The sequence below is a fragment of the uncultured Chloroflexus sp. genome (assembly GCF_937129525.1).
GTDB lineage: Bacteria > Chloroflexota > Chloroflexia > Chloroflexales > Chloroflexaceae > Chloroflexus.
The window spans coordinates 1-50216 of record NZ_CAKZNK010000117.1 but is presented as its reverse complement, the minus strand read 5'-3'; the positions used below and the strand labels follow the sequence as shown (position 1 = coordinate 50216).

General features: G+C 57.4%; 46 protein-coding genes. 18 read left to right on the top strand and 28 right to left on the bottom strand.

What is annotated here, in order from left to right:
- Positions 1 to 1504: helix-turn-helix domain-containing protein (locus Q0650_RS14935; RefSeq protein WP_298820348.1), on the bottom strand; the 1504-nt coding region annotated here is incomplete at its 3' end.
- Between the two features lie 342 nt (positions 1505 to 1846).
- Between Q0650_RS14935 and Q0650_RS14930 the strand changes: the two genes are divergently transcribed.
- On the top strand, positions 1847 to 3238 hold the full coding sequence (locus Q0650_RS14930) for a hypothetical protein (RefSeq protein ID WP_298820346.1): 1392 nt from the start codon (positions 1847 to 1849) through the stop codon (positions 3236 to 3238).
- 81 nt (positions 3239 to 3319) lie between these two features.
- Here Q0650_RS14930 and topA read toward each other — a convergent pair whose 3' ends face one another.
- Positions 3320 to 5674: a type I DNA topoisomerase gene (gene topA, locus Q0650_RS14925; protein WP_298820344.1), complete on the bottom strand. Its 2355-nt coding sequence runs from the start codon at positions 5672 to 5674 to the stop codon at positions 3320 to 3322.
- 328 nt (positions 5675 to 6002) lie between these two features.
- On the opposite strand from topA, the gene Q0650_RS14920 reads away from it, so the two are divergent.
- From Q0650_RS14920 to meaB, 3 genes are all read left to right on the top strand, one after another.
- Positions 6003 to 8144 carry a methylmalonyl-CoA mutase family protein gene (locus Q0650_RS14920; protein ID WP_298820342.1) on the top strand — a complete coding sequence of 714 codons (2142 nt, stop codon included), beginning with the start codon at positions 6003 to 6005 and terminating at the stop codon, positions 8142 to 8144.
- Positions 8141 to 10342 carry a methylmalonyl-CoA mutase gene (gene scpA, locus Q0650_RS14915; RefSeq protein ID WP_298820340.1) on the top strand — a complete coding sequence of 734 codons (2202 nt, stop codon included), beginning with the start codon at positions 8141 to 8143 and terminating at the stop codon, positions 10340 to 10342. The genes Q0650_RS14920 and scpA overlap by 4 nt, the downstream gene beginning before the upstream one ends.
- Positions 10343 to 10501: 159 nt before the next feature.
- Positions 10502 to 11614: a methylmalonyl Co-A mutase-associated GTPase MeaB gene (gene meaB / locus Q0650_RS14910; RefSeq protein WP_298820338.1), complete on the top strand. Its 1113-nt coding sequence runs from the start codon at positions 10502 to 10504 to the stop codon at positions 11612 to 11614.
- A gap of 245 nt (positions 11615 to 11859) precedes the next feature.
- Here the strand turns inward: meaB and Q0650_RS14905 are convergent, their stop codons facing one another.
- The 7 genes from Q0650_RS14905 to Q0650_RS14875 form a co-directional block, all read right to left on the bottom strand.
- Positions 11860 to 12540, bottom strand: a complete 681-nt coding sequence (locus Q0650_RS14905; protein ID WP_298820336.1) for a response regulator transcription factor — start codon at positions 12538 to 12540, stop codon at positions 11860 to 11862.
- 47 nt (positions 12541 to 12587) lie between these two features.
- Entirely contained in the window at positions 12588 to 13130 is a 543-nt protein-coding gene (locus Q0650_RS14900) for an acyl-CoA thioesterase (RefSeq protein ID WP_298820334.1), read from the bottom strand.
- Positions 13131 to 13172: 42 nt separating this feature from the next.
- Entirely contained in the window at positions 13173 to 14024 is an 852-nt protein-coding gene (locus tag Q0650_RS14895; RefSeq protein WP_298820332.1) for a class I SAM-dependent methyltransferase, read from the bottom strand.
- A 2-nt stretch (positions 14025 to 14026) separates the two neighbouring features.
- Positions 14027 to 15343, bottom strand: a complete 1317-nt coding sequence (locus Q0650_RS14890; RefSeq protein ID WP_298820329.1) for a WD40 repeat domain-containing protein — start codon at positions 15341 to 15343, stop codon at positions 14027 to 14029.
- Positions 15344 to 15501: 158 nt separating this feature from the next.
- On the bottom strand, positions 15502 to 16131 hold the full coding sequence (locus Q0650_RS14885) for a molybdenum cofactor guanylyltransferase (RefSeq protein ID WP_298820327.1): 630 nt from the start codon (positions 16129 to 16131) through the stop codon (positions 15502 to 15504).
- Between the two features lie 33 nt (positions 16132 to 16164).
- Positions 16165 to 17424: a transcription termination factor Rho gene (rho, locus tag Q0650_RS14880; RefSeq protein ID WP_298820325.1), complete on the bottom strand. Its 1260-nt coding sequence runs from the start codon at positions 17422 to 17424 to the stop codon at positions 16165 to 16167.
- A gap of 26 nt (positions 17425 to 17450) precedes the next feature.
- On the bottom strand, positions 17451 to 18464 hold the full coding sequence (locus Q0650_RS14875) for a DNA-directed RNA polymerase subunit alpha (protein ID WP_298820313.1): 1014 nt from the start codon (positions 18462 to 18464) through the stop codon (positions 17451 to 17453).
- A 376-nt stretch (positions 18465 to 18840) separates the two neighbouring features.
- Between Q0650_RS14875 and Q0650_RS14870 the strand changes: the two genes are divergently transcribed.
- From Q0650_RS14870 to Q0650_RS14840, 7 genes are all read left to right on the top strand, one after another.
- Positions 18841 to 19389 (top strand): peroxiredoxin, encoded by a 549-nt coding sequence (locus Q0650_RS14870; RefSeq protein WP_298820311.1) that lies wholly within the window; start codon positions 18841 to 18843, stop codon positions 19387 to 19389.
- A 223-nt stretch (positions 19390 to 19612) separates the two neighbouring features.
- Positions 19613 to 20347, top strand: coding sequence for a prolipoprotein diacylglyceryl transferase (locus Q0650_RS14865; RefSeq protein WP_298820309.1), 735 nt, complete (start codon positions 19613 to 19615; stop codon positions 20345 to 20347).
- Positions 20348 to 20404: 57 nt separating this feature from the next.
- Positions 20405 to 21670 carry a response regulator gene (locus Q0650_RS14860; RefSeq protein WP_298820307.1) on the top strand — a complete coding sequence of 422 codons (1266 nt, stop codon included), beginning with the start codon at positions 20405 to 20407 and terminating at the stop codon, positions 21668 to 21670.
- A 96-nt stretch (positions 21671 to 21766) separates the two neighbouring features.
- A complete protein-coding gene (kaiC, locus tag Q0650_RS14855; RefSeq protein WP_298820305.1) occupies positions 21767 to 23473 on the top strand; it encodes a circadian clock protein KaiC in 1707 nt (568 codons plus the stop codon).
- Positions 23466 to 23768, top strand: coding sequence for a circadian clock KaiB family protein (locus Q0650_RS14850; protein WP_298820303.1), 303 nt, complete (start codon positions 23466 to 23468; stop codon positions 23766 to 23768). The genes kaiC and Q0650_RS14850 overlap by 8 nt, the downstream gene beginning before the upstream one ends.
- A gap of 4 nt (positions 23769 to 23772) precedes the next feature.
- Positions 23773 to 24078, top strand: a complete 306-nt coding sequence (locus Q0650_RS14845) for a circadian clock KaiB family protein (RefSeq protein ID WP_298820301.1) — start codon at positions 23773 to 23775, stop codon at positions 24076 to 24078.
- A gap of 72 nt (positions 24079 to 24150) precedes the next feature.
- The gene (locus tag Q0650_RS14840; RefSeq protein ID WP_298820299.1) at positions 24151 to 25302 is read left to right on the top strand and encodes a sensor histidine kinase; all 1152 of its coding nucleotides are present in this window, start codon (positions 24151 to 24153) and stop codon (positions 25300 to 25302) included.
- Positions 25303 to 25316: 14 nt separating this feature from the next.
- Here the strand turns inward: Q0650_RS14840 and Q0650_RS14835 are convergent, their stop codons facing one another.
- The 8 genes from Q0650_RS14835 to Q0650_RS14800 form a co-directional block, all read right to left on the bottom strand.
- A complete protein-coding gene (locus Q0650_RS14835; RefSeq protein WP_298820296.1) occupies positions 25317 to 25946 on the bottom strand; it encodes a haloacid dehalogenase in 630 nt (209 codons plus the stop codon).
- A gap of 159 nt (positions 25947 to 26105) precedes the next feature.
- Complete coding sequence (locus Q0650_RS14830) at positions 26106 to 27215, bottom strand: diguanylate cyclase (RefSeq protein WP_298820294.1); 1110 nt, start codon at positions 27213 to 27215, stop codon at positions 26106 to 26108.
- 282 nt (positions 27216 to 27497) lie between these two features.
- The gene (locus Q0650_RS14825) at positions 27498 to 28145 is read right to left on the bottom strand and encodes a cyclase family protein (RefSeq protein WP_298820292.1); all 648 of its coding nucleotides are present in this window, start codon (positions 28143 to 28145) and stop codon (positions 27498 to 27500) included.
- Positions 28146 to 28213: 68 nt separating this feature from the next.
- Positions 28214 to 29368, bottom strand: coding sequence for an ABC transporter ATP-binding protein (locus Q0650_RS14820; RefSeq protein WP_298820290.1), 1155 nt, complete (start codon positions 29366 to 29368; stop codon positions 28214 to 28216).
- A complete protein-coding gene (gene modB / locus Q0650_RS14815; RefSeq protein ID WP_298820288.1) occupies positions 29346 to 30050 on the bottom strand; it encodes a molybdate ABC transporter permease subunit in 705 nt (234 codons plus the stop codon). The genes Q0650_RS14820 and modB overlap by 23 nt, the downstream gene beginning before the upstream one ends.
- A 6-nt stretch (positions 30051 to 30056) precedes the next feature.
- Positions 30057 to 30842: a molybdate ABC transporter substrate-binding protein gene (gene modA, locus Q0650_RS14810; RefSeq protein WP_298820286.1), complete on the bottom strand. Its 786-nt coding sequence runs from the start codon at positions 30840 to 30842 to the stop codon at positions 30057 to 30059.
- A gap of 11 nt (positions 30843 to 30853) precedes the next feature.
- Positions 30854 to 31408: a PadR family transcriptional regulator gene (locus tag Q0650_RS14805; protein WP_298820284.1), complete on the bottom strand. Its 555-nt coding sequence runs from the start codon at positions 31406 to 31408 to the stop codon at positions 30854 to 30856.
- Positions 31409 to 31529: 121 nt separating this feature from the next.
- Entirely contained in the window at positions 31530 to 31652 is a 123-nt protein-coding gene (locus Q0650_RS14800) for a hypothetical protein (protein WP_298820282.1), read from the bottom strand.
- A gap of 130 nt (positions 31653 to 31782) precedes the next feature.
- On the opposite strand from Q0650_RS14800, the gene Q0650_RS14795 reads away from it, so the two are divergent.
- A complete protein-coding gene (locus tag Q0650_RS14795) occupies positions 31783 to 32712 on the top strand; it encodes a molybdopterin-dependent oxidoreductase (protein ID WP_298820280.1) in 930 nt (309 codons plus the stop codon).
- A gap of 122 nt (positions 32713 to 32834) precedes the next feature.
- Here the strand turns inward: Q0650_RS14795 and Q0650_RS14790 are convergent, their stop codons facing one another.
- Positions 32835 to 34454, bottom strand: coding sequence for a glycine--tRNA ligase (locus Q0650_RS14790; RefSeq protein WP_298820279.1), 1620 nt, complete (start codon positions 34452 to 34454; stop codon positions 32835 to 32837).
- Between the two features lie 555 nt (positions 34455 to 35009).
- Positions 35010 to 35906 carry a tyrosine recombinase gene (locus Q0650_RS14785; protein WP_298820277.1) on the bottom strand — a complete coding sequence of 299 codons (897 nt, stop codon included), beginning with the start codon at positions 35904 to 35906 and terminating at the stop codon, positions 35010 to 35012.
- Between the two features lie 390 nt (positions 35907 to 36296).
- Here Q0650_RS14785 and Q0650_RS14780 point away from each other — a divergent pair, with 390 nt between their 5' ends.
- On the top strand, positions 36297 to 37268 hold the full coding sequence (locus Q0650_RS14780; RefSeq protein ID WP_298820275.1) for a diacylglycerol kinase family protein: 972 nt from the start codon (positions 36297 to 36299) through the stop codon (positions 37266 to 37268).
- Positions 37269 to 37373: 105 nt separating this feature from the next.
- Entirely contained in the window at positions 37374 to 38354 is a 981-nt protein-coding gene (locus Q0650_RS14775) for a hypothetical protein (RefSeq protein WP_298820273.1), read from the top strand.
- 47 nt (positions 38355 to 38401) lie between these two features.
- Here the strand turns inward: Q0650_RS14775 and Q0650_RS14770 are convergent, their stop codons facing one another.
- The 7 genes from Q0650_RS14770 to Q0650_RS14740 form a co-directional block, all read right to left on the bottom strand.
- Complete coding sequence (locus Q0650_RS14770) at positions 38402 to 39868, bottom strand: nitronate monooxygenase (protein WP_298820271.1); 1467 nt, start codon at positions 39866 to 39868, stop codon at positions 38402 to 38404.
- Between the two features lie 203 nt (positions 39869 to 40071).
- Positions 40072 to 40641, bottom strand: a complete 570-nt coding sequence (locus Q0650_RS14765; protein ID WP_298820268.1) for a 5-formyltetrahydrofolate cyclo-ligase — start codon at positions 40639 to 40641, stop codon at positions 40072 to 40074.
- A gap of 113 nt (positions 40642 to 40754) precedes the next feature.
- Positions 40755 to 41090 (bottom strand): DUF4491 family protein, encoded by a 336-nt coding sequence (locus tag Q0650_RS14760; protein WP_298820266.1) that lies wholly within the window; start codon positions 41088 to 41090, stop codon positions 40755 to 40757.
- 59 nt (positions 41091 to 41149) lie between these two features.
- Positions 41150 to 41563, bottom strand: coding sequence for a DUF4491 family protein (locus Q0650_RS14755; protein WP_298820264.1), 414 nt, complete (start codon positions 41561 to 41563; stop codon positions 41150 to 41152).
- Between the two features lie 201 nt (positions 41564 to 41764).
- A complete protein-coding gene (locus Q0650_RS14750; protein WP_298820263.1) occupies positions 41765 to 42376 on the bottom strand; it encodes an NUDIX hydrolase in 612 nt (203 codons plus the stop codon).
- A gap of 96 nt (positions 42377 to 42472) precedes the next feature.
- Positions 42473 to 43294: a PHP domain-containing protein gene (locus Q0650_RS14745; RefSeq protein WP_298820261.1), complete on the bottom strand. Its 822-nt coding sequence runs from the start codon at positions 43292 to 43294 to the stop codon at positions 42473 to 42475.
- Entirely contained in the window at positions 43291 to 43809 is a 519-nt protein-coding gene (locus Q0650_RS14740; RefSeq protein WP_298820258.1) for a rhodanese-like domain-containing protein, read from the bottom strand. The genes Q0650_RS14745 and Q0650_RS14740 overlap by 4 nt, the downstream gene beginning before the upstream one ends.
- Before the next feature lie 94 nt (positions 43810 to 43903).
- Between Q0650_RS14740 and Q0650_RS14735 the strand changes: the two genes are divergently transcribed.
- The 4 genes from Q0650_RS14735 (at position 43904) to Q0650_RS14720 (ending at position 49792) form a co-directional block, all read left to right on the top strand.
- The gene (locus Q0650_RS14735; RefSeq protein WP_298820256.1) at positions 43904 to 44875 is read left to right on the top strand and encodes an MBL fold metallo-hydrolase; all 972 of its coding nucleotides are present in this window, start codon (positions 43904 to 43906) and stop codon (positions 44873 to 44875) included.
- A gap of 98 nt (positions 44876 to 44973) precedes the next feature.
- Positions 44974 to 45846 carry a DUF3329 domain-containing protein gene (locus Q0650_RS14730; RefSeq protein ID WP_298820254.1) on the top strand — a complete coding sequence of 291 codons (873 nt, stop codon included), beginning with the start codon at positions 44974 to 44976 and terminating at the stop codon, positions 45844 to 45846.
- A 108-nt stretch (positions 45847 to 45954) separates the two neighbouring features.
- A complete protein-coding gene (gene rpsA, locus Q0650_RS14725) occupies positions 45955 to 47160 on the top strand; it encodes a 30S ribosomal protein S1 (RefSeq protein ID WP_298820252.1) in 1206 nt (401 codons plus the stop codon).
- A gap of 127 nt (positions 47161 to 47287) precedes the next feature.
- On the top strand, positions 47288 to 49792 hold the full coding sequence (locus Q0650_RS14720; protein WP_298820250.1) for an ATP-dependent Clp protease ATP-binding subunit: 2505 nt from the start codon (positions 47288 to 47290) through the stop codon (positions 49790 to 49792).
- A gap of 45 nt (positions 49793 to 49837) precedes the next feature.
- Here Q0650_RS14720 and Q0650_RS14715 read toward each other — a convergent pair whose 3' ends face one another.
- Together Q0650_RS14715 and Q0650_RS18870 are read right to left on the bottom strand one after the other, a co-directional pair.
- Entirely contained in the window at positions 49838 to 50086 is a 249-nt protein-coding gene (locus tag Q0650_RS14715) for a CBS domain-containing protein (RefSeq protein WP_298820248.1), read from the bottom strand.
- Between the two features lie 23 nt (positions 50087 to 50109).
- Positions 50110 to 50199, bottom strand: coding sequence for a hypothetical protein (locus tag Q0650_RS18870; RefSeq protein ID WP_367280828.1), 90 nt, complete (start codon positions 50197 to 50199; stop codon positions 50110 to 50112).
- Between the last annotated feature and the right edge of the window lie 17 nt (positions 50200 to 50216).

The following is a 50216-nucleotide window of genomic DNA, read 5'->3' as shown; positions in this document are numbered from 1 at the left end:
AGCGGATCGCCGCGCGCAGATTGGGGAGATTATCGTCGATTTGACCGAGGATGCTGGCTGCTGAAGCACCTTCAAGCATAGGTCCGGCAGCCTCGGCAAATGCGGCATAGTGAGCGGCATGACGCAGGTAGGTTACAGCGGAATCAGGCAGATTCTGCAAACGAGTGTCGGCGTAGACCCGAATAGTTTCCAGCAGCCGAAACTGTCCACGCTCGCCAGACTGAACAAGTCCTGCTTCAACCAGTTGGTCTAACTCAGCCACACCGAGCGCATCGGCAGCAGTGGCATCAAACGCGCCCCGAAACACACCCAATCGGGCGAATGAGAGCTGCGCTACCGGCGAGAGCATTCGTTCACTCCAGGCAATGGTGGCATTCAACGAACGCTGATGTGCGGGCAGATCGGCAAAACCACTGTCGAGATCGTCTAAATTATCCCTGAGACCGGCCAGAATCGCAGCCGGTTCCAGCGTATCGATGCGAGCTGCGGCCAACTCTATCGCCAGTGGCACCCCATCAAGGAAATGGCAAAGCGACGTTACGGCCTCGACATTGGCGGCATTGAGTGTAAACGACGGTTCGACTGCCCGGGCGCGTTCGCAAAACAGGCGGATGGCCGGCGCCGAGACGACTGCACTGAGATGCCGTTTTGTCGGCAATGCCAGCGGCTTCACCCGCACGCGAGTCTCGGCCCGCAAGCGCAGCGGTACCCGACTGGTCACGAGAATAATAATACCAGGCGCCACAGCGAGGATCCGGGCAAGCAATGGCGCGGCTGTCGTGAGATGCTCGAAATTGTCAAGGCAGAGCAGAAGAGAACGCTGAGATAGAAACGACAGTATTGCCGCTTCCACATCCTCCCCGGTAATCCCCAGGCGCAACGCGATCTTGGCCGCAACCGCAGAGGGATCGTCTAGCTCAGCCAGTTCAACAAAGTATGCGCCATCGACAAAAGTTGACTGCGCCGCCCAGGTGGCGGCTAACGCCAGGCGTGATTTACCTACCCCCGGCGGGCCGACTAACGTGATCAGCCGGGTCGAACCCGATCGAATCAAGCGGGTAAGCTCCGACAGAGCTGCTTCACGTCCCAATAAGGGAGTCGGCGCTACCGGTAAACGGGTATGCAATACGCCACCGGCAGACGCCCCATTCCCGGCATTCGTTGCGGGAAGCCGCTGAAAGCGAACCGCGTCGAGCAGAGCGCCACGCTCTTCACCGCGCAAACCTAACGCATCGGCCAGACGAACTGCCATTGCCAATGGCGGGAGCCGCGCGCCAGACTCATATTTTCGCAGAAGAGAAAGTGAAATGGCCGCGCGCGCAGCCAGTTGCGCCTGCGTCAACCCAAGTTCGGTGCGACACTGCTTGAGAATGGTGGCAAATGTGATAGCGATAGGTATGCTCGACTTTCCAGCGCCGGATGCCGGCTCAGCGTCAGCAATGCCGTGATCAACCTGCGAAAGATAGTATATCCTTGCGCCGACAAACACAAACGATATGGACATTTCTCAGAGTCCAGATCACCACTTGTCGGCATACGGGCATGTGTCACTCTTGTGTTACTTCATTGTAGCATTTGCGGCTTGTTATTGGCTGAAGAGTTTGTTACAACCAGAATATCGTCGGGTAAAGCTTTCGTTAGACAATGTTTGCAAGAGAAAACAGCGCTCAAGATGGTCTTGCCTGGCTTTCCGCCAGAGCCGAAGTGCCTCTTCGTCCGACTTCGTGAGCGAAGGCAGAGTCTGCTTCCTGCCTTGAACGAGTATAGCAGAGAAAGGAGCTGAAATAAGATCGAATTGTAAGCGCATACCGATTGGGAAATATCATCGTTCAATGCAGGAGAATCCATGATCCACTTCACCAGTCTCATTCAATCGGTCGGACTAACCCCGGCATTGTCGGCCTACCCGTTCACCAGCGTTCTGGTGTTGCTGTTCATCGGCGGCCTGGTGCAACAGCACATGCTAAATCCCGAACAGATCGCCCGTGAAACGATGGGGTTCTCAACCTTGTTCGCGAGTCAAGTCGGTGGAGTCGATCTGCCGGCATGGGCGTTTGAAGGGCCATTTCTATTCTTGATTGCGCTTGGCGTCATCTACGAGTGGTCAAGCGAACGCAGCGCCACGGCGCAAGAAATGATGGGATTTGTCAACCGTATGGTCAAGACCTTTGCCGGCTTCTCAGTGCAGTACGGTATGGTCAATAGCCAGATGGAGGAAATTCTCAATCTGTTAGCGCAAACGTTGCCACCCGACGCGCTCGCGCTGCTGAGCGGTGGCGTGGCAGTGGCAACCGTTGCGCCGATGGCAGTGCAGCCGGCTGAGGCATTAGCATGGCTGGCCCAACCAATCGCAATTATCTGGTCAACTATTGCCAGTGTCGCGATCTGGATTATCTCTGGCATTCGCGCTGCTATTATCGGGTTGATTTCACTGATGGATCCGGGCGGACATCTCGGCCTGTTGCGGCTCTTCTCGCTTGGTGATGGCGGGTGGGCGATTACCACGACTATCGTACTGATTTTCTTCCCGTTATTGGCCTTACTCCTGGCCGGGATTACTGTGCTGAGTCTCTGGTTGATCCGACGTTATTTCGAGGCGCGGGAACGCAAGCAGCTCATTGCATGTGCCAGTTGCGGCAGTCAGATGCATCCCTCGGCGCTGGAATGCCCTTCATGCCGCCAGCTCAACCAGCAGCCCCGCATGGTGGGCATGTTTGGCCAACCACGACCAGAACCGGTAACCGACCCGGCGGCCCATAGGATTGCCCTGATCAAGAATCGCCGCTGCCCAAGCTGCGCCACCCGGCTCAAGAAACGTGATATCCAACAGGCATGCCCGGCGTGCGCGACTGTCACCTTTGCCGATATTGCGCAGGTCAATACGTTCATCCGCACACTTGATCGGCAACTGCCGCGTGCGTTACTGATCAGTGGACTGCTCGGATTAGTGCCTGTCATTGGCGTGGTACCGGCAATCATCTATTATCGGCTCAGCCTGATTTCCAGCTTGCAGAGTTATGTACCGGTAGGAATTGGCTGCTTTACCAATTGGGGGCTGCGGTTTGTGGCCATCTTTCTGATCGCGTTGCAATCGGCGCCTGGGATTGGAATCTTTGCCATTCCGGCCCTATGCCTCATCAACTATACGGTATATCGCCAGATTATTTACGGTCAGGCCACGAACAAGATCCGTCGCGCTGAAACCGTTGTGCCCGATGGCAGCACAGTATCATCATAGCGATTGCGAAAGGCGACAGATTCATCATCTGTCGCCTTAATCCTGATGATGAAGGCAAGAGGGCGCGCCAACCCGACAGCTCTACGCCGTCTTGCGCGCCTTGCCACCTGACTTGCGACTCGACGGCGCCGGTTTTTCTGCCGTAGCAGGAGCCACAGCGGAATTACCGGTTGCCGCCTCTACCACCACACCGGCCTGCGCTTCATCGAGCGAGTTGGCAATATAATCGCACTTGGGGTAGCGCGAGCAACCGTAGAACGGACGACCAAACTTGCCGCGTCGGCGCAACAATTCGCCTTCACCGCACTTTGGGCACGGCACGCCAGTTGGTTCGGGCAACGGCACCGGTTTGCCATCACGCCCAAGCCGGCGAGTATTCGCGCATTCGGGATAGCCCGAACAGCCGAGGAAAGGACCAAAGCGGCTCTTTTTGATCACCATCGGTCGCCCGCAGAGATTGCACAGGACATCGCTCGTTTCGGGGGCACTGGCCTTGTCGAGCACGATTTGACCGTTTTCGTCGCGGTGAAAATCGCTGGTGAAATCGCACGACTCACTATCATCGTCACGGTTGTAACGCGAACAGGCCAGAAACTCACCGTTGCGGCCAAACTTGATCACCAGCTTACCCTGGCCACACTTCGGACAGTCAAGATCAGTTGTGATCTCTTCGCGCTTGATGTTGCGCATCTGGCGCTGAGCTGTCTCGAGTGTCGAGCGGAAGGGGCCGTAAAACTCGCGCAGCACCGGCACCCATTTCTTCGCCCCTTCAGCAATATCATCGAGCTGCTGTTCGAGCGCCGAGGTAAAGTCATAATCGACGATGTTACCAAAATATTCAACCAGTAAATCGGTCACCACGCGCCCTAAGGTAGTCGGCACCAGCTTCTTATCGACCATCTCGACGTATTCGCGCTCCTGGATGGTCGAGAGGATGGTCGCATAGGTGCTGGGCCGCCCGATTCCCAACCGTTCCAGTTCTTTGACCAGACTGGCTTCGGTATAGCGCGGCGGCGGTTCCGTGAAGTGTTGCACTGGCAACAACTCAACCAGTTCTAACGACTCACCTTCGGCCAGTGGCGGCAAACGGCGCTCGCTATCTTCATCTTCTTCGCCTTCGTCAAGACTGACGTTGTAGACGGCGAGGAAGCCGGGGAACTTGAGCACTGAGCCGGTAGCGCGGAAGAGGTACAGCGGCGCCGTGGCAATCGCTGGCCGGGCAGTAATATCAACCGTCGTGCTATCGAATATGGCAGGGGCCATCTGGGAAGCAATAAATCGCTTCCAGATCAGATCGTAAAGCCGCCAGAGGTCAGGTTCGAGCTGTTTGACCAATCGTTCGGGCACGCGGGCACTGCTGGTAGGACGGATGGCTTCGTGCGCTTCTTGCGCGCCTTTCGCTTTGGTCTTATAGACCGGCGGTTGATCGGGGAGGTAATCAGCGCCAAATCGCTGATCAATGACTTCGCGCGCTTCGGCCTGCGCCTCGGCTGCTACCTGGACGCTATCGGTGCGCATATAGGTGATCAGGCCGACCATTCCCTCATCGCCGCCAATATCCACTCCTTCATAAAGGCGCTGGGCCAGCGTCATTGTCTTCTTGGCGCTAAAACCCAACTTGCGCGCCGCTTCTTGTTGCAGGGTACTGGTGGTAAACGGCGGCGCAGGATTACGCCGTTTATCGCGTCGCACAACCCGCGTAACGGTATACCCGGCCCCCTGGAGATCGGCGACAATTGCTTCGGCCTGCTCGCGGTTTTCTATCGAAAATTTCTCCAGCTTTTTACCGTCGCGCTCGACCAGGGTTGCCCGGAACAGATCACGTGGCGCTACCCCTGCCACTTTCAACAGATCGGCTTCAATCGTCCAGTACTCTTGCGGTTGGAAGTTTTCGATTTCGCGTTCGCGCTCAACGATCAACCGCACTGCCACCGATTGCACGCGCCCGGCGCTCAGGCCACGCTTCACCTTATCCCACAGCAATGGGCTAAGCTGATAACCGACCAACCGGTCAAGCACCCGCCGGGCCTGTTGCGCATCGACCAGATTCTGATCGATCTGGCGCGGTTGCTGCAACGCCTGTTGCACCGCATTGCGGGTAATCTCTTGAAACACTACGCGGTAGACCGGCGTCTTCTTTGGCGGCTTGACTGCCTGGGTAATATGCCAGGCAATCGCTTCACCTTCGCGATCCGGGTCGGTCGCCAGGTAGACGGCATCGGCATTGCGCACCACCTGACTCAGCTCACTCACGACTTTCGGTTTGACAATCTCGTAAGAAGGGGCAAAATCGTGCTCTATATCGATCGCCAGCCCACTCTTTGGTAGATCGCGCACGTGACCCATGCTCGAGGTCACTTTATAGCCTTTGCCCAAATATTTTTGAATCGTCCGCGCCTTGGCCGGCGACTCAACGATCACAACTTTTTCGCCCATGTGACAGTTTCCATTATGTAATATATGAGTTAACCGGTTTTCATCTATCGTCATCGCACTATACGCGGCGCCGGCTTGCTTGTCAAGAGCGATCGTTCCCGCTTTCAGCAATAATCCCACTCCCAATGCGACAGCAATAGGTTATTGAACTGTAACTCGCTCGCTTACGATGAACTATTGACAAGCGGCATTGATCAGATACCCTGTGGTTAGAACCAGCAGTTTTTACCCGACGTCGGTCAGGTTGATTGCGCCCGTTTTTGCCTCGATCTGCTGTTATACTAACGGTATCGAGGATTGACGCGGGCTGCCGGTAAGGAGTTTTGCTATGGCTCCAGAGACGCAAACGACGGCGCAGCACGTCCCGTTATTCGATATGTTTGAGCCTGCCACTTACGAAGCGTGGCGGGCAGCGGCAGAACAAACCCTCAAGGGCGCGCCGTTCGAAAAGCGCCTGATCACCAAAACCTACGAGCAGATCCTGCTCCAACCGATTTACAACGCTGCCGATATTGCCGATCTTCCACACCTGGCCTCCCTGCCCGGTTTTGCGCCATTCACGCGCGATACTCGCGTGTTGGGGCCACTGCTGGAACGCTGGCAGGTTGCGCAGGAACTGCCCTACCCAACGGCAACCGAAATCAATCAGGCGGCCCATGCCGATCTCCCACGTGGGTTGACGGCACTCAACCTACCGCTCGATCAGGCTACGTTGCACGGCCTCGATCCCGACTCTGCCGCGCCAGCTCAGGTCGGCGCCGGCGGGTTGTCACTGGCAACTCTGGCCGATGCGCGCCGTCTGCTCGATCAACTTGATCTGAGTCGGGTGGCGTTATTCATCAATGCCGGCGCGCAAGCATTGCCGGTTGCCGCCATCCTGCTGACTGCCGCAACCGAACAGGGCGCGGCGCTCGATCAGGTACACGGCTGTCTGGGCGCAGACCCGCTCGGGATACTGGCCGCCAGCGGCACGCTGCCGGCCTCACTCGATCGCTGTTACGACCTCCTGGCCGAATGGACGCGATGGGCGATCGCCAATACGCCTCGCCTGCGCTCGATTATTGTCAGCACCCACGTCTACCACAATAGCGGCGCGCACGCCGCGCAAGAGCTTGGCTGCGCGCTCGCCACCGGCGTGGCTTATCTCCGCGCTATGCAAGCGCGCGGTTTGAGCGTTAACGAGGTAGCACCCCGCATCCAGTTTGCCTGTTCGGTTGGATCGCAGTTTTTCCTCGAGGTAGCGCGTTTGCGGGCGGCGCGAATGCTGTGGGCGCGCGTGGTTGCCGCATTTGCCGGTGATGAAGCGGCGCAACGGATGCATCTACACGTCCGTACCTCGGCCTGGACGAAAACGCGCTACGATGTTTATAACAATATGCTGCGCGCCACCGGCGAGGCAATGGCAGCGGTGATGGGTGGAGCGCAGAGTATTCACATCAGTCACTTCGATGAAGCCTGGGGCTTACCTGATGAGTTTTCGCGTCGGATCGCGCGCAATCTGCATGTCATCCTGCAAGAGGAGTGCAATTTCTTCCGCCTGATCGATCCGCCAGGCGGATCGTGGGCAGTCGAGAAGTTGACCGATGAGATTGCTGCCAGGGCATGGGCCTTCTTCCAGGAGATCGAACGCCAGGGTGGTATGGCGGCAGCACTGCAAGCCGGAATACCGCAAACGGCAATTGCCGCTACGCGCGCTGAGCGATTCGATGCAATCGCTCACCGACGCGAAGTGATTGTTGGCGTCAATATGTACCCCAACCTGGCCGAGAAATTACCGGAAGTGCGCCAGATCGATCATGTTCAGTTGCATGCGGCACGCGCCGTTGAGCTGCGCCATGCGCGCGAGACTCGTTCAGAGGAAGCATGCCACGCCGCTCTGTTGGAACTGGCGCAACAACGCACAATGACCGCTACCCTGGCCGCCACACGCGCTGGCGCGACATTGGGCGAGCTGAGCTGCGCGCTGGCTGCTGCCGATAGCGCCGCCCCGCAGGTAACATCGTTGTCAGCCTATCGCGCCGCCGAACAGTTTGAAGCCCTGCGCGCCGCAGCCGATGCCTACACGACCCGCGCAGGTCGTCGTCCGACGGTCTTTCTTGCCAATATGGGACCGATCAGCCAGCACAAGGCACGCGCCGACTTCGCGACCGGCTTCTTTACCGCCGGCGGCTTCGCCGTCATTGGGAATGATGGCTTTGCTACCGCTGCTGAAGCTGCTGCGGCTGCATTGGCCTCTGGCGCCGAAATTGTCACAATCTGCTCAACCGACGAAACCTATCCCGATATTGTGCCGGAATTGGCCCAAACCATTAAAGCGCAACGACCCGATACAACCATTGTCCTGGCCGGGTATCCTACCGATCTGATCGACATGTATCGCGCTGCCGGAGTCGATGAGTTCATCCATCTGCGCGCTAACTGTTATGAAACGCTGGCCCGGCTGCAACGCTTGAAAGGAGTGGCTGAGTGAAAAACCCTGATTTCACCACCCTGTCATACCGCGACGAGCGCCCCGCGCCCGATCTGGCGCAGTGGCAGGCCCTGGCCGAACAAGAGGCCGGCAAGCCACTGCGCGAGCTGGTCTGGCGCACGATGGAGCAGATCGACGTGCGCCCACTCTACACGGCTGCCGACCTGGCCGGCCTCGAGCATCTCGGCTTTACCGCCGGTATCCCCCCTTATCTGCGCGGACCCTACCCAACCATGTACGTCACCCAACCATGGACAATCCGCCAGTACGCTGGCTTCTCAACCGCCGAGGCCAGCAATGCCTTCTATCGGCGTAATCTGGCCGCGGGGCAAAAAGGTCTGTCGGTCGCATTCGACCTGGCCACTCACCGTGGCTACGACTCTGACCACCCCCGAGTCGTGGGTGATGTCGGCAAGGCTGGCGTCGCCATTGACTCGGTGCTTGATATGAAGATTTTGTTTGACGGCATCCCGCTCGATCAGATGTCGGTCTCGATGACGATGAACGGGGCAGTGATTCCGATTATGGCCTTCTACATCGTCGCCGCCGAAGAGCAGGGTGTGCGACCCGAACAGCTCACCGGCACCATCCAAAACGACATCTTGAAAGAGTACATGGTGCGCAATACCTACATCTACCCGCCTGAGCCATCGATGCGCATCATTGCCGATATTTTCGCTTATACTGCCCGCCATATGCCCAAATTTAACAGCATCAGCATTTCGGGCTACCATATGCAAGAGGCTGGCGCCACCGCCGATCTTGAGCTGGCCTATACCCTGGCCGATGGCCTCGAGTATGTGCGCGCCGGCTTGAAGGCGGGGCTGGCCATCGACGCCTTTGCGCCGCGACTCTCGTTCTTCTGGGCGATCGGCATGAACTATTTCATGGAGATCGCCAAGATGCGCGCTGCCCGCCTGCTCTGGGCCAGGATTATCAAGCAATTCAATCCCAAGGATCCGCGTTCGCTGGCGCTGCGCACCCATTGTCAGACATCGGGCTGGAGCCTGACCGAGCAAGACCCGTTCAACAATGTTGCCCGTACCTGCATCGAAGCGATGGCCGCAGCGCTCGGCCACACCCAGTCGTTGCATACCAATTCGCTTGACGAGGCTATCGCTCTACCAACTGACTTCTCGGCCCGCATTGCCCGCAACACGCAGTTGTACCTGCAAGAAGAGACGGGTATCTGCAAGATTGTCGATCCGTGGGGTGGTTCGTACTATCTTGAGTGGCTGACCGATGCCCTGGCCCGGCGGGCATGGGATCACATCCAGGAAGTAGAAGAGCTGGGAGGCATGGCCAAAGCTATCGAAGCCGGCCTGCCCAAACTCCGCATCGAAGAGGCGGCGGCCCGTCGCCAGGCCCATATTGACTCGGGTCGCGAGACGATTGTGGGGGTCAACAAGTATCGGCTCGAGTATGAAGCGCCAATTGAAATTCTGGAAGTGGATAACTCCGCTGTGCGCCAGAAGCAGATCGAGCGCTTGCAGAAGCTGCGCGCCGAACGCGACGAAGCCAAAGTGCAGGCAACCTTAGCCGAACTGACTCGCGTGGCTGCTACCGGCGAAGGTAATCTTCTGGCTGCGGCTATCGAAGCGGCGCGCGCGCGGGCTACCCTCGGTGAGATTTCGCTGGCAATGGAGAAGGTCTTTGGGCGCTTCAAAGCTGACATTCGCTCAGTGTCGGGAGTGTACGGTAGTGAATATAATGATGCCGAGCAGATTCAGCACGTGCGCGCGCTAGCCGACTCTTTTGCCGCCCTCGAAGGCCGCCGGCCCCGCATTCTGGTAGCCAAGATCGGCCAGGATGGTCACGATCGTGGCGCGAAAGTGGTGGCAACCGCCTTCGCCGACCTCGGCTTCGATGTCGATATCGGCTCACTCTTCCAGACCCCAGACGAGGTAGCCCGACAGGCCGTTGAGAACGATGTCCACGTGGTCGGAATCAGCTCACTGGCCGGCGGTCACAAGACGCTGTTGCCGCAACTGGTCGAAGAGTTGCGCAAACTGGGCCGGGACGACATCATGGTTGTAATCGGCGGTGTCATTCCGCCACAGGATTACGACTTCCTGCGCGCGCATGGCGCGGCACTGATCTTTGGTCCTGGCACCATCATTCCGGTCGCCGCCGAGAAGTTACTGCGCGAATTGCAACGTCGTCTGCACGGTGACAGCGTTGCTGCGCCGGCCCAATGATAGATTGGCGCAAGGAGGCTCCATCACTTAGCATGTCAAGAGGTGGGTCTGCGCCACCATGATCGACAAACAGATCAACCCCGCTCTCGTTGACTGAGAGCGGGGGCAGCGTTTGCGAACAAGCGCTGCGGAATGCGTCAGCCATTGCAGAGACCTGTTATGACCAACGAGCATTCAACTACCGATGATATGCCCTTCGCGCTGTCGGTGCTGGCCGGAATTGCCAGCCGTCACGACGGCCTGCCTGGCAGCGCGCCCGCTCCGGCTACTCCATCAGTCGGCTCTCGGCGCCGCCAGCTTACGGTTGAAGAGTACGTCGATGGCGTGCGTCGCGGCGATCGCGCTATCCTTGCTCGCGCTATCACCCTGATTGAGAGTAATGCAACATCGCACATTGCTCAGGCCCAAGAGGTGTTGCGCGCTTTGCTGCCCTTCACCGGCGGCGCCTTGCGGGTCGGTATCACCGGCGTGCCCGGAGTTGGCAAAAGCACCTTTATTGAGGCGCTCGGCACGATGCTCTGCGATCGGGGGCATCGGGTGGCTGTGCTGGCCATCGATCCTTCGAGCAGCATTTCACGCGGCAGCATCCTCGGCGATAAAACGCGCATGGAGCGGCTCGCCCGTCATCCCAATGCCTATATTCGTCCTTCGCCATCGGGCGGTAGTTTGGGCGGCGTGGCCCGCAAAACGCGCGAAACACTGCTGCTCTGCGAGGCAGCCGGTTTCGACATTGTGCTGGTCGAGACGGTCGGCGTTGGACAGAGTGAGACTGCTGTGCGCGGCATGGTTGACTTCTTTTTGCTGTTAATGCTGGCCGGCGCCGGCGATGAGCTGCAAGGGATCAAGAAGGGTGTGATCGAGCTGGCTGATGCGCTGGTCATCACGAAAGCCGATGGCGATAATAAGGCGCGAGCGCTGGCGGCGCAGGCCGAATATCGCCACGCGCTGCGGTACCTCGCGCCGGCGACACCGGGATGGAAACCACCGGTGCGCACCTGCTCGGCACTCACCGGAGACGGGATAGCGGCGGTGTGGAATGAGATTGAACGCTTCCGCGCCGAGACTACGGCGAGCGGCGTCCTGGCCTCCCGCCGCCGCGAACAGGCCCGCGACTGGCTCTACTCGCTGATCGATGAGCAGTTGCGCGCGCTCTTCTTCGCCCATCCGACGGTGCGTGCCCGATTGCCGGTGATTGAGCAGGCAGTGGTGGAAGGTAGTCTGCCGGTAGTGAGTGCCGTGCAGCAGTTGCTGGCCGCATTAGGGGAATCGTGAACGCACCTTTGCGGATGGCAGTGGGGTATGAGATCGAATGCTTCCGCGCCGAAGCCACAGCGCGCGGCAATCCTGGGATCCCACCGCCGCGAACAGGAGCGCGACTGGCTCTACTCGCTGATCGATGAGCAGTTGCGCGCGCTCAACGCATATCCAATGACCGGCACCTGTACAGGCTGTAGTGGTGAGTGACGCGCCACAGTTGCTGCTGGGTTGGGGAATCGTGAACGAGCGTCAGCGCCGTGTCATGACCCATCTTCACGCAGAATGTAGCCTACACTGCGCACAGTATGGATCAAGCGCGGTTCGCCATTTGCCTCAAGCTTCTGGCGCAAGTAACGCACATACACTTCGATAATATTGCTCTCGCCGCCAAAGTCGTAGTTCCAAACCCGGTCGTAGATGATGTCGCGGGTCAACACCTGATTCGGGTGGCGCATAAAGAGTTCAAGCAAATCATACTCTTTGGCAGTCAATTCTACCCGCCGATCTCCCACCCGCAGCTCGCGCGAACGAGTATCAAGGGTCAGATTAGCAAATCGTAATATATCCTGGCGCTGACCGGCCTGCTGGCGTCGCAACTGGGCGCGGATCCGAGCCAGCAGCTCTTCAAACGCAAACGGCTTCACCAGGTAATCATCAGCGCCGGCTTCCAAACCGGCCACGCGGTCACGCACGGCATCGCGCGCCGTTAACATGATGATCGGGATGCTTGACTCGACACGCAGGCGACGGGCCACTTCAAACCCATCAACTTCCGGCAACATCAGATCAAGCACAATGAGATCATAGTTGCCGGTAGCTGCCATGTTCAGGCCTTGCGCGCCATCAAAAGCCACGTCTACCCGGTAGCCTTCAAGGCTCAGGCCGCGTCGTAGATAAGAAGCAATTTCCGTCTCGTCTTCAATGATCAAAATTCGCGCCATGCCTGTAGTATACGAAGAGACCGTTCGTTCGTCAACGGATTTACAGGTTAATGCGGTTCACTATCAAGTTCGTTCAAAAAATCTTCAGGATGCTGGCGAATCTCCAGACTCCGTTGCTCAATCTCGCGACGCAACTCCCGCCGCAAGCGAGCTGCCATCCAGCGCCGACGCTGTTCGGCGGTTTCGATCCGCACGGGTGGTACCGGACAGGGACGAAAATGCTCATCAACAGCCACCATTGTAAAGTAGCACGTCATCACGTGGCGCTGCGTGCGCGCAGTAATATTCTCGGCCACCACCCGAATCCCGACCTCCATCGAGGTATTGCCGGTATAGTTAATCGACGCCAAAAACGTCACCAGTTCCCCCACATGAATGCGGGCGCGAAAGATCACCTGATCGACAGAAACGGTCACCACATACCGGCCCGAATAGCGTGACGCACAGGCATATGCCACCTGATCAAGTAATTTCAGGATATGACCACCGTGAACATTGCCGGCGAAATTCGCCATATCGGGCGTCATCAAGACTGTCATTTGCAAGGTGCGAAACTGCTCGGTCTGGTGAGTTCCTCCATTCGTTTCCATACATCACCCCGCGAGCTGGATCCTGTCGAAGATGCTGCTTTGTCAAGTATACTCGCGAGAGATACGGCCAGATGGCTTGTCAAACCGCAGTAAACAGTAACGCCAGAGGCCGGCGTTGAAGGTGTGAGTCTGGGCAATACAACCGCGCATTGCCGCAATCTGGAGATCGGATTGCAGGCGCAGAGCGCGCAATACCAGCGCAGCCGGCAGGGTCAGTTGAGCAAAGTGACCGAGAAAGCGAAGCGATGGCCCGGCGCTGAGTGTCAGATCGGTGCGCTGACTCAGTTGCAGGCCGGCCAGAGCGGCCAGTTCAATCAACTCATCAGCCGTGACCAGATCGGGCATTGCCCATGGATACAGCCACGATCGGAGGGCATCACGCTCGGCGGGGCTAAGATCAGGCCGCGCAGCAAAGCGGTCGGCGATAACCAATCGACCGCCTGGACGCAACAAACGGACAATTTCGTCCAACAATGCCGGCTTGTCAGGAGCGTGACAAATGCTCTCCAGCATCCACACAACATCGCAGCTCGCGTCACACAGCGGTGTAGCGGCATAGTCGGCGCAGAGAAACTGAGCTTTTCCTCCACGTCGAGCGCGTTTTGCCTGCTCTGGAACCAGAGTGAGACCGATGACAGGCCCCTCGTGGTGAGCGGCAATACTATTGGCGCTCGCGCCGGCGCCGCAACCGGCATCGAGCAGGCACTCACCAGGTGCCAGTTGGGCAGCAGTCAACATTGTCTCATCGATTGAGCGGAGCGCCGCGCGATGTGTGCGCGCCTGCTGCCACAAACCGGCATGCATAGCCTGGGAACCGCGAATCACGCCAAGCACGCGAAACATCCAATCGGTTTGGCGATAGAATAGGCGCACCGCGCAATGATGAGCTGACATGATCACTGATAAGACCAGATGCGCACGGTTGAGTCAAAGCTGCCACTGGCGAGCACATCACCACCGGGCGCAAATGCAACCGCAGTGACACTCTCATTATGACCGCTCAGTTCCCACGATAGAGTGCCATCTTGCACCTTCCAGATCCGCGCGATACGACCGAAATGAGCGCTGGCCAGATAGCGATTATCGGGGCTAAACGCAAGGCTAAAGCAAGCGCCAGAAGGGGTTGCCATGATTTGCAGCGGATGACCGTCACTAACCCGCCAGACCACGATCATCCCATCACCACCAGCGCTCGCCGCCAGTTGACCGTCAGAACTAAACGCCACGCTGAAGACTGCATCGCTGTGAAATTGCATCGTCCGCATCAGTGACCAGCTCTGTGTTTGCCAGAGCCGCGCGACGCGATCGTGACCGGCAGAGAGCAACAATTTGCCATCAGGACTAAAAGCAACACTGTTGATGACCCCTTCATGCCCAGACAAGGAATGGCTCAACCGACCATCAGCAGCATTCCAGATACCAACAACCGGCTCCCAGCCGCCAGTTGCGATCACATTGCCGTGTGGTTGAAAGGCAACGCTGAAAAACGCGCCACTACGCTGTTCATCACCGAGATGGAACAGCAATTCACCATCGCTCACCCGCCAGACACGCGCGCCGTGTTGACGACCGGCAGCCGCAATCAACCGGCCATCGGCGCTAAAAGACACTGCGTTAATCTCGCCGATATTGCCGCTAATAACGCGCTGCAACTGTCCATCAGGCAACCGCCAGAGCCGTACCATCCCATCCCACGAACCGGTAGCCAGCCACTGCTGGTCAGGGCTAAACGCGATACTATTCACCCAACTCTGCACCGACAACATCTGGCGCAGCAACGGACGCTGAACGGCGAGCATATCGGACATCGGTCGTTCGAGCTGAAAGAAGCGGTGGTGAGCGGCCAGCAGATGACGATCGGGGCGCAAGGACAGGCGACTGGGCTGGCGCAACCGTCTGCCAGCCAGAGCACCGTATTCGCTATCACGTAGCTCCGGCGCAACCAGCACTTCTAGCGTCATGGCATCAATTGTCAGGAGACCGGCTTGAAAGAGGATTTGCAGATCGGCGCGCAATAACAATGCATTGTGTGGTTCTGCTGGACCCTGTGAGTCGATCAAAACCGGGCGCAACACAGCGCTCACCTTACAGCCACTCATCGCGCAGGCGCCATCGTAGGCCACCAGCAATCTTGCCCGCAAGGCGTCTAGCGCCGACGAACCTTGATCGAGGGCCGAATCAAAGACCAGGTTGGGGATGGAACGTTGCTGCATTGTGCTCATTCCGGTCGTTATGTGGACTACAATGTCCATGATAGCATTGACATTGCAAGAATCATACCGGAACTACATAAATGTTACCTGTGTTATTACGGCCTGCCAGATAACACTTCTTTCATGATACCATCAACTAACGATAATGAATGTGGGCTTCAACATGGCGAATTGCTCTTCAGCCATGCCTGAACCATGGCTAAATCATCTGGGGTATTCAGATTCATCAGCGAGCGCGCGAGGGGATCGTAACGTTGCCAGAGTTCAGGGCCAGGATCAACCCAGGACAGCGACCTCAAAGCAGTCTGCAACCGGCGCTCGCCGCGATCGAAAACGCGGCGCAATGGCGGTAAAGCGCTTTGGCGGTAGACTGCCAGCAGCGGTTGCGGTCGGTCAGGCTGACCGGGGAGCGTTGGCGCCAGCGCATCGCCGGTAAAGGGCCACTGCGCCAGCGCAGCCAGCAATTGTGGCGCGATCAGTGGCATATCGGCAGCAATCACCAGAGCTGCCGGCGCGCGCATCGCCTGCAAACCACTGATTAAACCACCGATCGCTCCGCTCCCCGGCTGTTCATCGCACACCAGTCGCGCTGGTATATCAGGCCATGCCTCGGCATCATTGAGCACAACAATTGTCTCAACGCATAGTGGCTGCAACAGCGCAACCGCATGATCGAGCAATCGCGGCCCACAATCGCCCCACAGCCGCAGCCTTCGCTTATCAGTGCCAAAACGACGACTGCGGCCACCGGCGATCACGATCCCGCTCAGGAACGTTTGCTCAGTCATCGTTGTCGCAATACGCTGGAGTGAAAGAAAGTGTTATGAACCAACTTTGCCGAGCGAGGCAAGGAACTCGGCATTACTCTTCGTTTTGGCCATTCGGGTCAGCATCAATTCGGCGCCTTCGTTCTCGCCCAACATGCTGACCATCCGGCGCAGCATCCAGCTCTGACGCAGTGTCACCGGATCGAGCAACAGGTCCTCGCGGCGCGTACCCGAACGCTGAATATCAACTGCGGGGAAGATGCGCTTCTCGGCCAGCTTGCGGTCGAGGTGCAACTCCATATTACCGGTGCCCTTAAACTCCTCGTAGATCACATCGTCCATGCGCGAGCCGGTATCAACCAGACAGGTAGCAATAATCGTAAGCGAGCCACCGTCTTCGATATTACGCGCCGAACCGAAGAACCGTTTAGGAGGATACAGCGCCGCCGGATCAACACCGCCAGAGAGGGTACGCCCGCTCGGCGGCATCGCAATATTGTAGGCGCGGGTCAAGCGAGTGAGTGAATCCATCAAGATCACCACATGGCGTCCGTGCTCAACCTGTCGTTTCGCCTTTTCCAACACCAGCTCGGCCACTTTGATATGCTGCTCAACCGGCTCATCGAAGGTGGCTGCAACCACTTCGCCCTGCACCGAACGGCGCATATCGGTCACTTCTTCAGGGCGCTCGCCGATCAAAAGCACGATGAGCTGAATATCGGGAGCATTGGTTGTAACGCCATTTGCAATTGCCTTGAGCAGCATCGTCTTGCCCGCCTTTGGCGGCGCGACAATCAACCCGCGCTGGCCGCGACCAATCGGCGCAATCACATCAACAATGCGCGTCGGCAAAATATTTGGCTCGGTTGACAGCACAATCTGAACATTTGGATGGATTGGGGTTAATTGCTCAAATTGGGGCCGCTTCTGCGCAGCTTCCGCCGGTAGACCGTTAATCCGTTCAACATAAAGCAGAGATGGATATCGTTCTACCTCTTTTGGCGGACGCACACGGCCCTCAATCATATCGCCGGTGCGCAGATTGAAGCGCCGGATCTGCGACTGGGCAACATACACGTCATCAGTGCTAGGGCTAAGCCGGGGATTACGCAGGAATCCGTGACCATCCGGCACAATCTCTAACAAACCGGAACCCTGCATCGTTACCGGTTCTTCGACTACAGACGTGGTAGTGGCGGTACTTACAGGTAGCGCAGTGAGAGACTCGCTACCCGTTGTCGCGCTTTGGTCACCATTGATACGGCGCCGACGGCGGCGCGCCTTGTCGGTTTGTTCGGAGGTTCCTGAAGTCATACGCTTGTCATCCATTGCGTGTGTTATCACTCCTCTGTATGGGGGGTATTGGTGGGCGGAGTGGCCTGATCGGTCAGCGAGGCAGATGCCCGGCCAGCGCCAGATTCACCACTGCGATAGCCGAGAGCGGCCAGCCGGAGATGGATTTCTTCGATCCCTTTGGCGCCTAAATTGCGGATTCCCATCAGGCCGCGCTCGTCAAGACGCAACAACTGGCCGATAGTATGGATCTCTGCCCGGCGCAAACTATTGTAGGTACGGGTGCTTAGGCCAAGTTCATCAATCGTGCGGTTAGCAATCTCATCAGGGATGGGCGGTGGCAGATTGGGTGATTGCTCTTGCTCCACCGGCTGGTTCAGACTGACAATCCGACCAAAATACTGGCTCAAAATCTGAGCAGCATGGCTCAACGCATCACCCGGCTTGATGGTGCCATCGGTCCAGATCTCGATAATCAGGCGGTCGTACCCGGTGAGCAGATCATCGCCAATCTCTTCCACCACAAAGTTCACGCGCGGGATCGGGCTAAAGAGCGCATCGACCGCAATCTCGCCAATCGGCATCCCGCTCACCGTATCGGCCAGTTGCACACCACGACCGCGCTCGACCGTCAACTGCATCTCAAACGTCGTATGTTCATCGTCGATGGTGCAGAGATAGTGTTGCGGATTGACGATCTCAACGGTGCTGGGAGCGTCAATATCGCCGGCGAAGACCGGGCCTGGGCCTTGCTTTACTAGTTGCAACGCCACTGCGCGATCGCTGTACGAGCGCAGACGAATGCCTTTGATATTGAGCACCAATTGCGTTCCGTCTTCAACAACGCCGGGAATGGCAGAAAATTCGTGAATGACCCCTGCAATCTTAATCCGCGTGACCGCAGCGCCGGGAATCGACGAGATGAGCACCCGGCGCAACGCATTGCCGAGCGACGAGCCGTGGCCGCGCTGCAAAGGCGCAATGGCGAAGCGGCCATAGTTTTCAGCCGCAGTGATCAGGGTAACCCTTGGCGTAATCAGCGACAATTCAAGCGTTTCCATATTCCTGTTCCGAAAGGCTCCGCAATAGCTATCGCGCCCGTTATTGCCATGCCACGTTAGCCTGGCAATGAATGGTACGCCTCGCCAATCAATTGGCGTATCGAACCTGCAAACGCAACCACAAGTGATGAGAACGGGAAGCTGTGCCTACAGTGCGCCCCATTGGCGGCGCTGCAACGCAGTTGGCGGCGGCAAGACGCCTGCATATGCGCGTGACCTAATCATAGTGATGAGAGTTACATGCTGTGCAGGCCACAGACTCCTTATATGATACCATAAAATTGTGACTTGCGTTGCAATGCGGGTCTGGCGCATTATTTGATGTTTCTCGCCGAGGTTGCGGCGCGCAACACTGGCCTGCCGCCTGGAGATGCCTATGCTTACCGGAGTCTGGCGTGATTGGTTGACCATCGCTCTTATTATTGCTGGCATTGGCTGGATTGTGATCAGTCGCCCGCCGGATACGCAACCTGCTCTTGTCAGCCCACGACCGGGTTTCATTGCGCCCGATCTGACTCTGCCACTGACTAACGGCGAGACACTCTCGCTGGCCGATATGCGTGGCCGCGTGGTGGTAGTGAATTTCTGGGCAAGCTGGTGTGGGCCTTGCCGGGCCGAAATGCCGGCATTTGAGCGTATCTACCGGGAAGAGCGTGAGCGCGGGTTAACAATTCTGGCAGTTAATAGTACCAGTCAGGACGATATAACTGCGGTCAACGCCATGCAACGCGAGTTTGGTCTGAGTTTTCCTATTGCCCTTGATCGCACCGGTGAAACCGCCAACCGGTACGGCATTCGCATGCTCCCTACCACCTTCATCGTTGATCGGAACGGCATCATTCGCCAGGTCTTCTTTGGCGGACCGTTGAGCGAGGCCAGTTTACGAAGCGTGATTGAGCCATTACTCGCCGGACAAGAACCGTAAACAATGCGCAGATATGCGACGCAAACGCACCGAGACTGTCGCCACCCCGTCTATAACCTGCGTTGTTTGCAGTCAGAGTGCTGCGCATTCTAATGGTCTGAACGTAATTTTTTCTATTGTATGATTTGGTGTGAAATGATTGCGGGACATTGTCAGTATATAATCATTTATAATATATAATAACAAAGTGATCTAAAAGCTGACATACAAATTCCCAGACTCTATGCTTCCTGTGCTTAATCTTGGTCCCTTCGCTATATACACTCCTGGCCTCATCATGCTGCTCGGCGGGTGGCTATTGCTGCAAGCCATTGAACGAGCTGCGCGCAGACGACAGCTTGATGGCGAACGGCTCGCTCTGACCGTCTTTGTGGCGCTTCTGGCCGGAGTAGTCGGCGCGCGACTGGGGTATGCTCTGGCGGCCTGGCCGAGCTATCTGGCCGATCCGTGGGCTTTGCTATCACGCGATTTGCAAGCCTTCTCGCTGCCGGCTGGCGTTGTCACCGCTGTCGGTCTTGGTGGCTGGTTACTCTGGCGACGCGGCTGGCCGCTCTGGCCGACCCTCGATGCGCTCGCTCCCGGTCTTGCGCTGGCAGCGCTCACCTATGCCCTGGCCCAACTCGCCAGTGGCGATGGCTATGGGTTACCTGCCGATCTGCCGTGGGCCATCCAGCTCTGGGGTGAATCACGCCATCCCACTCAGCTCTACGCCGCATTCACTGCGCTGATCGCCCTGATCGTCTGGCGCGCGCGCTATCGCCAACCGCAACCTGCCGGCGCAGCCTTCCTCACGACAACAGCTATCCTGGCTGCCGGTACGTTGATCGGCGAAGGATTTGCTGCCACCGGATGGCTGCTGCCGGGTAATGTTCGCCTGTCTCAGGTCGTCGCGTTGACAATACTTGTCATTATTATCCGAATATGGTCAGAAATCTTTCCGCAACACCAACCTTCATGACGCGGTATACTAGCACTACCAGCAAAATCCTTGCACTGGAAGTTTACGAGAAGACACATGCGGGTGTTGATCGTCGAAGACGAACTGATTATCGCGCAAGACTTGAGTCAGACCTTACGGCGCATTGGCCATTCAGTCCTCGATGTAGTGACAAGTGGTGAAGCAGCTCTGATCACGGTTGCGCGCCAACAGCCTGACCTGGTTTTAATGGATATCCGTCTGAGCGGCGCGATGGATGGCATTGAAGCCGCGCGCCAGATTTATAGCCGCTGGGGAGTGCCAGTTGTATTTTTGACTGCTCACGCCGACGATCAAACAGTGCGCGAGGCCTTACTCGCCGAACCATGGGCTTACCTGCTGAAGCCGTTTGACGAGCGTGAACTTGAGGTGGCAATTGCCGTTGCCGCGTATAAGCATCGGTTAGAATGCCGTCTTCAGGCCAGTGAACGGCATCTCCGCACAACGCTGACCAGTATCGGCGACGGGGTCATTGTCACTGATCCGCAGAGCCGGATCACCTTTGTCAATCCGGTTGCGGCGCGCTTATTGGGAATCACTCCTGAAGAAGCAATTGGCTGGCCGCTGTCACGTTTCTACACTCTGATCGCAACCAACACCGGGTTGCCCGCCGACAGTGTGACGGCAACCACTGATAATGGTCTGCCACCACCAGTAACCCTGCTGACCAAGAACGGCAATCGCTTACTGGTCGAGCATACCGTTGCTCAGATCTCCGGCGACGATGGCGCCAACGAAGGTGTGGTCATCGTCTTCCGTGATGTGAGTGAGCGGCAGCGTGTGATCAATCAATTGCAAGACGCGAAACGACAATTGCATACGTTCCAATCCATCCTGGAACAACGCGAGAAAGCTATGGTCACGCTCGGCACATTGGCCCATGCCCTCGGTGAAGCTCGCTCACCCCAGGAGGTGTATACCGCAATTATTAACGCTGGCGCCACGCTCTTGCCAGGACACCGGGGCACCCTGTTAATCTACAATCCCACAACCGATCTCGTCCATCCGGTTGGACATTGGGGCGAGCCGCTCGTGCATCGACCGGTGCCTCGTTGCTCGTGCTGGGGTGAACGTCGTTGGGCTTTGAGTCTGGCCGGTGATAGTCATGTCTGCCATTTTATTCCGCATGGATTGCTGGGTGAGCGGATGTGCCTGCCCATTCGGCAACACGGCAACGTCATCGGTTTGCTCAGCCTGTACCATCCTGATCCGGTTAATGGCGGTAGTTACCAGACGGCTGCCGTGCTGGCTGAGCTGGCCAGTCTTGGGTTTAGCGCGCTGACAGAACAATCTCTACCCGGATAACTCACCGGACTGCATCAGCCTGCGTAAGTCGACGCATTGAACGGCGCGTCACTCATCAAAGGGCTGGTATCGCTCAAGCAGGAGAGGAGCTGGTTGGTGGAACAGAAGATCGCTGTCAGCTTGCCTAAAGCGCCAACCGGGATCCGTGGCCTTGATGAAATCACTGGCGGCGGTCTGCCGCGTGGTCGGCCAACGCTGATTTGTGGCGGTCCCGGCTGTGGCAAAACCCTGCTCGCGTTTGAGGCGCTGGCTCGCGGCGCAGCACTCTACGGTGAGCCTGGTCTGTTTATCTCGTTCGAAGAAAGTCCAGCCGATCTCCGGCTCAATATGGCCAGTATCGCTATTGATGTAGCCGATCTGGAACAGCGTGGATTGCTGCTGATCGAGTGGATTGACCTTGAGCAGGGTGAAGTAGCCGAAGTTGGCGAGTATGATCTCGAAGGATTATTCATCCGGCTCGGCCTGTTGATCGATCGGATCGGGGCAAAGCGAATCGCGCTTGACACGATCGAAACCCTCTTCAGCGCTTTTGGTAATCAGACGATTCTGCGCGGTGAATTACAACGACTCTTCCGCTGGTTACGCCAGCGTGGCTTGACGGCTATCATCACCGCCGAACGAGCCGGCCCAGGCCTGAGCCGGTTTGGCATCGAAGAGTTCGTGGCCGATTGCGTGATTTTGCTCGATTATCGGATTACCGAACACGTGTTGACCCGCTCAGCCCGGATCGTCAAATACCGTGGTTCAGCTCACGGCGTCAACGAGTATCCATTCACTATCGGGCCACACGGAATCGTGATGATGCCAATTACCTCGTTGAATCTCTCCTACCCGGCTTCAACCGAGCGCCTGTCAAGCGGATTTCCCGATCTCGATCGGCTTTTCGAGGGTGGTGGCTATTATCGCGGCTCGCGAATTCTGGTCAGCGGCCCGACCGGTTCGGGCAAAACGAGCCTGGGCGCACTGTTTGTCACAGCGGCATGCGCGCGCGGCGAGCCGGCAGTATTTTTCGCCTTCGAGGAGTCGGCAGAACAGGTCGCGCGTAATATGCGTTCAATTGGAATTGATCTCCAGCCGTGGCGCGAGCGCGGCCTGTTGCACATTATCAGCAGCCGACCGGCGCTCGCCGGGATGGAGACCCATCTGGTTACCATGCTCGATACCGTCGAACGGAGCGGCGCGCGGGTGGTTGTGATCGATCCAATCACCGGCTTTCACACTATCGGGCGACCGGTCGATATTACCGCTATGCTCTTCCGGCTCTTCGATGGCCTGAGCGCGCTTGGCGCGACTACGCTTGCCACCAGCCTGACCAATGCTGGCGCCGACCCCACTCAAAGCGAAGTCAACATTTCCTCGCTCGTTGATACGTGGATTGTGCTTCGTCATCACGAAGGCAACGGCGAACGAAACCGCAGTCTGCTGGTGCTCAAATCACGTGGCATGCGCCACTCAAATCAGGTGCGCGAACTGGTGATGAATGAACGGGGGCTGGCCCTGGTTGAGATTTTCGCCACCGGCGAGAATATTCTGGTCGGCGCGGCGCGTATTGCCGCGCAAGTCAGGGAACAGCAAGAATATGAACTGCTCCAGCGCGAAGCGCAACAACGCCAGCGTCGCTATGCATGGCAACGCCGGCAGTTGGCGCTGCAAATTGAAGCGTTACAATCAGAACTTGCCGCGCTTGAAGAGGAGATGCAGACCGATGCCGTGTTAACCGAGGCGCGGGCGCGTGCCCAGGCTCAGAGCCGGCTAGCCGCTGCCCGATACCGTAGCGCGAGCCAAGAGGATAGCGATGGATAATCAACTACCGGAGTACGATCTCTGGCTTTATATTGCCGGTCAGACTCCGAAAAGCTTGCTCGCAATTGCCAATTTGCGTCGCATTTGCGATCAGTATCTGGGTGGTCGCTACCGTGTCCAGGTCATCGATCTTCATCACGAACCCGAACGGGCTATCAGCGACAACATTCTGGCCATTCCAACTCTGGTGCGTAAATTGCCACCACCTATGCGAAAAATCGTTGGCGATCTCTCGAATACCGAACGGGTGCTGGTTGGTCTTGATCTGACGCCCCGGCGACATACAGGGAGCTGAGCCGATGGATATTACCAATCAGCCAGTTGTGCCATTACTGCGGTTGTACGTCGCCGGCGCGACCAGTCGTTCAACTCGCGCGATTACAACCGTGCGCCGGTTGTGCGAACGCTATATGCCCGGTCGCTATCGGCTTGAAGTGATTGATGTATATCAGCAACCGGATCGAGCGCGCGAAGATCATATCATCGCCACGCCAACCTTGCTGGTTGTCGAACCCGGCCCGCCAACGGCATTTATTGGTGAGCTGCGTTCTTCTGATTGGCCGCGGGTGGCTGCCGCATTGAATATCTTAACCGAAGATGATTAAGGCGCGAGGGCTACGCAGTGAGTCGCCCTCCTCCGTCTGCGCAATGATCTCGTACAGATAGGGAAGTGCCGTATGGGAAACGAACTGCAGATGAGTCCGGCAGAGATAGCTCGCCTGCAAGCGCGCCTCGCCGAGCTCGAAGATCTGGTGCGCGCCTTACAGATGGGCGAGGCAGATGCTCTGGTGATTGACGGGCCACGCGGGCCGTTGATCTACACCTTACGCGGCGCTGAACATCCCTACCGGGTACTGGTCGAAACGATGAATGAAGGCGCTTTGACCCTCCTGGCCGATGGCACTATTCTCTACTGTAACGGTAAATTTGCCGAGATGGTCGGCTTGCCGCAAGATCAGTTGACCGGACGTTCCCTGCTTGATCTGGTTGCGCCCGCCGATCGTCTGCTCTGCGCAGAGTTGCTGGCTGCCGGCGCCACCGGCTCGAGTAAAGGTCCAATCACGCTGCAAGCGATCGATGGTTCGCAGCGTCCGGCCCAAATCTCATTGCGCGCTTTGCAAGATGAGACTGAAGCCAACATGTGCGCAGTTGTAACCGATCTTTCGGGGCCGCAAGCGGTAGCCGCTCAGTTACGGGCCGCGCTGGCTGAGAAAGATCTCTTGCTGCGTGAAGTCCATCATCGCGTGAAAAACAATTTACAGATCGTGTCGAGTCTGTTGCGCTTGCAAGCCGAGAATATCAGTGATGAACGGGTCAGTGCCGCTGTGCAAGACAGTCAGAATCGGATCCGAGCGCTGGCGCTGGTTCACGAGCAACTCTACCGTTCCGAAAGCCTGGCTCATATCGACATTGGCGAATATTTGCAAAGCATTGCCACCAGCGTCTGGCGTTCGCTGAGCATGCGCGGTAGCCCGATCCGCCTGGCCAGCGAAGTGAGCCACGGTGTCAGCATTAATATCGATCAGGCGATTGCCCTGGGCCTGATTGTGACCGAACTGGTCTCAAACAGCGTCAAACACGCCTTTCCGACCGGCGATCGTGATGGCGTTATTAGCTTGCGAGTCCGCAAGGAATCCGATGCCTTGCATGTCGAGGTTTCTGACAATGGGGTCGGGATGCCGGTGCCGATCAATGCCGGCGGTGGCAGTCTGGGCATGCAACTGGTTCACGGTCTCTGTCGCCAGATCGGAGCCACACTGCAATTCGGCTCTGGCCCAGGGACAACCGTCATCATCCGCGTTCCAACTGAAAAGGTCGAGCAGCGCTAACTATCGCAAGGTCATCACGGTTCCAGGCGCCCTTCTAATGCGCGCATTGCTGCGGTCAGTTGTTCCTGGCGAATAGCAGCCGTGACATCGCCGCGCGTGCGTTCGAGCACGGCGCGCAATGCATCGGTTGCGCGACGGAGACCGCCGGTGATGGCTTCCGGATAGTCAACCGTGATCAGTGAGCCGTAAACGTTATCCATGATCTCGAGCAATCGCTCACTCCGTTCCACCTCACCCCGGCGCAATCCATCGAGAATAGCGCGGCGCAGCTCGCTGGCAGCTTCAGCCAGACCGTTGAGATAGGCCGCCGGTTCAACGCCAATCACTTCGCCAGTTGGCGGTTCTTCACCAGACAGAAAAGCCAGCACGAGATGAGCTTCGGCGTATTCTTTCAGCGCGTCCTGGGTGTATCCAGCGTAGCGCACCTCTATAGCGCCAGCCGTGGCATCGTTGATTTCAGCAACCACCTCTCCCGCCAGATCCAGCAAATGACGGGCAGTCACAAAATCACCGCGATGGGCAGCGCGAATGCTGTTAGCGCTTTGTCGAACCAACACTCGCGTCGCTGCAATGGTTCGTTCGCGCGCGGCGTGGATGCTTTCCAGTTGCACCACACACCCGGCCACAATGTGCTCGATGCTCATACTCAACCTCTCGCTCGCTGAAGGTATTGTATTATAGCATCAACATCTTGTATTCGCGCTACCATTGCGCCGACATCTCGCTGATTCACGACTGTTTCAGCGATGATCAGACCACCTGCGTCAAACGTAGCTCCTCCCTGTATGGCGCAGAGCAGGTAATCACGCGGCCACCCACACTCGATTGCGACCGGACACTTTGGCAACGTAGAGCGCCTCGTCAGCCCGCGCCAGCAGACTCTGCAGATCGTCAGTTGCGCGATATTCGGCGATGCCAAAGCTGGCGGTGACCGGCTGATTTCGCAGGGTAATTTTAGCCATGATCTCGCGGCGCAGACGGTTGATCAAGGCTTCAGCTTCAGTCTGGCGGGTGCGAGGTAACAGCAAACAGAATTCCTCGCCACCCCAGCGCGCAATGGTGTCGGTTTCACGAATGGTGGCCTGCGCCAGTTGCGCCACCCGACGCAACACCTGATCGCCTTCCGCATGACCATACGTGTCGTTAATGCGCTTGAAATAATCGAGATCCCACAGGCAGATGGTCAACGGTTCGTTGTAGCGCCGGCTATGAGCAATTGCTTCTACCAAAACCTGTTCACCCCGGCGACGGTTGGCAACGCCGGTGAGCATATCGATAAATGCCCATGTTTCGACCAGTTCATACTCGATCTGCAAGCGTTGTGATTGGGATCGATAACGACTGACAATGTAGATCAAGCAGAGAAAGAGTGCGCCCATACCGTAAATTTGCAATGCCTGCAATCCCGGACCAATGTCGATCCCACGTATTCCGGCCAGTGTTATCTGGCCGGCAACAATCGCAATCGATACGCCATACAGGCCAGCGACAATTATGAGACCGGTACGATGGCGAAAGAGATGAAACCCTAACGTGCAGATCATCAACAAAAACCAGATGTCATCATTGATAGTCTGTTGCTGCAACTGCGTGAGGGTCTGACCGAGAATCGGCGGCACAATACCATTGAAGAGGAGCGACTCGGCGCTAAAGACAATAAACGTGAATCGCTCAACTGTCACCAGCCTGCCACGCCGGAAGGTCACCATCCAGATCACAGCGAGCGACACACCGATCAGCGCCAGATCATTGCCGATGTAAATGAGTCGAACCCAGAGCGGTTGAACCTGATCGAAGATCAGGTTGATAATATCAAACGCTACCAGGAGAATGCCAAGCGAACCAGCGATCTGGTATGTGCGACGCCGTTGCTGATCGAAACGGTTGCGTTCTTGTTCAATCATCGTTTGCATAGAAAAACATCTTGTCCTGGCGCAAACATATATTCACCTCACCGTCATAATCTCATTTCACGCCATCCGTCATCGGTAACCGTAAGCCTCAATTACCCTATCGCGTCGAAATATGAAGTACCCTTCGAGCAACACCGAAATCAGCTCACTCATATCATACCTGACAACAGGCATCAGCGGCAGAGAACAGGGAGATTTTTTGCGCTATTGCCCTGGCGATGATGTTTCCAGTGCGCCAGAATCAGCAATCAGACCGGGGTAGTAACAGGAAACGCAGCGTCGCTACCGGAGTGGGGAAACAAAATCGGTTGCCGACCAGGCCAGCGCGCGCACCGGCGATCCGTCGGCAGCAACCAGCGGAAGCGGCAAGAAGGCAAAGGTGTAGCGCTCACCGCACACGAGCGCAGCGAGGTTACAGAGGTTTTCCACAATGAGCACCTGCTGACTCAGCAATGTCACATGGGCGGCATCACCACCATCAACCGTTGAGTCAACGCTCAAGGCGTCGATCCCGACCAGGGTCACGCCACGTTGGGCCAGCGCCTGCGCCAGTGTTGCGCTCAGATAGGGATGGCGGAAATACTCATCCCGGCTCCAATACTCTTCCCAACCGGTGCGGATCACAACTATCATCCCCGGCTGGAGATTGTAGCCGTCTAGCACTGCCGGGTCAATTGCGGCATTGGCCGGGTAACCCCGCGCATCAATCACCAGCCCCGGCCCGATAAATCGCTCGACAGGGATCGCCTCAACGCTGACACCATCGGCGAAACGGTGGCGCGGCGCGTCGAGATGCGTGCCGCTATGACTTCCCAGACGCAATGCGCTGATCTGCCAGGGTGGATCGATCAGTGCATTGATCTGCACGGCGGGATCGCCAGGATACACCGGCATATTCGTGTGCAATGGGCGAGTCAGGTCGTAGATCATTGACAATGACTCCTAATTGAGACTGCTGGCGCGCGAGCGTCGCGCTCGCGCCATTCATGGCCTTACCATCAAGCGCGATGACAAAGCGATGGATGGTCTGCAACCTGCGCGCTCGCCTCCGTCGTTCCACCATCTGGAATGATAATAACACTTTCAGGGCGAAATCCGATCTGCACATGACAACCCAAGCCGGTTTCAAGATCGGCGTAGGCAGCGTAGGGATGAGCGATCTCCAGCGCCGTTTCCCCTACTGCAACCTGCAAATAATATAGACGCCAGCCCGGTCGCCGCTCAATAATTCGCCCCGGCAACAGATTATGGCCCGCGAAGCGATGCAATGGTCGATCTGGATAGACCAGCCTGATTTCTTCCGGTCGAATGAAGGCAGTAACCACAGTGCCGGGCGTTGGCGGCTGCGCCGGCAGAGCGGCTGCGATCTGCCAGCCTTGCCAATCAAGCCAGACCCCTTCCAGATCGCGCCTGATCACACGAGCGCGAATGATGTTGGTCAGGCCAAGAAGCTGTGCCACTCGCACATTGATTGGATATCGACACACCTCGGGAAGTGAACCGATCTGCTCAATCCGCCCCTCGCGCACAATAGCTATCCGATGACCGATAGCAAAGGCGTCATTGAGATTGTGGGTGACATAGATCACTACCAGATCACGCTCGGCTTGCAATGCGCGCAGATCAGCGTGCAGTCGATCGCGCACCGGCTGATCAAGCGCCGAGAATGACTCATCGAACAGAATGACAGGTGACTCGGTCGCCAGCGCGCGAGCAATGGCAACCCGTTGCTGTTGCCCGCCTGACAATTCGTGTGGTTTGCGCCAGGCCAGGTGAGCCAGATGCATCCGTTCGAGCAAGTCATAGGCGCGGCGGCGCGCCTGAGCGCCATTCCCCAGCGGAAAGGCTACATTGTCCAGCGCCGTCATATGGGGAAAGAGGGCATTATGCTGGAAGACATACCCGATCCGGCGTCGGCGCGGCGGCAGATTGATCGCCGGAGAACCAGACTGGCGACGAAACAGGATCGTATCATTGAGACAAATCAAACCCTCATCAGGCGTCATCAGACCGGCAATCGCCTGTAACGTCTGGGTCTTGCCGGCGCCAGACGGACCAAACAGTACCAGGATCTCGCTACCCATCTCGAAGCGAATATCGAGCTGGAGCTGATCAAGTCGTCGCCGAAGCTCAACGCGCAAACGCGGTTGCATCCTCTTCTCCCTGCTCGGTCACCACCGGAGAAGACCGCAGCGGACGAGCGCGTTCCAATTGACGCACCCACCACAATCCCACAAACGCTATCGCCGTCATCACCAACACCATCAGATGGGCATCGGCATAACGCTGCGCCTGCACTGCGTCATAAATCGCCACCGGCAATGTCTGAGTGCGACCAGGAATATTGCCGGTCACCATTAGGGTAGCGCCAAACTCGCCCAAAGCGCGCGCCCCACCCAATACGATGCCGGCGATGATACCGCGTCGGGCTAATGGCAGGGTGATGCGCAAGAAAATGCGCAATTCGCTCGCGCCCAGCGTGCGCGCCGCCTGTTCAAGGCGCAGATCGACATTCGCCAACGCAGCTTTGCTGCTCTGAATCATCAGCGGCAACCCGACAACCACTGCGGCCACGACGGCTGCCGGCCACGAAAACAGAATGCGGATTTGAAACCATTCTACCAGCGGACTACCCCGCCCTAAAGCGAGCAGCAGATAATACCCAACAACACTTGGCGGTAATACCAGTGGCAACATCAACGCCGTCTCGACAAGCGTTTGACCGGGAAACTTGACTCTTGCCAGCCAGATCGCGATTGGCAAACCAATCACGAAAATGCCGCACGTTGCCAGCGCCGTCACCTGTAATGAGAGCCAGAAAGCCGGCCAATTCATCTCGCGCTACCTCGCTGATTCACGTATCTCGCCGGGTAGAACAAAACCGTATTTCTGCATAATTTCGCGTCCGGCGGGACTGTCAACAAACCCCATAAACTGGCGTGAACGTTCGTATTGTCTGGAGTCGGCAACAATTGCTACCATCTGGATCAGGGGATTCTCAGGATGCAACTCAGCCGGAATCAGCACCCACGAGCCACTGCTCTGCACACTCAGCGAGAGGGCCACAATGGCTACTTCAACATTGCCAGTATCAGCCAGCATGAGGGTCTGAGCCACATTTTCCCCAAATACCAGTCGACTCTCAATCTGATCCCAAATTCCGACCCGCACAAGCGCTTCCCGCGCTGCCTGTCCATACGGCGCATGTTCGGGATTGGCAATAGCAATGCGCCGATATGCCGGGTCAACGAGATCGTGCAATTGCTGTGGATGCAACGATTGATCGGCCCGCGTCCAGATCGTGATGCGTCCTTGGGCGTAGACCCTCATTGATGACGGATCGACATACCCTTTCGCAGCCAGATCTTCAATAAAGTTCTTATTGGCAGCGTAGAAGAGATCAAATGGCGCGCCACGTTCGATCTGTTGGGCAAGTTGACCGCTTGAACCAAAATTGAATACTACCGGAATGCCGGTGCGTTCGGTAAACAAAGCGCCGATCTCCTGAAATGCCGGTGTCAGATCGGCAGCAGCCGCAACCGTAAGCTCACTACTGACAGGCGCTCGCGGCGCGCTACAACCCACCAGTACCCACAGAACGATCAACAACAGATGAAAGCGGGGCATCGCGCGCATCCTTATGAGTTTTCTGACACCTCGACCAGCGCTTGCCGACAAGACTCTAACCAGGCAAGTGTCGCCTGTAGTTGCCCGAAACGATAGCTGAGCACCATCTGTTCCACCGAATCAGCCGGTAACGAAGTCATCCGCGTATGAGTGTCACGTAACCATTGGCGGCAAGAGTCGATCTGTCGTTCAAGCAATTGCGCAGTGAGTGCGCTTCCTTCGCGGCGCGCAAAGTACAGTTTGGCCAGAAATTCCAGCCGAATATCACGCCCATGGAATACCGGCGTGGTTAACCACGCGATGAAGACAGTTTCTCCCTGAGCCGTCACCGAGAGTACTTTACGCCATGGCCGATTGCCTTGACTCTCAAAGTGATGGCTGAGATATCCCTCTGCTTCTAAGCGGTCGAGCAAGGCATATAGATGGCTCTGTTTTAATCGCCAGATGCTACCTAAGCCATCACGCTGCTGCATTTGGCGAAACAACTCGTATGGATGCATCGGTTGCTGACGCAGTAAGCCTAACAGCGCCAGTTCAATCGTCAAGGATTGTTTCGGCAACGACATGCGGGTATCACTTCTACCGACGCAATTGCGCTTGCGCAGGTCAGGCAACCTGACAGCGCGCGCATATCCTTTTTGTGAATATTCACAATATGAGTATCATACTGCAAGCGATTACCCATCGTCAAGGTCGGCGCAGTTCATCAGGCAGCGTGGCACTGGCGCTGCCCTTCCCGCCCGGTACGTTCCGCAACATGCGCGCAAAGCTCTGGTCAAAACGCAAATGGGTGGCGCGAGGCGCAGGCATTCCACACTCCTGGACAAATCAGTTGTTAAACGTTTTGTAGCCTGACGATGATCCTTTTTCATCATTTTTGCAAGCAGCCGCCATATACTACTGCCAGCTTACGATCGCTTCTCCAGCGCAGGGCATTATTATGTCAACAAGTACAATTAACAAACCGTTCCCGGCGCCGCCATCTATCAAAGACACCGGCCTGCTTCGGCATACTGACGGCCAGCTTAAATTTGATCCATCTCTTTCGATCCTGGACGAAGCTGTCACTGCGCTCGATCACATGTTCGCGCGTAACCAACAACCAGTCCCTGACCTTCATCCTACCAATTGGGAATTATCGATCGATGGTCTGGTGCGACATCCACTGACTATCGACTACCACGATTTATACCGCCAGCCACTGAGCAGTATGTTTGCCGCCTTGATCGGGAGTCGGCACGACCGTGACAGCCATGCGGCCATAGCCAATGCTGAGTGGATCGGCGCGCCAGTGGCGCTCTTTCTCTCCGCAGCCGGCGTTAAACCCCAGGCCAGCTTCGCGGCCTGCTGGAGTTACGGTCCTCAACCTATCGCGCGGTATCTGCCCATCGCCAAACTCTGGCAAGACGGCATGCTGGCGTATGCCGTCAATGGGCAACCCTTGCCGGCAATCCACGGCGGGCCGGTGCGGCTGGTTGTGCCGGGGTGGGCCGGTACGTACTGGGTCAAATGGATTAAGCGCATTACGCTGCTATCGGCAGATTCAGCTCCGCCGGAAGCGCATCTCAGTGGTGAATTGGAGATCGATTGCCAGCTCTTTAATCTCGCCGAGGTCGCGCACCTTCACAATCGTTCGCAACCGTTGCGCGGCGTGGCATGGTCTGCTGCGCGCGGTGTTGCGCAGGTGTCTCTGTCGCTCGATGAGGGTTCATGGGAAGAGGCAATCCTCGATTGCGATCTTGGACCGCGAGCCTGGCGACGCTTCGTTTATCACGGGCCACCTCTTGGCAACCACCATCTGCTTGCCGTGAGGGTGACTGACTATCACGGCCAGAGTGTGATACGTCAATGGCAGCTCAATATCAATTGAAGCTGTTTTGAGCAAAAGGTTGACCGGCGCAGCGCGGCTACGCCGGTCGCAACAATGTATCACCCACTTTGTCGCGCAAGTATCCTTCTCATTCGGCGCTCAACACAACCCGAGATCACCGATTACCCGCGCACTTTTTCGCGCAAATATCCTTCTAATTCGGCAATCGGCACACGCTCTTGAGTCATAGTATCGCGATCACGTACCGTCACCGTTCCGGCTAATGCCGGGTCTTTACCCTGACCAATCGTATCAAAATCGACCGTGATGCAAAACGGTGTGCCGATCTCATCCTGGCGGCGGTAGAGCTTGCCGATGGCCCCGGTATCATCATAAATAGTTCGCATCTCGCCGCCTGTCTGCAACTGCCGCCGCACCGCTTTAGCAGTGGCAACAAGCTGATCGTGATTGCGCTTAAGCGGAAAGACCGCCACTTTGATCGGCGCCAGCCGCGGCTTGAGCCGCAATACGGTGCGGTAATGCTCATCGATCAGTGGCTGGGCCTGGCCGCGCAGCTTTTTACCCACTTCAATCTGATCGGCGCCGGGCATTGCCAGCAACTGCTCAACTTCAGGCAAACGTTCGGTTAGCGCCTGAGCCAGCTCCTGACCGCGAGCCAGAATAGCATCGCGCGCCTCGCCGCTGAGCTTCTCATTGCGCCCAACCGACTTCAGGAATGACTGCAACGCCTCACCGACTGCTGCCAGCCGCTCAGCCGGCGGCGCCTTAGTCAACTCCTCAGCATATCCCTCACACAACACCGCCAGCATACAGCGCCCCACACCCGCTGAGGGTTCGATCACGTAAGGCACGAGGTGACGACCACTCGCCTGATCGAAATAGGTGAGGCGAGCAATACTGTCTTCGTTGTGGTTGACACGGGCGGTCAGATTGAGCTGAGCCTGATCTTTGCTATGGGAACCGAGATCGTAGTCGGTTCGGTTTGCAATCCCCTCAATCTCCTGCACCCCAATATTGGGGTAATCGTACATCAGATCGAAGGTGCGTTTCGAGTAGTGAGCCAGCTCATCAGCCGGCACATCGTAGATCGTGATTCGACTCCGCGGGATCCCAATCTGCTCCCACCACTTCAGGCGATCCTCCAGCCAGCGCTGATGCCACTCTTCGTCAGTGCCGGGCATCACAAAATATTCGATCTCCATCTGCTCGAATTCACGCACGCGGAAGAGGAAATTGCGCGGGTTGATCTCGTTGCGAAACGCCTTCCCTACCTGCGCGATCCCAAACGGCAACTTACGCGCCGTGGTCGTCAGTACATTGGCGAAGTTAACAAAGATGCCTTGCGCCGTTTCTGGTCGCAAGTAGGCAAAGGAGCCGCTATCGGCGACCGGCCCAATCTGAGTCCGAAACATCATATTGAATGGGCGCGGTTCGGTCAGGTCACGCGAACCACAGTTCGGACAGACGCCATGAATATGGTCTGCCCGCCAGCGCATCTTGCAGGTACGGCAATCGACCAGCGGATCATTGAACGTCTCTTCGTGACCGGAATACTTCCAGACCAGCCGATTCATCAAAATCGCGGCATCGAGACCTTCCATATCATCGCGTTCGTAGACGTTAGTGCGCCACCAATCCGCGATAATGTTATTTTTCAACTCAACGCCGAGCGGACCGTAATCATACACTCCTTGCAGGCCGCCATAAATCTCGCTACTGGGAAAGATGAAGCCACGACGCTTGGCCAGCGCCACGATCTGATCAAGTGATGTAGCCGGCATTACCTTCCTCCTTCGCACACAATAGATGTTCAGCAGCGCATCAGGATACAGTATTGCAACATCAAGACAGCCTTACTTCCGACTCACTCATCTGCATAGCAAACTCACGAACGCAGCGCAATAAAAAAACCGGGCGACGAATCGCCCGGGGACGCATCACAATCTGACGCGCGGTTCCACCCCGGTTAGCGGCCATAGCCGCTCACCTCAATCAAATCTACGGCTCCCCGGCGCCCTTCCGCCATTCTGAGCAACCGGGCTTGCACCATCCCCGGCTCGCTGGATGCCCATCGCGACGTACTCCTCCGGATCTTCGCCAGCATTACGAGTATAGCACAGGCAATGTGAGGCTGCAAACATCATGGGCAACGGCAATCATGCCCCGGGAAGGCGCCCATACGTCTCTCCGGTCACGATATGGGAGGAGCCACCTTGCTGCGAGCGTTTGCTGCTCACGCCCCGTCGGTCAGCGCGCGTCGGGCACTAGCACACTCCGCCGGTCACAATATGGAAGGGGCACGGCGACACCGTGCCCCTCCTTACGCCAGGCTTCGCTCAACGACGGGTATGACCATTACTATCAGCAGGGGACGAAGAGACCTCTGCCGTCAGATGAGTGTAGATCTGAGTTGTGGCGATTGAAGCATGCCCCAGGCGCTCTTGCAATTCGCGCAGATCGACCCCACTACGCAACTGATGCGCGGCAAAAGAATGGCGCAACATGTGTGGAGTCAAATCGTGCATACCCACCTGCTCGGCGTAGCTCTTGAGGATAAGCCAGAAACCCTGGCGCGTCAGTCGTTTGCCCCGGTGATTGAGGAAGAGAGCATCACTATCACCGTTGGGATGCCGGGCCAACTGTGGACGGGCAATGTCAAGATACTCTTCCAGCGCCGTTAAGGCTGGCTCGCTAAGCGGAATGACCCGTTCGCGGCTTTGCCGGCCCAAACAACGCACCGTCTTTGTGTCAAAAGCAATATCATCAACATTGAGCGCGACCAGCTCACTGACCCGCATCCCGGTCGCGTAGAGCACTTCGAGCATTGCCTTGTCGCGCAATCCTTCCGGAGTGCCGTTTTGCAATGGCAATTCCAGCAACTCATCAACCTGATGCTGGGAGATGGCGCGCGGCGGGAACCGATCAACGCGCGGTGTATCGAGCTGCCCGGTGGGATCGTGGCTGATAACGTTGCGTTCTTTAAGGAAACCAAAAAACGACTTCACCGCAGCTAACCGGCGCGCTACTGTCGAATTAGCGTACTTTTTCTCCTTCAGATTGAGCACAAAGGCAATCATAGCCTCGGTGTCAACATCTTCCCAGCGTTCTACACCTCGCTCCCGCAAAAATTCACAGAGCTGGTCAAGATCGGTGCGGTACGCCGCAGTAGTGTTGGCCGACATCTTCCGTTCATCGGCCATATACGTGAGAAATTGCGCTACATACTGGTTCATGCGTCTGCCCGGTCACTGTTCGCTACCTGTGTAGCGGTCTGCGTAGCGGTTATGGTAATGGAAAGATGGCGGCGTGTCAATTTAGAAACAGCAGCTCTCTTTGTATCCACAATACCGACAACGGTAGAAACCTGCCCAGAGATGCATCTGCATCTGACAAACGGGGCATTCGTTCTCATCATCATCAACCCCGTGGAAACTGCAACCATCTGGTTGCAACGGCTCTTCCGGTTCGGTCGATGATTGTTCGGCTAGCAATATCTTCATCAGTTTTCCCCCACTCCTGTATCCAGGCGCTCCTATTGTACCATGCACAACTGGTCGGCAATGGTTTCTGTGATGGATTCTGCTATACTGACCATAGTTCGATTGCGAAGAGGTCACATTTGCATGCGCACGCTTATCATCTTTAATCCAAAAGCCGGCCACGCAGAGCAGTTAGAAGCTGAACTGGAAGCAGCGGCCAATGTCTGGCGTGAGCGGGGCTGGATAGTCGAATTGCAACCCACCAACGGTCCCGACGAAGGCCGCTTCCTTGCCAGACAGGCGGCAACCAGCGGATACGACCTTGTGGTAGCCGCCGGCGGCGATGGCACCATCAACGAAGTCGTCAATGGCCTGGTTGGCAGTCAAACCATACTGGCAACCTTGCCGCTTGGCACCATGAATGTCTGGGCGCGTGAATTAGGTCTGCCGCTTCAACCACGCGCTGCTGCGCAGACCATTCTGTCGTGGTCGCCGCGCGTCATTGATCTGGGTCGGGCCGGTGAGCGCTACTTTCTTTTGATGGCAGGCATCGGTTTTGACGCCGCAATCACGGCGAATGTTCGCCCCGACGAAAAGCGTCGATTTGGCGCGCTGGCCTATGTCGCGCGCGGCATTGAAGAGGTGATGCGTATCCGCGGCACGCGCGCGCGCATCCGACTCGACGGTCGTCAGATCAAAGCGCGCGTGCTGATGATCGTGATTGGTAATTCTCAGTTGTATGGTGGATTGGTCAAAATCACCCACCGCGCCAGCATTGATGATGGTTTGCTCGATGTCTGCGTGATTAAGGGTGATAATGGCATCAATGCGATTGGACACCTGATCGCCATTTTACGCCGTCGCTTCAGCCTCAACCCTGACATTGCCTATTACCGCGCCCACACGATCGAAGTAGTAACGCGCCCACCACTGCCGGTGCAGGTTGATGGCGACCCCATTGGCACAACTCCCTTAAGCTTTAGCGTTGTGCCGGCGGCGTTACGCGCCTTATTACCACCTGAATTGCCCGATGATTTGATCCAGCAACCACCACCCAGTGCTCGCCGTTGGCCGCAACGACTGCTGGCATGGCTCCGTCGTCGTCGAGTAGAATAGAGCCGGCGCAGCATGATCAATCGCGGGACATGATTTTTGCGCTTCACTGCTGCATAGACTCGCCCGAATAATGCCGCTTATCACGCAATCCTGCCACAACACTGTATGTCTGGCTATCGATTTCTGATCGTTCTAACATTGCTGCTCACCGCCTGCGTCGCCCCTTCTACGCCAGCGCCATCACCAACGCCGGCCACCCTGCGCGGCGAAGAAGTGAACGGACGACTACTTTTCAGTCGCAGTGGCGGTATCTGGCTCTGGGAAGGGCGCACTGCGCGACAATTGATCGCGCCGCCAGCATCCCAGGCGGCCTTCGATCCTGACGGCGAACGAATTGTGTTCGTTATTGCCCGGGCCGGCGCTAGCGATCTCGTGGTAGCCGATCGCGCCGGCGCCATCGTGACCCGCCTGACCCGCAACGATCCGCCAGCGCCACCGGGGAGTCTCGAGCGCGTCTACGCAGCAATGTGGGCGCTCTACCCGACCTGGCTACCCGATGGCAGTGGCATTCTGGCCGCAGCCCAGGCAGCGCCACCAACGGGCGATCCGCCTGCCGATGCACCATTGGCTATCTTCCGCTACGATCTCGCCGGTCAACGTCAACCGATCTTTGCCGATCCGAATGCCCACCTTGGTCGCGCAGTGGCGCTACCCAACGGCAATCTGATTGTCACGCGCACTCCGCTCGGTAGTGAAGGCCAGCAACAGCTCTATCAGATTGTGGATGGTCGAGCAACGCCGCTTCCCGGAGCGCCAGCGCCGGCTTACGATCCGACTCTCAGCCCTGATGGACGCTGGCTGGTATTTGCGGTGACAATCAACGGCGGTAGCGATCTCTACGCGCTGCCGTCTGATGGTGGTTCGGCAACGCGCCTGACCGACTTCGGCACGGCGCGATCACCGGTCTTTTCTCCCGATGGCTCAATGCTGGCCTTTCTCGCCATTCCACCCGGAGGACATGGGTTTGATCTCTACCTGACTGAGGTAACGGTTGCCAACGAAGGGTTGCAGATCGGCACGCCGCGCCGTATCTCCACCGATTTCGCTATCAATGCTGATGCCGGGTTGTCCTGGGCGAAACCATAAACGGGCACGCTCAACGTGCCCGTCTCAACCCACCCTCTGGCGTACCTTCACCCTGCCAGCTCAGTTGACTGGACAGTTAGCGGAATGGTTACTGCTGCCGGACGTTCGCCAAGCAGGTAGGCGATAACATCGGCGGCTGAATATCCCTGGGTGAGATCAAAGATCGCGCGCAAGCGTAGCAGATCGTCACCGCTGGTCAGGAGCGGCGGTTCGACGCCAATATCTGCGCGCGCTTGCCCAACCCCAATATTGGCCATCAGCGCGTTGCACAGACACCGCCGGCCTTCAGTTTCAGCCAGATCGCCACCCTTCTTCACAAATGTCGCAATCGGTTCGCTCGCGCAGCGATAACCGATTGTTCCTTTTGGTGTGCGATACATCGTCCGCAGATAGCCAAGGTCGCAAATCCGCTGGCGCGGCACACCTTGCGCCGGATCGGTATCCCAGCGCACCACTTTAAAAGGATAGCCAGTAGGCGAGGCGCGCGGATCCGTAAAAACATCAACCGCGCCCCGAACCGCAGCTTCGAGCACCGAACGGCGTAGTGGCTCAGCCAGACCCGAATCGTTACAGAATGCAAACAGCGTCCCGACCTGAATACCCATCGCGCCGGCAGCGCGAGCCGCCGCCAGACCTTCAGGCGAGGCCGTGCCGCCTGCCAGCCAGAAGGGCAACCCTAATGCGGCAATTTTGGTTGGATCGACCAGATCGCGCGGGCCATAGATCGGTTCGCCACGTTCATTGAGTTGCAGTTCGCCACGCGGCGGCGCATTGTGACCACCGGCAGTCGGGCCTTCGATCACGAGACCATCGACACCGGCGATTTTACGCGCAAACATCGTTGCCAGGGTCACACTCGCGACAATCGGCAAAAACAGGGGACGACGCAACGACGGCGGGTTGCCGGGCCAATGCTCGGCAGGATCAAACGTGATATATGTTGGTGGCGCGCCATCATCACCCTCGATTTCCGCCGTCAGGCGCGCCGGCTGATTGGCGACCAAGGCATCAAGGGCTGCCGGAATTTCACGCGGGATCCCTGCACCCATAATAATCACATCAACCCCGGCCAGCAAAGCCCCGTAGAGCAGCGCCAGATTCGGCAACTGAATCTTGGTCAGCAGATTCATCCCGATTGGGCGATCGTGCCCCTCTTTTGCCAGCCACACCTCCACAAATGCAGCCAGCATTGCTACCTGCTGCCGTTCTTTACTCACCTTCAGGTTGTACATTGGCAACAATGCGTAGGGTTCGCCAGGCGCTCGGCCAGATGGCCGAAAGTAGACATCAAGCACGCGCTCGGCCACCCCGGGGATTGGGAAGTGAGCCATTGCCCGCCGCATCGCACCGTCCGGATCGCCATCTTGCAAGCGCCGGATCAGGATCGTATCGATACCGGTGCCTGAGACGACGCCAAGCTGGCCACACGCGGCAACAGCCCGCGCCAGCCGCCAATCGGAAACGGCGGCACCCATGCCACCCTGAATGATCATCGGCAAATCGGTGGCGCGCATTGTTCAAGACTCCTTAAATATTGCAAAACACAGGCGATTACATACGCTGCCGTAACGGAAACGGAGCGACTGGGTATAGTTCCACAGGCTAGTCATCGGGGTTGGTGGAATACATCAGCAATCATCGGTAGCCTGACCCTCTGCATCTTATCATACCGCAGAGGCGAAACTGGCGCTAGGTAAGAATTCGCTACCAAACGACTTCAGTGACTGCTACGCACCCCATCTTCGCAAACCACCATGTCAAGTCGCCGATCATGCGGCTCGCGTGGTAGATAATCAACCGCTTGCGCCGCAAAAGCGACACCAACTGCAATCGTTGGCATCGCCGCAAGGAGAGTATCGTAGTAACCGCCGCCGTATCCTAACCGGTACAAATCACGATCGAATGCGAGCAATGGCACTACCGTTAACGACCAATCACCCGGTCGGGCCGGGATGATATGACGTGGTTGGAGCGTGCCAAACCGTCCGCGCACCCATTCAGTGTCAGCCAGACTACCGATCCAGCTATGTTCAAGCTGGCGCGGGCCGACCACCACCGGCACAGCTACCGCCTTGCCAGCAGCCAGCGCTGCGGCAATCAATGGTCGCGTATCTACCTCTGAGCGCATCGGCATATAGCAATGAATTGCCGATGCATTCATAAACGCCGGCAATGTCAACATCAGCTTGCAAATGTGGCTACTGTGCCGATCACGATCAGATAAAGCGTCACGGCGCGCTATCATCTCGGCACGCAAAGCGGCTTTCTGCGCGGCAAGCTCTGTCATTACACATTACATTTCTACATTTCTGCTATGACATTTCCAAAAGAATACGAAAGCGCGGAGCGGGCAAGCGCCAGAGGGCTCGCCATCCATTACTCCGCGCCTTCGTTGGCGCGCTACAGATGCGGCGCTTTAATCTTGCGAATAATTGATACAAACGGCGGCAACGGCTTTGGGCGGGGGTTGCGCCGGAACCAACCCAGCTCAGCCCGCACCGCCTGCTCTTTCAACTCCGTTGCCCCCCAGATAAAAGAGGCGCCGGTCACACCGAGCAGCGCCGACCAGCCGGCATCCGCCACAAAAAGCGAAAGAGCGATCATACCGATACCGAACAGTAAAGGGTACGGCCACCAGAGATAGCCGAGATAGTACTCCATCCGAATCACCCAAAAGAAGCCAAAGCCGATAATCCCCAGGCTAAACAGGCCGATAGCCAGACCTTCCCACATCATATTAGTACCCTCACCATTTGCAACAACACACAACTTGTCACGCTACACAATTGCCAACCTCAAGCCAATTCGGGATTTCGCTCACGCACAGTCGGCTGCTCAGCTTCTGACGGATCGCTCGGCTCACGATCCAGGGGATCGTGCAGCGTTGCCTTCCCTTCAGCCAGATAACGGGCATGGCGCGGATTGTTGGGATTTGCCGGAGCATGGCCGTGGCGCACTCGTCGATCCTGGCGTACCAGCTCGAAGGCATCCCACCAGAGCGAGATACCGACCACGCTACATACACCACCAATGGCGATGCTGGGCGCGAAGAGAGCGGCAACATTCAGAATCAAACCGGCAATGATCAAGATGACCATCGGAGGCCGAATATCAGCGCTGTGCGCCTCGAGCCAGCGAACGCCAACGTGTCCCCACCAGATGCTGAGAAATGTAGCCAGCGCTAACCAGAGACCACTTGTTTGCAGCATGTAAACCCTCCTAAATCTACTTAAATCATAGCAATCCCTTGCAGTATTACACAGAAGCGCAGGTGTGTCAAGCGAAGCGTATGACAGGGAAAAAGGGGCAATCGAACCCACGCGCTGACAAAGCGCAAATCAAACGCCATGCTCGCGAGGAAAGAGTATCGATAACCGGTAAACTCACTTAGCGAAGAGCATCTATGATGTTCACAAGCCTGCCAGCAATCTGGCAACCTCTTCGTGCATCACGGCGCGAAACCGTCCCCAACTGGCCCAGCGGCCATTAATCGCGGGATCATCATGTTCAGGCAACCCATTGAGACGCTGCGCCAATGCCGGCAGGTCAGCAGGAGACACCGCGCGCAGCTCGGCCACCTGCTCGTCTGGATCGGCCACGTGAAGCACGCCATCTAACTCATCAAGCAAGAAGACGTAGCTCACAAACCGGCGCTGCGCCGAGAGAGGTGATTCATAGGTGATGACACTCAGAAAGCGCCGTATCTGCACGGTCAGGCTCGTTTCTTCGGCCACTTCGCGGGACAGCGCCGCGGTAATCGACTCAACCGGGCCAACGCCACCGGTCAGCAACCGAAACACTTCGGGAGGGTAATAGGTCTTGCGCGCCACCAGGATCCCGCCATCACGTCGCCGCACAACCATCCCGACTTCGCCCACCCGATCGGTCTTTGTCAACGGATCAAACTCGCCGTCGTCTAATATTGCGTGACGATGGTGGGGCGCGCCATACTGTTCGGCCAACGCAGTAACTTCGTCTTGATGGTGGGCAGGAATATACTTGAATAGCGATTGCATCGTCATAGCCATAACCTCTGCACTGTGGCAAACATCAGAACGCGACCCGGCAGTAACGGCTCGCCGGGTCGCTCGCTGTGGAATGCCTCCTCTGAGGCAAGCTTACCCTCGTAATTGCGCGACAATTGTCAGGTCTTGCTCACGCCACGCTGCCAGATCCTGATGCGGATGGTGCGAGTCACTCCCCCCCGACACCAGCAACCCGTAGCGAGCTGCGGCGTTTAATAGCCGCGCGCGAGTGGCAGCATCGTGGGTTGGATAATAGACTTCGATTCCATCAAGACCGGCAGCCGCCAGCGCTGCAATGTCTTCATCCGTAGCCGGGATAGCATAAATCCCCTTCTCTCGACCGGGGTGCGCTAACACTGCCAGCCCACCCAGATCGTGGGCGACGCTGATGATCTCGTGAACCCCCACCGGATGGTACGCAGCGGCAAAGTGGGTGAGAATGAACCGCATGCCGGCCTCTTCATCGCCTTCCCCGACTACCCGCCCGGGCAGATCATTATGTCGAGCCAGTGTCGTTGCGACCTCGGCTACGGTTGGTGGTCGGTCGCGGTCGGTCATGCCGGGCAAGACAAAGCCAGCGGCAGGCAAATCGCGCATCAATTGCGCCGCATCAGCCGCATTGCGCTGCACAACTTCGGCGCACAGATCGAGCAACGCCGGCGCTTCCGGATCAACACCGTAGACCAGCGTATGCCAGAGCTTACCGCCAAAGGCGCTATCGATTTCCACCCCGCTGATGACCCGCACACCGTAGTGCATCCCGGCCATCGCTGTCGTGATCACATTCGCCGTGGTATTGTGATCGGTCACTGCAATCATCGTCAAGCCGCGCGCTGCCGCCGCTACTGCCAGCGCCACCGGTGTCCAGGTCGCGTGGTGCGGTGTGGCATTGGTGTGAATGTGCAAATCGATCATGGTCGCTCCAACGGCAGATTAGCCGCCTGCCAGGCTTCAATCCCACCCTCTAGTTCCGCGACCGGCCCATAGCCAAGATCGCGGAAGATCTGCGCTCCTCGCTGCCCGGCAGTCGGACGGTTGACATCGCCGTAGGTGATAATGATTCCATCGGGTGGCAATGCCGCCAGCCGCTGATTGAGATCTGGCGTGGCCAGGTTCAGCGCGCCGGGCAAATGTGCCTGGCGATACTCGTCGCCAGTGCGCATATCGACAAAGATGACGTTGCCGGCCTGCCAGCGTTGGTACGCATCAGTTACCGAAATAACCGGGGCAGGTGGGCTGTTACCGGGATCGCCATGGCCGGCTGCCGTCTCAACGATTGGCGTAGCAGTTGGGGTAACTGCCGTCGATGGCGCGCCGGTTCCGGTCACTACAAAGGCTAAGATTCCGGCCAGGATCACGATACCACCGATGATAGCCGGCAAGCGCCATGCCGGTGGCTGGTTGGATACTGAAGGTTCAAAATGTTCCATACGTCAAATGTGGTATAGTCTATGTCCTCATCGTATTATAATGCCGATAGTCGATCAGCGACCCGCCGCCTTACACAACAGGAATGACTCGATTATGATCACTGCACTACTCCCCGATCTCTACCAGTTACGCCTGCCCCTCCCCTTCGCCCTCAACCATGTTAACGCCTATTTGCTCCGCGATGAACAGGGCTGGACGATTGTTGACACCGGTCTGCACACGCCCGCTGCCGAAGCAGGATGGCAGGCCGCATTCGCCGAACTGGATATCGATCCGCGTCGGATCCATACGATCGTCCTCACCCATTTTCACCCCGATCACTTTGGCATGGCCGGCTGGTTGTACGAACGCTCCGGCGCGCAAGTGTTACTGGCGCCGCGCGAGATCGAACTGGCCGAGGAGGTATGGATCCACCGCGCCGACCATGACGATCCCAGTTTACGCCATTTTCTTCGTCACGGCATGCCGGCAGATCTCGTCCGGCAGGTAGTCGGCGCGATTGCCGCGCTGCGCGCTGCGACCCGACCGCATCCGCCGCTGACACCACTGCCTGCCGGCGCCTGGTTGACGATGGGTGGACGGCGCTTTCAAGCCATCCATGCTCCCGGCCACAGTGACGGGCAGTTGATCTTCTACGCTCCTGCCGAGCGATTGGCGCTGGTAGGCGATCAGGTACTGCTCAAGATCACGCCACACATTGGCGTCTGGCCTGAAAGCGAACCAGATCCCTTACGCAAATATCTGAACTCACTGGCTGAATTGAGGACGTTAGCGGTTGATCTGGCCCTACCCGGTCACGGAAAGACCATTACTACCTGGCAGGAGCGACTGACCGAATTGCAAGCCCACCATCACGAGCGGCTGGCAGCGATGCTCCGGGCCACGCGCGATGGCGCCGATACCGCCTTTACCGTCGCGCGGCGCGTCTTCGATGTCGAACGCTTTACCCCCCACGAGGCGCGATTTGCAATTGCTGAAACGATTGCTCACCTCGAATTACTGGTTGCTGACGGCCTGATCGAGCGGCGGGAAGACGAACTGGTACGTTATATCTCCCTGCAATGATTCGCCAATCTGTAATCTACGCCCGATCTGCATACTTCGACGGCCATGCTACGCTGCAAGCATTGATACGGATACGCATAGCCGCAAGCGGAAATGCTATGGGTCGCTGGAAGCACGCGCCAATCCTGCCGATAACACTCATTCTGACGCCAGGCCTTATCGCGCTCATCGGGCTGGCGATTTCGCACATCATCACCATCTGCGCGCTCAGCGTCTTGATAGTATTCTTGTTGATCGATCGTTTTCTGCTCTTCCGCGCTATGCGCGCGCTGGTCGGCCACTTGCAGGCCGGCCAATTCGACACCAAACTGGAAGTCGGCGCCGGGGTATGGGGTGAGGTCTGTCACGCCATCAACCGCATTTTGCAACAATGGCGCACCGCACAACACATTCAGCGCCTGCAACCAACCCAACCCGCGCTACAGCACATCGATCCACTCACGTTGCATCCACCGGTCGATGGACAGCTCGTATCCATTGCCGTCCTGGCGATTGGTCGATCAGCTATATCTGATCCGATCACCGAAATTCGCGCTTTTGCTCACCTCATTCACGAATCGGCAGAGCGCCAGCAAGCGCTTATCCAGTGGCATAGTGATCACATACTCCTCATCTTTGGCGCGCTGAGTGCCGGGTCAGATCCTATCCGGCAGGCCATTGCTGCTACCAACGCAATCACCACTGCCGCACTCGCTACTGGTCTGCCGCAACCATCCTTCGCGCTTAGCGCAGGTATTGGGCGCGTAGCAGTTGTGCCCTTACTCGGTCTCTACGTCACCGGCACGCCCCTCGAACAGGCCAGCTCGCTCGTTCGGCAGAGCGAGCCGGACATCCTGATGTGTAGCGAAGAGGCCAGTTTTCAGCTCCGCAACACCGGCCTCGCCACCCTGTCAGGCGCGCGCCTGGTGATTGCCACCCGCAACAAAACGCTCGAACGAGGCGCCATCCAGCAGTATCGGCAGCCAGAATAATGATACGATCCTTGCGTTTTACATCAGCCCGGCGTATAATATTCCTACGTATTACTCCGACCAAGCCCCGTCGAATGGCGCGCCGCCGCTTCTGCGCAGGGATCTTTCATGGAAGAGCTGAATCATGCCGGTACTAAATCAAATGACGACGTTCGCCAACCTGATTTGAACGATCTGCTCGACCGTGGCGACCAGGCGCTCATGGAAGAGATACTCCGCGATCCCGCTCATTCGTATCGCAACTTAAAACACGGCGACACGGTTGACGGGCGGATCATGCGGATCGACCGTGATGAGATACTGGTCGATATTGGCGCGAAGGCTGAAGGGATCATTCCTGGCCGTGAAATGCAAACCCTGAGCGACGAAGATCGCGCTGCGCTGAAGGTTGGCGATACCGTGCTGGTCTTCGTTGTACAATCGGAAGATAAAGAAGGGCGCGCAATTCTTTCGATTGACAAAGCCCGCCAGGAGAAGAGCTGGCGCGCATTGCAAGAGTGCTACGAGAGGGGCGAGATCATCTATGCCCGCGTGAAAAATTATAACAAGGGCGGATTGCTGGTCGATCTCGACGGTGTGCGTGGCTTCGTACCCGCTTCACAGGTGTCGAGCATCAGTCGCAGCTCAGAAACCCAAAAACAATCCGAAATGGCCCGGCTGGTGAATGTCGAATTGCCGCTGAAGGTCATTGAGATTAATCGCAACCGCAATCGCCTCATCCTGTCAGAGCGACAGGCCCTGGCTGAGACCCGCGAGACCAAGAAAGATGAGTTGCTCGCTGCGCTGCGCGAAGGAGATGTGCGTGAAGGCGTCGTATCATCGATCTGCGATTTCGGCGTCTTCGTTGATATTGGTGGCGCTGATGGCCTGGTGCATCTGTCCGAGATTTCATGGTCGCGCGTGAAGCATCCCGGAGAGGTGCTCAAGGTCGGTGATAAAGTCAAAGTTACCATTCTCAACATCGACTACGAACGAAAACGCATCGCTCTGTCAATTAAGCGCACGCAAAGCGAGCCATGGTCGCGCGTTGCCGAACGGTATCAATTAGGACAAATCGTCGAAGGCACGATCACACAATTGACATCGTTCGGCGCATTTGCCCGTATTGAAGACGGGGTGGAGGGGCTGATCCATATTTCCGAAATAGGCGATGAGCGGATCCAACACCCACGTGAGGTGTTGAGTGAAGGTCAGGTGGTGCAAGCGCGGATCATTCGGATCGATCCAGCCCGGAAGCGAATGGGGTTAAGCTTGCGACTACACCATGAACCAACTGAGACCGAGAGCGGCGATGAAACGGAGGAGTCCGGCTAGCGCTCGCGGGTTCGTGGCTGAGATGGCGCTCTCACCCACGAGCATTGCAGTGACGGGCATCGTTGTGTATTCCGGTCTGTCTGGCCCAATAGTCGTTTCCTCCAATCGAGCATGCGGAGAATAAGTTATGTCTGACCTCTACAGCAAATTCACCAAGCGTGCCAAGCAGGTGTTGCAACTGGCTGCCGAAGAGGCACGCGCATTCAACCATCCATACATCGGCACCGAGCATATTTTGCTGGGCCTGATCCGAGAAAGTGAAGGGATCGCAGCGCGAGTGCTCGATGAGTTGGGGGTGAAATTACCGCAGGCGCGGAGCGCCGTCGAATTTATCGTCGGCCCCGGCGAGAGTACGCTGGTGACCGATCAGGAATTGACTGCCCGCGCCCAAAAAGTGATCAAATACGCCATCGAAGAAGCGAATCGCCTGAACCATCACTATATTGGCACTGAGCACCTGTTGCTGGGTCTGGTGCGCAACGGTGAAGGCGTCGCCACCGGTGTGCTTGACATTTTGGGTGTATCGCTCGAACAGGTGCGCAATCAGGTGATGCGCACGCTGCGCCACGGCACTGCCGGCGCAACCGGCGAAGCGCGCGCGACACCCACCGGCGCGCCATCGCCGCAACGCCAGTCGAAGACTCCTTATCTCGACGCGCTCGGCACTGATTTGACCGAAATGGCCGAACAAGGTCGGCTCGATCCGATTATCGGTCGCCAGCACGAGATCGAGCGCGTGATTCAGATCCTTTCACGCCGCACCAAGAACAATCCGGCCCTGATCGGCGAACCCGGTGTCGGCAAGACGGCTATTGTGGAAGGGTTGGCGCAGCGAATCGTGCAGGGTGATGTGCCTGATAGCATTAAAGGCAAGCGGGTGGTTACCCTCGATATGGGCGCGCTGGTCGCCGGCACCAAGTATCGCGGCCAGTTTGAAGAGCGTCTCAAGCGCGTGATCGACGAGATTAAAGAGTCGCGCTGCATCCTCTTTATCGATGAGTTCCATACCATTATCGGCGCTGGCGGCGCAGAGGGTACTCTCGACGCGGCCAATATTCTCAAACCGGCGCTTTCCCGCGGTGAATTGCAAACAATTGGCGCTACTACCCTCGATGAGTACCGCAAGTATATCGAGCGTGATGCCGCTCTCGAGCGTCGCTTCCAGCCGGTCATGGTGGATGAGCCGTCGATTGAAGATACCATCCAGATCCTGCGTGGCATCAAGTCGCGCTACGAAGACTTCCACCAGTTACAGATCAGCGACGAAGCGATCCGAGCTGCTGCGGTGTTGTCGGCCCGCTATGTGCCCGACCGTCAGTTGCCCGACAAGGCAATTGACCTGATCGACGAGGCAGCGTCTCGGGTGCGGATGTATCGCTCGGCTACCCCGCCGCGCCTGCGCGATGCCTTGCGCGGCCTTGAAGCGCTGCGCAAAGAGCGCGAAGCCGCGCTGGAAGATCAACAGTTCGAGCTGGCTAACGATCTGCGAGAACGCGAAGAGCGTATGCTCCAACGCATTCAAGAGATTGAAGCCGAACTCGGCACCCGCAGCGATGAACGCTACGAACGACCTTACGTCACCGAGGAAGACATCGCTGAGGTGGTCGGTATGTGGACGGGTGTGCCCGTTACGCGACTGACCGGCAATGAGACACAGCGATTGATGCACATGGAGGAGTTCCTCCACAGTCGGATCGTTGGTCAGCACGAGGCGATTGTTACCATCTCGAAGGCGGTGCGCCGCGCCCGCGCCGGCCTCAAGGATCCCAAACGCCCAATTGGAAGCTTCATCTTCCTCGGCCCTACCGGCGTTGGTAAGACCGAGCTGGCCAAAGCCCTCGCCGAGTTTATGTTCGGCACCGAAGAGGCGCTGATCAAGATCGACATGTCTGAGTTCCAGGAGCGGCACACAACGTCGCGCCTGGTCGGTTCACCGCCCGGCTATATCGGCTACGGCGAAGGTGGTCAGCTTACCGATGCAGTGCGGCGCAAGCCCTACAGTGTCGTGCTGTTCGATGAGATTGAGAAGGCCCATCCCGATGCCTTCAATCTCTTGCTGCAAGTGCTGGAAGATGGTCATTTGACCGATGGCAAGGGGCGGCGGGTTGATTTCCGCAACACCATCATTATCATGACCAGCAACGTCGGTACCGAGCACATCCGCCGCGCCTCCCGGATCGGGTTCGGTAGCAACGCCAACGAGATCGATCAGGCTGATATGCGGCGCAAAGTTGATGATGCGCTCAGAATGCTCTTCCGGCCTGAGTTCCTCAACCGGATCGATGCTACGATCATCTTCCATCCGCTTACCAGCGAAGAGATCCAGTCGATTACCCAACTAATGCTCAAGCGGGTGCAGACCCAGCTCGACGAGCATCAGATTAAGCTGGTGGTGCAACCAGATGCGCTCGAATTTCTGGCGCGCCGCGGCTACGACCCGGCCTTCGGCGCGCGTCCGCTCCGCCGGGTGATTACTAACCTGATCGAAGACCCACTGGCTGAAGGGTTGCTCTCCGGTCAGTTCAGGGATGGCGATACGGTGATCGTCGATACCTGCGAAGATCAGTTGCGCTTGCGCTCGCAACGAGAAATCGATCAGGAGAAGGTCGAAGAGAGTCCGGCGCTGGCCTAGGTCTAGATATATCCGCAGACTGCCGGATAGTCTGCGGATATGTGCTCAGAGGGGTACGACTCTCTCGTACCCCTCTGATTCTGCGCTTTTCAACAACGCAGCCCGTCCCACCATTCCCACCAGTCGATGATCGGCATCGACCACTGGCAACCGCTTAATCCGGCGCGCAATCATCAGCTCCACCGCCGCCGATACCGGCGTATCCGGCGTGACGGTTATCACCGGACTGCTCATCACACTGGCGGCCACCTGATTCTTCAGCGCCAGTTCGAGTTCGGGCGGATATGCGCTCACAGGGGTATGGTTCGCTCATACCCCTATGATTCTGCGCTCTTCAACAACGCTCCCAACAACGCAGCCCGTCCCACCATTCCCACCAGTCGATGATCGGCATCGACCACTGGCAACCGCTTAATCCGGCGCG

Excerpts from the sequence above, each read along its gene's own strand:
- Q0650_RS14760 (WP_298820266.1), bottom strand. The coding sequence starts at position 41,090 with ATGATGTGGGAAGGTCTGGCTATCGGCCTGTTTAGCCTGGGGATTATC.
- Q0650_RS14720 (WP_298820250.1), top strand. The coding sequence starts at position 47,288 with ATGTCTGACCTCTACAGCAAATTCACCAAGCGTGCCAAGCAGGTGTTG.
- Q0650_RS14890 (WP_298820329.1), bottom strand. The coding sequence starts at position 15,343 with ATGCAGCAACGTTCCATCCCCAACCTGGTCTTTGATTCGGCCCTCGAT.
- modB (WP_298820288.1), bottom strand. The coding sequence starts at position 30,050 with ATGAATTGGCCGGCTTTCTGGCTCTCATTACAGGTGACGGCGCTGGCA.
- Q0650_RS14800 (WP_298820282.1), bottom strand. The coding sequence starts at position 31,652 with ATGCCTGCGCCTCGCGCCACCCATTTGCGTTTTGACCAGAGCTTTGCG.
- rho (WP_298820325.1), bottom strand. The coding sequence starts at position 17,424 with ATGACTTCAGGAACCTCCGAACAAACCGACAAGGCGCGCCGCCGTCGG.
- Q0650_RS14785 (WP_298820277.1), bottom strand. The coding sequence starts at position 35,906 with ATGAACCAGTATGTAGCGCAATTTCTCACGTATATGGCCGATGAACGG.
- Q0650_RS14780 (WP_298820275.1), top strand. The coding sequence starts at position 36,297 with ATGCGCACGCTTATCATCTTTAATCCAAAAGCCGGCCACGCAGAGCAG.
- Q0650_RS14860 (WP_298820307.1), top strand. The coding sequence starts at position 20,405 with ATGCGGGTGTTGATCGTCGAAGACGAACTGATTATCGCGCAAGACTTG.
- Q0650_RS14735 (WP_298820256.1), top strand. The coding sequence starts at position 43,904 with ATGATCACTGCACTACTCCCCGATCTCTACCAGTTACGCCTGCCCCTC.
- Q0650_RS14875 (WP_298820313.1), bottom strand. The coding sequence starts at position 18,464 with ATGGAAACGCTTGAATTGTCGCTGATTACGCCAAGGGTTACCCTGATC.
- Q0650_RS14820 (WP_298820290.1), bottom strand. The coding sequence starts at position 29,368 with ATGCAACCGCGTTTGCGCGTTGAGCTTCGGCGACGACTTGATCAGCTC.
- Q0650_RS14885 (WP_298820327.1), bottom strand. The coding sequence starts at position 16,131 with ATGACTGAGCAAACGTTCCTGAGCGGGATCGTGATCGCCGGTGGCCGC.
- Q0650_RS14905 (WP_298820336.1), bottom strand. The coding sequence starts at position 12,540 with ATGGCGCGAATTTTGATCATTGAAGACGAGACGGAAATTGCTTCTTAT.
- Q0650_RS14765 (WP_298820268.1), bottom strand. The coding sequence starts at position 40,641 with ATGACAGAGCTTGCCGCGCAGAAAGCCGCTTTGCGTGCCGAGATGATA.
- Q0650_RS14805 (WP_298820284.1), bottom strand. The coding sequence starts at position 31,408 with ATGTCGTTGCCGAAACAATCCTTGACGATTGAACTGGCGCTGTTAGGC.
- Q0650_RS14835 (WP_298820296.1), bottom strand. The coding sequence starts at position 25,946 with ATGAGCATCGAGCACATTGTGGCCGGGTGTGTGGTGCAACTGGAAAGC.
- Q0650_RS14845 (WP_298820301.1), top strand. The coding sequence starts at position 23,773 with ATGGATATTACCAATCAGCCAGTTGTGCCATTACTGCGGTTGTACGTC.
- topA (WP_298820344.1), bottom strand. The coding sequence starts at position 5,674 with ATGGGCGAAAAAGTTGTGATCGTTGAGTCGCCGGCCAAGGCGCGGACG.
- Q0650_RS14900 (WP_298820334.1), bottom strand. The coding sequence starts at position 13,130 with ATGGAAACGAATGGAGGAACTCACCAGACCGAGCAGTTTCGCACCTTG.
- Q0650_RS14770 (WP_298820271.1), bottom strand. The coding sequence starts at position 39,868 with ATGCGCGCCACCGATTTGCCGATGATCATTCAGGGTGGCATGGGTGCC.
- Q0650_RS14920 (WP_298820342.1), top strand. The coding sequence starts at position 6,003 with ATGGCTCCAGAGACGCAAACGACGGCGCAGCACGTCCCGTTATTCGAT.
- Q0650_RS14790 (WP_298820279.1), bottom strand. The coding sequence starts at position 34,454 with ATGCCGGCTACATCACTTGATCAGATCGTGGCGCTGGCCAAGCGTCGT.
- Q0650_RS14870 (WP_298820311.1), top strand. The coding sequence starts at position 18,841 with ATGCTTACCGGAGTCTGGCGTGATTGGTTGACCATCGCTCTTATTATT.
- Q0650_RS14755 (WP_298820264.1), bottom strand. The coding sequence starts at position 41,563 with ATGCTGCAAACAAGTGGTCTCTGGTTAGCGCTGGCTACATTTCTCAGC.
- Q0650_RS14930 (WP_298820346.1), top strand. The coding sequence starts at position 1,847 with ATGATCCACTTCACCAGTCTCATTCAATCGGTCGGACTAACCCCGGCA.
- meaB (WP_298820338.1), top strand. The coding sequence starts at position 10,502 with ATGACCAACGAGCATTCAACTACCGATGATATGCCCTTCGCGCTGTCG.
- Q0650_RS14750 (WP_298820263.1), bottom strand. The coding sequence starts at position 42,376 with ATGACGATGCAATCGCTATTCAAGTATATTCCTGCCCACCATCAAGAC.
- Q0650_RS14730 (WP_298820254.1), top strand. The coding sequence starts at position 44,974 with ATGGGTCGCTGGAAGCACGCGCCAATCCTGCCGATAACACTCATTCTG.
- Q0650_RS14830 (WP_298820294.1), bottom strand. The coding sequence starts at position 27,215 with ATGCAAACGATGATTGAACAAGAACGCAACCGTTTCGATCAGCAACGG.
- Q0650_RS14840 (WP_298820299.1), top strand. The coding sequence starts at position 24,151 with ATGGGAAACGAACTGCAGATGAGTCCGGCAGAGATAGCTCGCCTGCAA.
- Q0650_RS14740 (WP_298820258.1), bottom strand. The coding sequence starts at position 43,809 with ATGGAACATTTTGAACCTTCAGTATCCAACCAGCCACCGGCATGGCGC.
- Q0650_RS14825 (WP_298820292.1), bottom strand. The coding sequence starts at position 28,145 with ATGATCTACGACCTGACTCGCCCATTGCACACGAATATGCCGGTGTAT.
- Q0650_RS14745 (WP_298820261.1), bottom strand. The coding sequence starts at position 43,294 with ATGATCGATTTGCACATTCACACCAATGCCACACCGCACCACGCGACC.
- Q0650_RS14795 (WP_298820280.1), top strand. The coding sequence starts at position 31,783 with ATGTCAACAAGTACAATTAACAAACCGTTCCCGGCGCCGCCATCTATC.
- Q0650_RS14895 (WP_298820332.1), bottom strand. The coding sequence starts at position 14,024 with ATGTCAGCTCATCATTGCGCGGTGCGCCTATTCTATCGCCAAACCGAT.
- Q0650_RS14865 (WP_298820309.1), top strand. The coding sequence starts at position 19,613 with ATGCTTCCTGTGCTTAATCTTGGTCCCTTCGCTATATACACTCCTGGC.
- modA (WP_298820286.1), bottom strand. The coding sequence starts at position 30,842 with ATGCCCCGCTTTCATCTGTTGTTGATCGTTCTGTGGGTACTGGTGGGT.
- Q0650_RS14850 (WP_298820303.1), top strand. The coding sequence starts at position 23,466 with ATGGATAATCAACTACCGGAGTACGATCTCTGGCTTTATATTGCCGGT.
- Q0650_RS14775 (WP_298820273.1), top strand. The coding sequence starts at position 37,374 with ATGTCTGGCTATCGATTTCTGATCGTTCTAACATTGCTGCTCACCGCC.
- rpsA (WP_298820252.1), top strand. The coding sequence starts at position 45,955 with ATGGAAGAGCTGAATCATGCCGGTACTAAATCAAATGACGACGTTCGC.